General features: G+C 69.2%; 45 protein-coding genes (1 of these 45 running past the window's edge). 10 read left to right on the forward strand and 35 right to left on the reverse strand.

Annotation, left to right across the window (positions count from 1 at the left end; genetic code table 11):
• Positions 1-324: 324 nt before the first annotated feature.
• On the reverse strand, positions 325-1,302 hold the full coding sequence (pip, locus tag ACIQJ5_RS15950; protein WP_231092370.1) for a prolyl aminopeptidase: 978 nt from the start codon (positions 1,300-1,302) through the stop codon (positions 325-327).
• A 48-nt stretch (positions 1,303-1,350) separates the two neighbouring features.
• On the reverse strand, positions 1,351-2,235 hold the full coding sequence (locus tag ACIQJ5_RS15955; RefSeq protein ID WP_402845300.1) for a neutral zinc metallopeptidase: 885 nt from the start codon (positions 2,233-2,235) through the stop codon (positions 1,351-1,353).
• A gap of 156 nt (positions 2,236-2,391) precedes the next feature.
• On the opposite strand from ACIQJ5_RS15955, the gene ACIQJ5_RS15960 reads away from it, so the two are divergent.
• Together ACIQJ5_RS15960 and ACIQJ5_RS15965 are read left to right on the forward strand one after the other, a co-directional pair.
• On the forward strand, positions 2,392-4,164 hold the full coding sequence (locus ACIQJ5_RS15960; protein WP_231092372.1) for a sodium:proton antiporter: 1,773 nt from the start codon (positions 2,392-2,394) through the stop codon (positions 4,162-4,164).
• 124 nt (positions 4,165-4,288) lie between these two features.
• A complete protein-coding gene (locus tag ACIQJ5_RS15965) occupies positions 4,289-4,747 on the forward strand; it encodes a recombinase family protein (protein ID WP_402845302.1) in 459 nt (152 codons plus the stop codon).
• 79 nt (positions 4,748-4,826) lie between these two features.
• On the opposite strand, the gene ACIQJ5_RS15970 is transcribed toward ACIQJ5_RS15965, so the two are convergent.
• The 11 genes from ACIQJ5_RS15970 to ACIQJ5_RS16020 form a co-directional block, all read right to left on the reverse strand.
• Positions 4,827-6,293: a serine/threonine-protein kinase gene (locus ACIQJ5_RS15970; protein WP_402845304.1), complete on the reverse strand. Its 1,467-nt coding sequence runs from the start codon at positions 6,291-6,293 to the stop codon at positions 4,827-4,829.
• Complete coding sequence (locus ACIQJ5_RS15975; RefSeq protein ID WP_402845305.1) at positions 6,290-8,215, reverse strand: FHA domain-containing protein; 1,926 nt, start codon at positions 8,213-8,215, stop codon at positions 6,290-6,292. Before ACIQJ5_RS15975 ends, ACIQJ5_RS15970 begins: the two co-directional genes overlap by 4 nt.
• Complete coding sequence (locus ACIQJ5_RS15980; protein WP_231092376.1) at positions 8,212-9,102, reverse strand: PP2C family serine/threonine-protein phosphatase; 891 nt, start codon at positions 9,100-9,102, stop codon at positions 8,212-8,214. Before ACIQJ5_RS15980 ends, ACIQJ5_RS15975 begins: the two co-directional genes overlap by 4 nt.
• Positions 9,099-10,361 carry an RDD family protein gene (locus ACIQJ5_RS15985; protein WP_402845307.1) on the reverse strand — a complete coding sequence of 421 codons (1,263 nt, stop codon included), beginning with the start codon at positions 10,359-10,361 and terminating at the stop codon, positions 9,099-9,101. Before ACIQJ5_RS15985 ends, ACIQJ5_RS15980 begins: the two co-directional genes overlap by 4 nt.
• Complete coding sequence (locus ACIQJ5_RS15990; RefSeq protein ID WP_402845309.1) at positions 10,361-12,727, reverse strand: transglutaminase family protein; 2,367 nt, start codon at positions 12,725-12,727, stop codon at positions 10,361-10,363. Before ACIQJ5_RS15990 ends, ACIQJ5_RS15985 begins: the two co-directional genes overlap by 1 nt.
• Positions 12,724-14,019, reverse strand: coding sequence for a DUF58 domain-containing protein (locus ACIQJ5_RS15995; RefSeq protein WP_231092379.1), 1,296 nt, complete (start codon positions 14,017-14,019; stop codon positions 12,724-12,726). Before ACIQJ5_RS15995 ends, ACIQJ5_RS15990 begins: the two co-directional genes overlap by 4 nt.
• A complete protein-coding gene (locus ACIQJ5_RS16000; RefSeq protein WP_402845482.1) occupies positions 14,016-14,990 on the reverse strand; it encodes an AAA family ATPase in 975 nt (324 codons plus the stop codon). The genes ACIQJ5_RS15995 and ACIQJ5_RS16000 overlap by 4 nt, the downstream gene beginning before the upstream one ends.
• Before the next feature lie 138 nt (positions 14,991-15,128).
• Positions 15,129-21,239 carry an Ig-like domain-containing protein gene (locus ACIQJ5_RS16005; protein WP_402845311.1) on the reverse strand — a complete coding sequence of 2,037 codons (6,111 nt, stop codon included), beginning with the start codon at positions 21,237-21,239 and terminating at the stop codon, positions 15,129-15,131.
• Between the two features lie 165 nt (positions 21,240-21,404).
• Positions 21,405-21,785, reverse strand: coding sequence for a hypothetical protein (locus ACIQJ5_RS16010; protein ID WP_402845313.1), 381 nt, complete (start codon positions 21,783-21,785; stop codon positions 21,405-21,407).
• 45 nt (positions 21,786-21,830) lie between these two features.
• On the reverse strand, positions 21,831-22,832 hold the full coding sequence (locus ACIQJ5_RS16015; RefSeq protein ID WP_402845315.1) for an LLM class flavin-dependent oxidoreductase: 1,002 nt from the start codon (positions 22,830-22,832) through the stop codon (positions 21,831-21,833).
• Between the two features lie 41 nt (positions 22,833-22,873).
• The gene (locus tag ACIQJ5_RS16020) at positions 22,874-23,467 is read right to left on the reverse strand and encodes a DNA-3-methyladenine glycosylase I (RefSeq protein WP_402845317.1); all 594 of its coding nucleotides are present in this window, start codon (positions 23,465-23,467) and stop codon (positions 22,874-22,876) included.
• Positions 23,468-23,514: 47 nt separating this feature from the next.
• Here ACIQJ5_RS16020 and ACIQJ5_RS16025 point away from each other — a divergent pair, with 47 nt between their 5' ends.
• Positions 23,515-24,354 carry an SMP-30/gluconolactonase/LRE family protein gene (locus ACIQJ5_RS16025; protein WP_402845319.1) on the forward strand — a complete coding sequence of 280 codons (840 nt, stop codon included), beginning with the start codon at positions 23,515-23,517 and terminating at the stop codon, positions 24,352-24,354.
• Positions 24,355-24,444: 90 nt separating this feature from the next.
• Here the strand turns inward: ACIQJ5_RS16025 and ACIQJ5_RS16030 are convergent, their stop codons facing one another.
• Together ACIQJ5_RS16030 and ACIQJ5_RS16035 are read right to left on the reverse strand one after the other, a co-directional pair.
• On the reverse strand, positions 24,445-25,302 hold the full coding sequence (locus tag ACIQJ5_RS16030; protein ID WP_231092385.1) for a fumarylacetoacetate hydrolase family protein: 858 nt from the start codon (positions 25,300-25,302) through the stop codon (positions 24,445-24,447).
• A gap of 127 nt (positions 25,303-25,429) precedes the next feature.
• Complete coding sequence (locus ACIQJ5_RS16035; RefSeq protein WP_231092386.1) at positions 25,430-26,416, reverse strand: C-terminal binding protein; 987 nt, start codon at positions 26,414-26,416, stop codon at positions 25,430-25,432.
• 25 nt (positions 26,417-26,441) lie between these two features.
• Between ACIQJ5_RS16035 and ACIQJ5_RS16040 the strand changes: the two genes are divergently transcribed.
• Both ACIQJ5_RS16040 and ACIQJ5_RS16045 read left to right on the forward strand, forming a co-directional pair.
• Positions 26,442-27,191 carry an SDR family NAD(P)-dependent oxidoreductase gene (locus ACIQJ5_RS16040; RefSeq protein WP_231092387.1) on the forward strand — a complete coding sequence of 250 codons (750 nt, stop codon included), beginning with the start codon at positions 26,442-26,444 and terminating at the stop codon, positions 27,189-27,191.
• Complete coding sequence (locus tag ACIQJ5_RS16045; RefSeq protein WP_231092388.1) at positions 27,184-27,519, forward strand: nuclear transport factor 2 family protein; 336 nt, start codon at positions 27,184-27,186, stop codon at positions 27,517-27,519. The genes ACIQJ5_RS16040 and ACIQJ5_RS16045 overlap by 8 nt, the downstream gene beginning before the upstream one ends.
• 75 nt (positions 27,520-27,594) lie before the next feature.
• On the opposite strand, the gene ACIQJ5_RS16050 is transcribed toward ACIQJ5_RS16045, so the two are convergent.
• Genes ACIQJ5_RS16050 through ACIQJ5_RS16085 form a run of 8 tightly spaced genes read right to left on the reverse strand, consistent with a single transcriptional unit; the run spans position 27,595 to position 36,719 of the window.
• Positions 27,595-28,398, reverse strand: coding sequence for an SDR family NAD(P)-dependent oxidoreductase (locus ACIQJ5_RS16050; protein WP_402845322.1), 804 nt, complete (start codon positions 28,396-28,398; stop codon positions 27,595-27,597).
• 1 nt (position 28,399) lies between these two features.
• On the reverse strand, positions 28,400-29,482 hold the full coding sequence (locus ACIQJ5_RS16055; protein WP_231092390.1) for a mandelate racemase/muconate lactonizing enzyme family protein: 1,083 nt from the start codon (positions 29,480-29,482) through the stop codon (positions 28,400-28,402).
• Positions 29,482-30,243, reverse strand: coding sequence for an SDR family NAD(P)-dependent oxidoreductase (locus ACIQJ5_RS16060; RefSeq protein WP_402845325.1), 762 nt, complete (start codon positions 30,241-30,243; stop codon positions 29,482-29,484). The genes ACIQJ5_RS16055 and ACIQJ5_RS16060 overlap by 1 nt, the downstream gene beginning before the upstream one ends.
• A 31-nt stretch (positions 30,244-30,274) precedes the next feature.
• A complete protein-coding gene (locus ACIQJ5_RS16065; protein WP_231092392.1) occupies positions 30,275-31,642 on the reverse strand; it encodes a hypothetical protein in 1,368 nt (455 codons plus the stop codon).
• Positions 31,639-33,369 carry an ABC transporter ATP-binding protein gene (locus ACIQJ5_RS16070; protein WP_402845327.1) on the reverse strand — a complete coding sequence of 577 codons (1,731 nt, stop codon included), beginning with the start codon at positions 33,367-33,369 and terminating at the stop codon, positions 31,639-31,641. The genes ACIQJ5_RS16065 and ACIQJ5_RS16070 overlap by 4 nt, the downstream gene beginning before the upstream one ends.
• The gene (locus tag ACIQJ5_RS16075; RefSeq protein WP_402845329.1) at positions 33,366-34,223 is read right to left on the reverse strand and encodes an ABC transporter permease; all 858 of its coding nucleotides are present in this window, start codon (positions 34,221-34,223) and stop codon (positions 33,366-33,368) included. Before ACIQJ5_RS16075 ends, ACIQJ5_RS16070 begins: the two co-directional genes overlap by 4 nt.
• Complete coding sequence (locus ACIQJ5_RS16080) at positions 34,216-35,178, reverse strand: ABC transporter permease (protein WP_231092395.1); 963 nt, start codon at positions 35,176-35,178, stop codon at positions 34,216-34,218. The genes ACIQJ5_RS16075 and ACIQJ5_RS16080 overlap by 8 nt, the downstream gene beginning before the upstream one ends.
• The gene (locus ACIQJ5_RS16085; RefSeq protein WP_402845332.1) at positions 35,175-36,719 is read right to left on the reverse strand and encodes an ABC transporter substrate-binding protein; all 1,545 of its coding nucleotides are present in this window, start codon (positions 36,717-36,719) and stop codon (positions 35,175-35,177) included. The genes ACIQJ5_RS16080 and ACIQJ5_RS16085 overlap by 4 nt, the downstream gene beginning before the upstream one ends.
• A 177-nt stretch (positions 36,720-36,896) precedes the next feature.
• On the opposite strand from ACIQJ5_RS16085, the gene ACIQJ5_RS16090 reads away from it, so the two are divergent.
• Positions 36,897-37,553 carry a GntR family transcriptional regulator gene (locus ACIQJ5_RS16090; protein WP_231092397.1) on the forward strand — a complete coding sequence of 219 codons (657 nt, stop codon included), beginning with the start codon at positions 36,897-36,899 and terminating at the stop codon, positions 37,551-37,553.
• A gap of 64 nt (positions 37,554-37,617) precedes the next feature.
• On the opposite strand, the gene ACIQJ5_RS16095 is transcribed toward ACIQJ5_RS16090, so the two are convergent.
• From ACIQJ5_RS16095 to ACIQJ5_RS16130, 8 genes are all read right to left on the reverse strand, one after another.
• Positions 37,618-38,541, reverse strand: a complete 924-nt coding sequence (locus ACIQJ5_RS16095; RefSeq protein WP_402845334.1) for a GNAT family N-acetyltransferase — start codon at positions 38,539-38,541, stop codon at positions 37,618-37,620.
• The gene (locus ACIQJ5_RS16100) at positions 38,534-39,457 is read right to left on the reverse strand and encodes a hypothetical protein (protein ID WP_402845336.1); all 924 of its coding nucleotides are present in this window, start codon (positions 39,455-39,457) and stop codon (positions 38,534-38,536) included. The genes ACIQJ5_RS16095 and ACIQJ5_RS16100 overlap by 8 nt, the downstream gene beginning before the upstream one ends.
• A 6-nt stretch (positions 39,458-39,463) precedes the next feature.
• Positions 39,464-40,492 (reverse strand): hydroxyacid dehydrogenase, encoded by a 1,029-nt coding sequence (locus ACIQJ5_RS16105; protein ID WP_402845338.1) that lies wholly within the window; start codon positions 40,490-40,492, stop codon positions 39,464-39,466.
• Entirely contained in the window at positions 40,489-41,544 is a 1,056-nt protein-coding gene (locus ACIQJ5_RS16110) for a dihydrodipicolinate synthase family protein (protein ID WP_402845340.1), read from the reverse strand. Before ACIQJ5_RS16110 ends, ACIQJ5_RS16105 begins: the two co-directional genes overlap by 4 nt.
• Entirely contained in the window at positions 41,544-42,578 is a 1,035-nt protein-coding gene (locus ACIQJ5_RS16115) for an NAD-dependent epimerase/dehydratase family protein (protein WP_402845342.1), read from the reverse strand. Before ACIQJ5_RS16115 ends, ACIQJ5_RS16110 begins: the two co-directional genes overlap by 1 nt.
• Positions 42,579-42,592: 14 nt before the next feature.
• A complete protein-coding gene (locus ACIQJ5_RS16120; protein ID WP_231092403.1) occupies positions 42,593-43,459 on the reverse strand; it encodes a carbohydrate ABC transporter permease in 867 nt (288 codons plus the stop codon).
• Positions 43,456-44,406: a carbohydrate ABC transporter permease gene (locus ACIQJ5_RS16125; RefSeq protein ID WP_402845345.1), complete on the reverse strand. Its 951-nt coding sequence runs from the start codon at positions 44,404-44,406 to the stop codon at positions 43,456-43,458. The genes ACIQJ5_RS16120 and ACIQJ5_RS16125 overlap by 4 nt, the downstream gene beginning before the upstream one ends.
• A gap of 71 nt (positions 44,407-44,477) precedes the next feature.
• Positions 44,478-45,734 (reverse strand): ABC transporter substrate-binding protein, encoded by a 1,257-nt coding sequence (locus ACIQJ5_RS16130; RefSeq protein ID WP_231092405.1) that lies wholly within the window; start codon positions 45,732-45,734, stop codon positions 44,478-44,480.
• A 182-nt stretch (positions 45,735-45,916) separates the two neighbouring features.
• Here ACIQJ5_RS16130 and ACIQJ5_RS16135 point away from each other — a divergent pair, with 182 nt between their 5' ends.
• Genes ACIQJ5_RS16135 through ACIQJ5_RS16145 form a run of 3 tightly spaced genes read left to right on the forward strand, consistent with a single transcriptional unit; the run spans position 45,917 to position 49,103 of the window.
• A complete protein-coding gene (locus ACIQJ5_RS16135) occupies positions 45,917-47,074 on the forward strand; it encodes an ROK family transcriptional regulator (protein WP_231092406.1) in 1,158 nt (385 codons plus the stop codon).
• Positions 47,075-47,088: 14 nt separating this feature from the next.
• A complete protein-coding gene (locus ACIQJ5_RS16140) occupies positions 47,089-48,087 on the forward strand; it encodes a Gfo/Idh/MocA family protein (protein ID WP_402845348.1) in 999 nt (332 codons plus the stop codon).
• Positions 48,084-49,103 (forward strand): Gfo/Idh/MocA family protein, encoded by a 1,020-nt coding sequence (locus ACIQJ5_RS16145; protein WP_402845350.1) that lies wholly within the window; start codon positions 48,084-48,086, stop codon positions 49,101-49,103. Before ACIQJ5_RS16140 ends, ACIQJ5_RS16145 begins: the two co-directional genes overlap by 4 nt.
• A gap of 73 nt (positions 49,104-49,176) precedes the next feature.
• Here the strand turns inward: ACIQJ5_RS16145 and ACIQJ5_RS16150 are convergent, their stop codons facing one another.
• A complete protein-coding gene (locus ACIQJ5_RS16150; protein WP_231092409.1) occupies positions 49,177-49,440 on the reverse strand; it encodes a DUF6458 family protein in 264 nt (87 codons plus the stop codon).
• Between the two features lie 182 nt (positions 49,441-49,622).
• On the reverse strand, positions 49,623-51,713 hold the full coding sequence (locus ACIQJ5_RS16155; protein ID WP_231092410.1) for an acyl-CoA dehydrogenase: 2,091 nt from the start codon (positions 51,711-51,713) through the stop codon (positions 49,623-49,625).
• Positions 51,714-51,927: 214 nt separating this feature from the next.
• Between ACIQJ5_RS16155 and ACIQJ5_RS16160 the strand changes: the two genes are divergently transcribed.
• Positions 51,928-53,184, forward strand: coding sequence for a TetR/AcrR family transcriptional regulator (locus ACIQJ5_RS16160; protein ID WP_402845352.1), 1,257 nt, complete (start codon positions 51,928-51,930; stop codon positions 53,182-53,184).
• A gap of 246 nt (positions 53,185-53,430) precedes the next feature.
• Here ACIQJ5_RS16160 and recQ read toward each other — a convergent pair whose 3' ends face one another.
• Together recQ and ACIQJ5_RS16170 are read right to left on the reverse strand one after the other, a co-directional pair.
• Positions 53,431-55,374 carry a DNA helicase RecQ gene (recQ, locus tag ACIQJ5_RS16165; protein ID WP_402845483.1) on the reverse strand — a complete coding sequence of 648 codons (1,944 nt, stop codon included), beginning with the start codon at positions 55,372-55,374 and terminating at the stop codon, positions 53,431-53,433.
• Between the two features lie 250 nt (positions 55,375-55,624).
• On the reverse strand, positions 55,625-57,671 hold the 3' portion of the coding sequence (locus ACIQJ5_RS16170; protein WP_402845354.1) for a family 20 glycosylhydrolase. It continues 893 nt past the right edge of the window; 2,047 of the gene's 2,940 nt are visible here — the last part of the coding sequence; its start codon lies off the right edge, out of view; its stop codon occupies positions 55,625-55,627.

Raw genomic sequence — 57,671 nt, forward strand, 5'->3', positions numbered from 1 at the left:
TGCACGCTGTTGAGTTCTCAAGGATCGGATGCTCCCACACACCACCCACACGGGGCTTAGCTGCGGGGCAACTTCTCTAGCCTAGACCAGAACCCGCACCGCGTCAAACCGACACGCCGCGACCCGAAGTCCAGGCAACCACCACGAAACAACCCCAGCACAACAGCACCAGGATCATCATCGAGGGGGATCGTCCACCAGCTTGAGGGGAGCCGGACCCGGAGGCCCTCCGCTCTACCCTGTGGGGCGAACAAGAACTAACTTACGCGGAACCCACGCCCACGACAAATCCCGGTGAACAACGGGCGTGTCGCACTTGCTCGCTCAGGACGCGAACCGATCGCACGCGGCACGCAGCGCCCGACGCGTCCCGGGCTCCGCCGCCGAGTGACCGGCATCCGGCACGATGATGAACTCCGCCTCGGGCATCGCCTCATGCAGAGCCCATGCCGTCATCATCGGAGTGCACATGTCGTAGCGACCCTGCACGATCACCGTGGGGATGTGCCGGATGTGTGCAGCATCCTCGATGAGCTGGTTCTCACGGAACCATCCACCGTGCATGAAGAAGTGGTTCTCGATCCGCGCGAACGCGGCGGCCCGCCTGGCATCAGCCATCTCGTCGACGGCCTCCTCGTCACGGACAAGGGTGACCGTTCCGGCCTCCCACTGCGACCACGCCACTGCGGCCGGGAGATGCACGGCGGGATTCGGATCGAAGAGGCGCCGGTGGTACGCCTCGATCATGCGGTTGCGCTCCAGGGGCGGGATCTGCTCCTCGTATGCGCGCCAGTGATCCGGGAACACCGCGGCGGCGCCACCCTCATAGAACCACTCCAGCTCCTCACGCCGCAGCGTGAAGATCCCCCGGAGCACCAGTTCCGTCACGGCGTCCGGGTGCGTCTGCGCGTAGGCGAGCGCCAGCGCGGATCCCCAGGAGCCGCCGAACACCTGCCAGGCACTGATGCCGAGGTTCTTGCGCAGCAGCTCCATGTCCGCCACCAGATGCCATGTGGTGTTGTGACGCATGTCGGCGTCAGGATCGCTTGCGTGCGGCGTGGACTTGCCGGCGCCCCGCTGGTCGAACAGGACGATGCGGTACTTCTCCGGATCGAAGAAGCGTCGCTGCCATGGTGAGGTGCCGGATCCCGGACCGCCATGGACGAACACCACAGGCTTGCCTTCCGGATTCCCGCTCTGCTCCCAGTAGATGCGGTGGCCGTCGCCCACCAGCAGCTGTCCCGTCTCATACGGCTCGATCGCCGGATAGAGGTCTTCGTCGAGCCCCTGCTCGTCAGTCATGTCGTTCCCCCACCGGTGCGCTGTCGGCGCGCACCTGTCATCGTGCTCTTAGAGCGGGCCGTCGAAGGTGTCGCAGGCATTGATCCCCTGCGTGTACCCCGTCCAGAACCAGTTCTGCCGCTGCTCGCTGGATCCGTGCGTCCAGGTGTCCGGATTCACGTAGCCGCTGCGGCTCTGAATGTTGTTGTCCCCCACGGCTGCCGCCGCATTCAGCGCGTCCTTGATCTGAGCCTCAGTGGGCTCCTTCATGTAGGGCACACCGTTCTTGTCCTTGGACTGCGTGATGTTCTTGATCCATCCGCCTGCGAAGCAGTCCGCTTGCAGTTCGGTGCGCACGCTGTTGCTGTCGGCGCCGGTGCCGTTGTTCGGATACTTCTCCATCACGCCGATGAGGTTCTGCACGTGGTGGCCGTACTCGTGTCCCACCACATAGAGCTGCGCGAGGTCGCCGGCGCTGGCGCCGAACTGCTGGCGCATGATCTCGAAGAAGGACGGATCCACGTACACGCTCTGATCCGGCGGACAGTAGAACGGCCCCATCTGGTTGCTGGCCGTGCCGCATGCGGACTCCGTCGTGCCGGAGTACACCACCTCGGTGGGCTTCACGTAGCCGTCCATATTCGCGGCCCAGAAATCGTCGAGCAGCAGGCTGGCCGCAGCGAGCCGGCAGTCGTCGTTGGCGTTGGCGTCGGCGCCCGTCTTGCAATCGGCGAACTCGCCGGTGGCGGCGGTCGTCTCCTGCTGCTGCGGCTGCCCGCCGGTGCCGACGATCCCGCTCAGATCCACCTGGCCGTTGGTCAGGATGGCGACGAGCGCCACCACGATGGCACCGAGCCCGACGGCCCCGCCGCCCACCACCATGCCGGTACGACGGCCACCGCCGCGACGCTGCGCGGTGTTGTCGCTCACATCGGCGTTGGGATTGAACGTCATCCCTCAACGGTACTCGCCCGAAGCCACAACACACGGGAACGATGCACACGCATTCTGCGCCGTCACGAGGCGGTTCCTGTCTGAGGCACCCCTCTAAACTGGAGAGGTCGGCGCGCGCGATGCCCTTTCCGCAAGCGCCTCGGGAGGAGGGTCCACATGTTCACGCCCCTGTCCGATTTCCCCGAGATCGACCATCTCATCCCGTTGTTCGGTCAGATCGACATCGACCTGACGATCATCCTCATCGTCGCCGGCATCCTCATCATCGCCCTGGTAACGGCCCTGGCACCCAAGGTGGGCGTCGCTGGTCCCCTTGTGCTCGTGGCCCTCGGTATCGGCATCACGTTGATCCCCGGGACGCCGAACCTGTACCTGCCCCCGGAATGGATCCTCATCGGGATCCTGCCGCCGCTGCTGTACGCCGCCGCAGTCTCGCTTCCCGCGATGGAGTTCCGGCGGGACTTCAGCGCCATCGGCGGACTCTCGGTGCTGCTGGTCCTGCTTTCCTCCCTCGTGCTCGGGCTCGTCTTCAGCCTCCTCATCCCCGATGTCGGATTCGCGGTCGGCGTGGCGCTCGGCGCCGTGCTGAGCCCCACCGATGCCGTGGCCACCTCGATCGTCAAGAAGCTCGGCACCTCGCCCCGTGTCGTGACGATGCTGGAGGGTGAGAGCCTGCTCAACGACGCCACCGCGCTCGTGCTTCTGAAGACCGCCATCGCTGCGAGCTCCGGTGCCTTCGCCCTCTGGGGCAGCGTCGGCACGTTCAGCTGGGCCGTCGTGATCGCTGTCGGCATCGGTGGGCTCGTGGGCTGGGTGAACCTGCGCGTTCGCGCCTGGATCCCCTCGACGACGGCCGCCACCGCCATCAGCTTCGTGGTGCCCTACGTCGCCTACCTCCCCAGCGAACACCTGGGTGGCTCGGGGCTCGTGGCCGCAGTGGTGGCCGGCATCGTCACCGGTCAGGGCGCCGCACGATACTTCACCGCGGAGCAGCGACTGAGCGACCGAGTGAACTGGCGCACGATCGAACTGATGCTGGAAGGCGCCGTCTTCCTCATCATGGGCCTGGAGCTCAGCTCGGTCATCAACAGCGGCGACGAGGACATCCTCGGCAATGCCGCCTTCCTCGCGCTTCTCGCATTCCTCGTGATCATGGTGATGCGGACGCTCTACGTCATCCCCCTGGTCTGGATGCAGGGGCGGCGGGCGAAGCGCGGAGAGACGATCCGCCCGCATCTGGAGCAGGCACGCGACCGGTTCCAGAACGTCACCGTGGAGCAGGTCGCGGAGCGGGGAGCGCGAAACCCGGAGCGCCGGCTCGCCAGCTTCCGCAAGCGCATCTCCCGCTCGCTCGGCGACATCGCCTATCTCGAGTCGTCGCAGCTCGGATGGCGCGAGGGCGCCCTGATCGTCTGGGCGGGTATGCGTGGCGCCGTAACCTTGGCCGCGGCGCAGACGCTGCCACAGGACACGCCCAACCGCAGCCTGCTCATCCTGATCGCCTTCCTGGTGGCCGTGGGCACCCTGCTGCTGCAGGGATCCACGATCAAGCCGCTGATCCGCGCCCTGGGCCTCACCGGAGCGAAGGACGACGCCGACAGTGCGGAGCAGCTCGCCGAGCTCAACGCCGCCCTGCGCGAAGCCGCGTCGAAGGCGCTGGCCAACCCCGATCTGCACCGCGAGGACGGCCGTCCCTTCGACCCGGCTCTGCTGGCCGCCGCCCGGGAGCGCATGGTCGCCCCGCCGGATGAGGCGGAAGGCGCCACGATGGACGAGCTGCGGGCCATCCGCCTCGTCATCATCCAGGCGCAGCGACAGCGCCTCACCTCTGCCCGATCGAACGGCCGCTACAGCACCGCGATGCTGCGACGGGTACTGGAAGGACTGGACGCCGAGGAACTCAGCATTCGCGCACACCTCCCCGAGTGACCTGGCGCCCTGGCGACTCCCATCGTGCAGGCTGCAGGTTCGCGGCCGATGGGCGGTGACTTCACCGGAGCGATGTCGGTGCCGTCAGGCACAATGGAGCACAGGACGAACGACGGAGAAGGACATGACGGACGGCGCGACGACGGGCACGGACTCCAGCAACGACACGGGGCTGATTCCTGTCGCCCACACGGCTGCGGAGTGCCCGAAGTGCTTCTCGGAGCTGCAGTCGGACAGCACGTGGTGGCGGGCACGGCCCGAAGGATCTCGACTGGTGGGTCTGGTCGTGGTCCGCGACGACATGCCTTCGCTCATCGAGCAGCGTGAAGACCTTTCGCGCTTCGGCGTGCCGATCGAGGGATTCCGCCACCCGGCCCCGGAGACGCTCGAATCCTGGGAGCAACGCCTCACGCGGTTCTTCGGCACTCTCCGACGCGGTGACGTTCTGGTGATCTCCTCCGTGCACGCGCTGGGTCGCGATCTGTCCGAGGAACAGCGGACCATGGCCGAGCTTCGCCGGCGCGGCATCATCATCAAGGTGCTGAGCCACGGCGCCAAGCACCTCAGCGACGCGATCCGGTAACGACGCGGACGGGTGAGTGGCACGGGCGGGTGAGTGGCACGGGCGGGTGAGCGTCACGGGCGGGTGAGTGGCACGGGCGCTAGGGCGCGCAGAGGCGCGCCGGCACAGTGCTCGCGGCTCCGTTGTCGCGCAGGACGCTGACGGCGATGCACACCTGGACCGCGTCCCCGCGGGGAACGGTGACCGTCGCCGTCTCCACGACTTCTGCCTCCTCGTCGCGGCCGGCGTTCACGATGTTCCAGAGGTAGCGATCGCCCGGGAGGGCATCCGGGTTCGTCCACGTGAACACGACGTCGCCGCCCTCGACACGACCGGCGAGATCCTCGGGGGAGGGAACGGCGGTCACGACGATGTTCTGCGGGGCGGCGCTCGGCCCCGGGTCCGGGGTGCGGACGGTCGCCGCGAGGACACTCGCGGCGACCACGACCGCGACGACGACGAGCCCGGAGGTGATGACCGCCACCCGTCCCCACGGCTTCGACCACAGGGATGCGATCCCCGAGGCGGTGCGGTGACGTCGCGGTTCGACATCGACGACGGCGGGCGAGTTGGAGGCGGCGGCTTCGGTGGTCGAGTCCGTGCCGGTGAGCGGCGGCGAGCCGACGAGAGGCGCGATGCTCACGACGCTGCGCACCCGGGTCAGCCCGTCTGCTTCGCCGTCCTCGTCGCTCCGGTCCGGCGCGTCGTCGATGATGTCGATCACCGTCACGGCCATCGACAGCTCGATCTGAACCTTCTGCAGCGCGCGGGCGAACGCGAGCGCCGAGGGATGCCGATCCTCCGGCGACTTTGACAGCGCCCGCAGCAGCGTGCGCTGCAGAGACTCGGGTATGTCCGCACGAGGGATGGGCTGGGCCGGCATCCTCTCGATGCGATCGATCAGATCCAGGCTGGTGGCGGCGCGCTCGGCCTCGAACGGGCTGTGCCCGGCGAGCAGGGTGTAGAGGGTGGCGGCGAGCGCATAGATGTCGGCTTCGGGGCCGCCGAAGGGCTGCTCGGCGAACATCTCGGGAGCGGACCACGGAATCGACACCCCCGCAGCTGTCTCCGCGGCCGACGTCGACGCGATGCCGAAGTCCGTGAGCGCCGGGTGGTCATACTCGGTGAACAGAACGTTGGCGGGCTTGATGTCGCGATGCATCACCCCGGCGCGATGCACGGTCTCCACCGCGGCGGCGATCATGATGCCGACGCGGAGAACCTCCGGAACCGACAGCGGACGAGCCCGGTACCGCGCCTGCAGTGTGGGCCGCGGCGCGTACTCCATGACGAGGTACGGGCGTCCGTCGGGTGCCTCTCCCGCACCGTGGACGGTGACGATCGACGGGTGCGTGGACAGCATGGCCATCACGTTCGCTTCTGCGGCGAACTCCGCCAGAGCGGACCGGCTCATCCGGTCGGTGTGCAAGACCTTGATGGCCACCCGCCGCCGGGGCATGTGCTGCTCGAAAAGGTAGACGTCGGCGAACCCACCCGAGCCGATGAGCTCCACGAAGGTGTAGCCGGGAAGCTCGGGTGGTGGCGCCGCTCGACGTCGGGGACTCACGGAATGTCCTCGAACCTGAGCGTCACGTCGTCGCCGATGTCCAGCACGTCACCCGAGAGCACCATCGTCGCCTCACCGGGGTGCAGGCGCAGCGGACCGTCGCCCTCACGCAGCAGCATCGTGCCGTTCGTGGTGTTGAGGTCGGTGACAGTGACCGCTTCACCATCGCGGCGGATCTCGACATGGTTGCGGGAGATGTCGTGCGTCGGGCTTGCAACGGTGATGAGCTCCGGAATGTCATCGCTCATGCCCTGCTCGATCCGCGGACGACGTCCGACGATGAGAGTGCGGTCCAGGTCGAGAACGGCACCAGTGGACAGCACGACGCGACCACGGGTCGCACGGTCCGTGTCCGGGGATCCGCCCGCTTCACCCGAGGTATGAGTGCCGTCCAGATCGATACCGAACTCCGCATAGAAGTCGGGGGCATCCTCGAAGTCCGCGGCCGTGGCAGCACCCGGGTCGGTATCCGACACCAAGCCGGCCGCGCGGGCCGCGTCGAGGAAGGACTGCTCGACGGTGTGTCCGTCGTGATCGCCGGTGATCCCGGCTGCCGCCATGCTGTGCTGCCCCGCGGGCGAGTCGGGCTCCGCCTCATTCCAGTGCAGCGGCATGGCGGTCCCACCCGTCACGCCCGGGTCGATGACGGCCTCCCCTGTCACGGTCTGATCAGACTCCTCGTCCGCGGAGTTCGCGTCCGTAGGGTGGGTGCCGTCGTGTGAGATGGCATCATCACCGCGGTCGGCGGCGCCAGCCTGGTGGGCGAGATCGCCGTGAGGGCCGCCGCTGTTGCCGAACCCAGCGCGGTCGTCGCCCTCGGCGAGGCTATCGGTGGCGATGGGGCGGGCGATGTCACCCGTGGCGGAGAAGTCCCTGCTGTTGTCGACGCCCTCGTTGGCGACGCCCTCGTTGTCGACGCCATCGCTGTGGACGCCATCGCTGTGGACGCCATCGCTGTGGACGCCATCGTTGTGGACGCCATCGTTGTGGGCATCGTTGTTGTGGAGATCGTTGTTATCGACGGCCTCGTCGGAAACGGCATCTTCCCCGTCCGAGAGGGGGTCGCTGTCGCCATGCGCGTGGGCACCGTCGTCCGCGTGAGAACCGTCGTCCGCGACAGCGCCGTGGTCCGCGATGACACCCTCGTTCGCCGGGGCACCGTCGTACACAACGCTGCTGCCCACAACGCTGTCATTCACAACGCCGTTCTCGACAACGCTGTCGTCCACAACGCCGCCGTCCACAACGCTGTCGTCTGCCGCGCTCTCGGCGTCGCCGCCATCGTCCCTCGTGCGGTCGTCGGTCGGGTCTTCACTCGCGGAACCGCCCTCCGCCGCAGCCGTTTCCGGCTCGTCGTCGGCACGTTCGTCCTCGTCAGCGCCGGTCGGTTCCGGAGCATCGATGGCCGCAGCGTCGGTGGTCGCTCCGACCGGTGCCGCCGCCACCGTGCTGCCAGCCGGATGGTCCTGCGTGCCGACGGCGACGAGGCCGGCGCGCGCGATGCCGGAAATGAGCGGAAGCAGGGTCTCATCGATCTGCGACTCCGGGGGCGTGACCAGGAGCGCGACATGGACGGGAAGCTCCTGCTCGACCCAGGTCTCCATGCGACCTCCGGTGATCAGCTCCTGCCGGGCACCATCGTCATAGACCACCCGGACGTCGCCCCTCACCGCGACCCTCAGGTCCGGACCATGACCGATCGCGATGGCGAACGGGGGGACCGCGGACAGCGGTGCGCCCGCAGTGGCGGTCATGGCGTCGATCACGGCCGCGATACGACCCGAATCCAGCGCCCGCCACACTCGCTCGAGAGTGGAGGCAGCCATGTGGCCCGGGAGGAGAACGAAACCGTTCTCCTTCGCGATGACGTACCAGTCGCCGCTGGCGTATTGCATGATGCCGATGCTCGTATGTGTGCTCATCGTGATGAGTCCTTCCCCAGATGCGGGCTCTCGCCCTGTCCCAATCCCCGCGATGTCGCCGCTGGCGCGGCCTCCCGCGTCCCGTTCGCCCCGCCCCAGCGGGTGCCCGGCGCCGTGTCCTCGTCGTCTTCCGACAAGGACACGTCTCGAGCGTCGACGACGATCACGGTGATGTTGTCCCGGCCTCCGGCCGGTGGTTCGTCTGCCCCGGCGTCTCCGTGGAGAGCCGCGAACATGAGATGAGTGACCGCGCTGCGCGGATCTGTCGTGTTGGTGAGGATCGCCGCGATCTGCTCGTCGCTCACCTCGTTGGTGAGGCCATCGCTGCACACCAGCAGGCGATCACCACGGGCCGCGGGAATCATCCAGATGTCCGCGACCCCGTCACTGCCCGCACCGATCGCACGGGTGATGACGTTGCGCCCTGTTCGCGCGGCGAGATCCGGACGGCTGCTCGCGATCAGCTCCTGCACCATCGAGTGATCGACGGTGATCTGCGTGAGACGCCCCTGCGCCAGCCGATAGGTTCGGGAGTCGCCCACGTTGGCGATCAGCCAGTAGCCGGCACCGTCCACGTCCGACACGGCGACCCCGGTGAGGGTGCTGCCGGCCGGCCGGCCGGCGCCGCCGACCCGCTCGACCCGGCGGCGGGCCCGAGTCAGCGCGTCCTGCAACTGCTCGACCGATACGGACGGCTGCGCCGCGAGCTCGGCGCATTCGGCCACGACGATCCCGCTGGCAACGTCTCCTGCGGCATGGCCGCCCATGCCGTCTGCCACGAGGAACAGGGGCGGCTGAGCGATGTGCGAGTCCTCGTTGCTGCGACGGCGCAGGCCCGGATGCGTCGCGGACGCCCAGTCCACGGTGATGGGAGCAGTGGCGCTCATCGCATCACCTCCACACGGGCGCGACGAGAGCCGATCTCGAGGAGATCACCGGTCTGCAACCGGGTGAACTCCCCCGGGGCAGCCGCAGTGGTCACGCCTTCGCGGCGAATACGCACCCCGTTCGTGGAGTGCAGATCGACCAGCCCGATGTCGGCGCCGCTGCGCTGCACGCGAAAGTGCGACTTCGACAACGAGAGCGAATCGTCGAAGACGATCGCGAGGCCATCCTCCTCCCCACCGACCGGGTTACGACCGAACACCGTGTCTCGCTCCACCTCACACAGCGTGCCATCGTCCCACATGATCGTGACGAATGTGGAGGGGTTCTGAAGCAGGTGCGCGACCAGGTCCTCTGCCGCGGACGGACCGGACATCGAGACCGCAGGAACAGGCGGCGTCGCGCGCACCGGAGCGCCTGGAGCCTGCTCAGCCGCCACCTGCCGATCGCGCGCGGGCGGAGAGACGACGATGGCGGGTCGCGTCGAGCGACCCGAACGCGCCGTGATGGTGAGTGGCGGCGCAGGCGGACGGGTGATCGAGGGCGGCTCGTCGCCGGGTCGCGGGCGTTCCTCACGGGTCGCCTGCACCGGCGCCAAAGAGCTCAGCTGCCCGCCGCGCGCTCGCCGGGCGTTGCGGATCCGGGCGCGTTCGGCGCGGATCCGGTCATCCGTGATGCCGGGCACGCTCTCGATGACATCGGCAGTGCGCTCCGGAGGTTCCGTGGTGAGGTAACGACTCACCCGAGATACCGGGACGTCACGGATCGGCTCGGCAGCAACCGCGTCGGCACTGACTCCCGCGAGCCACTCCTCCGCGCGCTTCTCCTCCTGCAATACGGCCGGCACCACCGGCATCCGCCGGTTCTGCTGCACCATGGACGCTGCCACGATCTTGTCGTGCCACCCACGGCGAGCCCCGCGATCGAACAACGGCGTGAAGAAGCCGATGACCGCGGCGCACAGCAGCAGGAAAACGGTGTTTCGTGCCAGGGCGCGCGCGAAGCCGATCGGGAGAAGGTCGTGCACGCCGATGAGCCGGATACCGACCATCTGCATTCCGAGTGACCCCTCCCCGGCCTGAAGCGCGCTGTGCACGAGGAGCCATACCGCGATGACTCCCGCGACGACCAGCGGGGTGTGCCCGGTTCCCGTCAGCGTCAGCACTGCCGTGACCAACGAGGCCAGTACGACGGGAATCACCGCGTCAATCGCGCATGCCAGAATCCGACGGCTGATGCCGGCGGCTTGCCGCTGCGTCATCATCGCCCCCTTTCCGCCGTCGCGGAGAGCGCGGACGTATCACCATCGGGTCTCCCACCACCACGTGATCGTCCCCGCGCACCGATCACGGAACGCAGACTGATCCTTGCACGCATGCGACGGGCCCGACCGACCGAGAGGCGCATTCCGTGGACAACTCGTCCAGCCTCGTCCCAGAAAGCCTCTCCCTCGGCACCGTCCGCGGTCGCGGGTCCGAAGACGCCCGCGTCGGCGCGATGTGCCAGGGGAAGGACGGCCACATCCGGAAATGCGCGCTGGAGGGTCCGTGCGGTCTCCACCCGCGTCGCGCCGGCGCGGACCGGAACCCGGAGGTCGACGGCGCGATCGACGATCTCATCCCAGCCGCCGGCGATTCGAGCGGGCACGCTGACCGATCTCTGACGCCGACGCCGACGCATCTCCTTGATTAGGAGCACGATCACCCCCGGGGCAAGAAGCAGCGCTCCACCTCCGACGACAGCCGCCGACAGCGCGATCGAGCCCCAGTCGATGCTTGCCTCCTCCGGCTTGTCCTGCTCTTCGCCGTTGTCGCGATCGTTGGGCGCCAGAGGGGTGTCGTCCACGGCTTCCTGTGGGGGAATCGGGGGCTGCAGCACCTGTGGTCTCGGATCGCTCCGGGGTCGCGGCGCCGACTCCCTCGGTACCTTGTCGGGCGGCGGTGCCGGATCGAAAGCCACCCAGCCGTGCCCGGCGAAGGCGACCTCCACCCAGGCGTGGAGGTTGTCCCCGTTCGCGACGAACGGATCGGTGATCGCACCATCGCCCGAGGGATACCACCCCATGACGACGCGGGCGGGAATGCCCAGCTGTGCCGCCATGAGCATCATGGTCACCGCATACTGCTCGTCGTCTCCGACGATGGTGTCGCTGTCGAGGAAATCGTGAAGACGGACTGCCCCGTGACCGGAGAGGGACGGGGCGTCACCCTCGAGTCCGTGGCTGAAGTAGCCCGTGGATGACAGCCATCCGGTCAGCGCCTCGACCTTCTCCAGCGGAGTCGTAGCGTCAGCGGTGGCCTGCGAGGCGAGCGCGGCGACCTCTTCGGGCACGTTCACTGCGGGCGGCATGCGCACCGCGGCGAACGGGGCATCGGCGAGCGATGCCCGCGACGGGGACCGCTCGATCGTCGTCTCGACCGTGTAGACCATTCCCGGTGCCAAGCCAGCGGTGTTGAGCGCGGTCTGGGTCTGGTCGTTGTAATAGGTGTTTCGTCGTTCGGTGGCACCTGCCGTCCGTGCCGCCGGATCGTAGGTGAGCTCCTGGACCGCACCCACCGTCGGCACCCAGACGCCGGTGTAGTCGCCGACCACCACGCCCACCCGCGTGAGCGTGCTCTCGTCGGCCGCACCGCCGGACAGCGGCAGAAAGCGGCCGGAGCCGGCCGAAGCGCCATCGGATGCCTGCAGCACGAGCCCGTCGTAGGCGTCGAGGGCCGCGAGGCGCACGCGCGCGCCCGTCGGCAACCCCGTGATGGTGAACTGGGCGCTGTCGGCGTGGTCTCGCACGAAGGCGCGGAATGACTGCAGGGGACTGGTGTAGTCGTGCGGCTGGAGGGGCGGCACGACGTGATCGCGCGCCACGACCCGGTCGGTCCGGCCACCGTCGAAGAGATAGGCGCCTCCCGCCGATCCCCCCACCATCGCGATGAGAAGCACGGCGGCAGCCGCGACGACCCGGCGGCGGCGAATCGCGCGCAGATGGACCGCGGTGGCCTCCGTGGACGCATGAAGGAGATGACGCGACGGGTCCAGGGCATGGCGAACCCCCAGCCAGGCGATCAAGACGACCGCGAAGGCAGCCCCCGCGACCACGGGCAACTCGGCAGTGCGGGAGCCGAGGAGGGCCACGGCTGCCGCGGTCAGACCGAGGGGCAGCAACGCCCAGGCGGCATGCTTCAGACGCAGCGCGGCCGACGCCGACGTCACCCCGCACACCGTCATCAGGATGAACGGCACGAGGGCGTGCTCGTCGGTGGAGAGCGGAAGCCCGGCCGTGATGAACGACTTCCACGCGGTCACGATGCCGGTGGTGAGAGATCGGAAGCTCTCGAGCGTCGGGATGGCGAAGAACGTCGTGCCGGGGAGCGCGGCCGCTGCGCCCACGAGGAAGTAGCCCGCGACCGTCGCGAGGACGGTCAGCGGGAGGGCCCAGGCACGCAGGGAGGCCACAACCGCGATCGCGACGCCGAGGCCGGTTCCGATCCCGACCGTGAGCAGGAAGCCGAGCCCGTCGAACACGGGCTGAAAGCCGCAGCCGATGATCAGGCACAGGACGACGACCGCGATGACGTCGATCATCATCCGCCGAGCGCGGGTGCCCCGGAGCCCTTCGCGCACGGAGGTCACGACAGCACCCGTCGGACGGCGCGCGGAAGCTCCTCGAGCCTCGGCACATGCAGCACGTCAGCCGTGCCGACACGACGCCGCACGCTCTCCGATTCGGGATCGGCCACCACCACGAGCGTGCGTCCCCCGGCGGGCAGGCGTCCACATGCCGCGTGCAGCGCAGCTGCGGAGGCCTGCGCTCCGCACACCAGGATCACCAGCGCTGCCTGGTGCGCATGGGGTGCGATGCGCACCCCGAGGGCGTCGATGCCCGTGCCGCCTGCAGAAGAGAACGAGACCAGGGAGAACTCATCGAGCAGACGTCCTTCACCGGTGTCCGTCACCACGCGCCCCTGCATCAGCACGGCGAGATCTCGGGAATCCGCGAGCGCGTGCATACCGAACGACGCCGCGATACTCACGGCGAGTTCGAACTCATCCGGGTCGCTGTAGTCGTCCGGGTGCGTGCTGAGGCCGATGACGAATCGCGATCTCCGGGTCTCCTCGTACTGACGCACCAGGACCTCACCGGCGCGCGCCGTGGAGCGCCAGTGGACGTGGCGGAGATCGTCACCCGGCGTGTACTCGCGCAGCGCGTGGAAGGAGACGTCGTCACGGGAGAGGTCCGGTGTGGCCAGGCCTTCGAGATCACGGACCCGCCCGAGCGACAGCCCGACGAGTGGAACCGTGAGGGGGTGGACATACAGAGTATGGGCGTCATCGCGGTGGGAGATCCGCTCGAAGAGGCCGAGGGGGTCGCCGCGGAGCACGCTCACCGGTCCCACAGCGAGCGCACCACGCGCGGCCGTCGGGATAGAGAACAGATCGTCGCGGGTCTCTCCCGCGGGCATCCGTGGCACGTCGAAGGAGCCCCAGCCCGATCCGACGGGCAGCATCAGTCGCGCGGGCGCCAGCGAGCGCGTGGTCGGGTTCGTCACCGTCAGGCTGCCGTAGGCACGCTCCCCCGCCACCACTCGCGTGCGGTTCAGAGCGATCCTGATGTCGTACGCGGTACGTCCGATGAGGAACAGGGCCGATTGGATCATGACCAGCCCCGCCACCAGTGCGGCAGTCGCGAACTCCGCCCAGCCCAGCAGGGTCGCTGCGATACCGACGCCCACCGAGCACGAAAGCAGCAGCCATCCCAGTGGACGCAGGGTGCGCAGGCTCTCTGCGGCCGATGTCACGCGGGCGCGCCGTGTGGCTTGCCGGGTCTGCGTGGTCGCCGTCTCGTCGGGTACGGCGCGCGTCGGCCACGCTCGCAGCGTGCGGGTGCGGCGAGCGTCAGCGGGACGAGACGGCGAGGACATCATTGCGGATCACTCCGGTGCAATGGGGCATCGACCGTGGCGATGACACGTGCCAGCACCGCCGCGGCGGTCATGCCGCTGTACTCCGCCTCGGGGTCGAGCACGATGCGGTGCTCCCACACGGGCCCGAGAAGCGCTTTGATGTCGTCCGGGAGCACATAGTGGCGTCCGAGCGAGGCCGCCCGGACGCGCGCGATCCGCACCATGGCGATCGCGCCGCGTACGGATACGCCCAGGCGCACGGAGTCGTGATCACGCGTGGCTTCGGCGAGCATGGCGATGTAGCGCAGCACGGCGGAGTCGATGTGAACTGTGGCGGCCAGCTCTGTCATGTCCGAGACCGCGTCGGTCGTGATCATGGCGGACAGGGCCGGCTGGGAGACCCGCGTGCCGGTGGCGGCGAGGATCGTCTCGGTGGCATCGAGGTCCGGGTAGCCGATGGACGTCTTCACCAGGAACCGGTCCAGCTGCGCTTCCGGGAGGCGGTAGGTTCCGGCCGTCTCTATGGGGTTCTGTGTCGCGAGCACGAGGAACGGGCGGCCCACGGCGTGAGCGACGCCGTCGATCGTGATGCGCCCCTCTTCCATGACCTCGAGGAGCGCCGATTGCGTCTTCGGCGAGGCGCGGTTGATCTCGTCGGCGAGCACGATCGATGCGAACACCGGTCCGCGATGAAACTCGAACTCCTGCGTCCGCTGGTCGTAGATCGTGACGCCGGTGATATCGCTGGGGAGAAGGTCGGGCGTGAACTGGATCCGGCTGCTCGTTCCCTGAACCGTGGCCGCGAGCGCCTTCGCGAGGCTGGTCTTACCGGTTCCGGGCGCGTCTTCGAGGAGGACGTGTCCTTCAGCGAGCATCGCCTGCAGCACGAGCGCCACGATGTCGGACTTGCCGATGAGCGCTGCTCCGACATGGCCGACAAGGCGCGCGAACGCGTCGGCGAACCAGACGGCCTGCTCGGGGTTCATCGGCACCGGTTCGGTGGTCGATGCATCCGGCGCATCGCTCGGCGGATCGTCCGACAGGAGCGGCGGGTTCTCTTCAAGCATGAAGTGGGTCTTCCTTGTCGCGGGAGTTCGGGTCGGGTAACGGGTTCTGGGGTGGCGGTGCGCCTACTCGGACTTGCGTCCGGTCGAGCAAGAATCGAAGGGGCGGCAGGAGTTGGACAACGTGCGTGGCGCATAGGGGGACCCGCTCTCCCACTCGATGACGAGCCAGATCTCGTCTCCTGCGGCGCCGCGGCAATAGGGCAGGCCGACCGTGGTGTTCGTGGGCGCCGGCCGGTCGTAGCGCACGGTCACCGTGCCGTTCACCACACACTCGTACGCCACGCTGCCGGTGCCGTAGATGCCGTGATACACGACATCCTGACCAGGGCGGCCATCGTCGAGGGTGACGTCGTTGCCGAGAGCCAGCGTGCCCAGGGTGACGGTCGACGGATCGGGCCCGGTCTTCACCGGGACCACCGTGGGCTGGCTCTTCGCGTGATTGGCGTCGATCGCCCACAGGGTCACGGATCCGTCGAAGTTCCACCCGACATCGAACGTTGTCGTGCCGCTGGGCACGTCGATCTGCTCCTGCCCGCCGCTGAGCTGCCAGGTGACGTTGGTGACCGGGGAACCATTGCTCGCACCAGGCGACCACGTCAACGTGACCTGTGTACGATTCACCTCCGCGGAGGCACTGGGGGGTGCCGGCGGTCCGGCGGGCACCACCGAGTTGGAGTCGGCCGATGCCGGCCCCGGGTACCGGTTGCCGTCCACCACGGTGACGGCCCGAACGCGCACGGAGTAAGCCGTGCCGTTGTTCGCCGGGATGGCACCGCCCTGGGTTCCGCCCGGGAGCGGTTGCCACGGCGCACCGTTCAGCGCGTACTCGTACTCGATCTGCGAAGGATCGGCGCCGTTGCCGGCGACCGCCGCAAAGGAGCGCAGGATCACTCGGCCGTCACCGGAGAGCAGCCCGATACCGGAGGGCTGTCCGGGCGTCGCGATGGCGTTGACCGGCGCCGACTGCGGACTCGAGGGGCCGGGACCACGCCCGTTGACGGCCACCACCGAGAACGAATACAGCTCACGTGTGCCCGCGACGTGATAGTCGACGGACGCGGTGGCGGAGGAGATCTGGGTGAGCTGAGCGCCGTCGCGGATCACCGTCAGGACGTATCCCGTGATCGGTGAACCGTTCGCCGCGGGGGCCTGCCACTGCACGCTCAGGGTGGCACCCGTATCCGTCGGGGCGCCGACGACCACCGTGGGCGCGGCCGGAGCCGACGGCGGGCCCGACGGCGTGGCCGGGCTGGATGGCGCCGACCAATCGGAACTCACCCCGGCATCCGTGGTCGCCTGTACGCGGAAGGTGTACGAGACGCCGTTCTGGAGTCCGGTGAACGAGGCGTTCGCTGCACGGACGGTCTGCACCGCCGATCCGGTGGGAGGCGCCGGGGAGATCTCCACGTTGTAGAGCGTCACCGGGGGTGCCGATGCAGCCCACCCGGCGACGATCACTCCGTCGTCCGCAGCGATCGACAACTGACCCGGAGCGGCGGGACGGGCCTGCGGCCGCACCGTGTCGGACAGTGCGGACGGTGACGACGTGCCGACCGCGTTCGTCGCGGTGACCTGGAAGCGGTAATCCCGGCCGGCGACGAGGCCCCCGATGGTGCAGGCGGTCGATTCACACGACATAGTGACGGAGCCGTCCTCAGAGGAGACCGTGTATCCCGTGATGGGCGACCCGTTCGACTCCGGCGGACTCCAGGACAGCATCACGGAGTTCTCCGTGAGGCCACCGACCGTCGGCCGGCCGGGGGCGGACGGACGGTCGCGCACGGTGACGCTCAGCAGCCCGTCGACCTCACGTGCCGCGTCATCGGAGCCGTCGGCGATGCGGTAGCGAACCGTGAGCGTCCCGGTGAAGCCGGCGTCGGGAGTCACCGTGACTGCGGCCCCCTCGAACGTCACGGCGCCCTCACCCGCGAGAAGCGTGGCTGCGACCACGCGCAGCGGAGTGTCCGGGTACGGATTGGTGTCGTTCGCGGTGACGTCGATGGTGCGTGCAACGCCCGCCACGGCATCGGTGACGACATCGGCGACGGCGACGGCGAGCGGGCGCTCGGTTCGCGTCGTGCGGATCTGGAAGGTGGCGGCGACCGGATCGGACTTCCCGTCCGTCGCCGTCACCGTGACCGAGCCCACGAGCCCGACGACTCCATCGGCGGGAGCCGACACCGACAGCGCCTCTCCGGTGACCGCGGCGGTGATTCCGTCGGGGGCGGATCCGAGGAGGGCGTAGTGCATGGCGGCGAGATCACCATCGTCGGGATCGCGGGTGAGGTCGGTGAGCGACAGCGTCGTGGGTGCTTCACCCCGGGGGACGGTGATCGTCGCGCCCGAGAACGTCGGCGGAGTATTGCTCGTGTCCGCGGGGAGCACGGTCACGGGGATCGAGAGCAGTGCCGTCCGTCCGCCCGGATCGTCCGCGGTCGTGCCGTCCGTCACGAGCACGGTGAGCGCATCCGATCCGGAGTAGTCCACACGCGAGCGGTACTGCAGGGTCCGGTCATCGACGATGAGCCCGCTGCCGTCGTCGTGCAACGCCGAGACCTGGTCGCGATCGGCGATCATGACCGGCAGATCGCCCTGCGTCCGCACATGGTCGGCGAGTTCCACGGTGACCAGCTCTCCCGAACGCACCGTGACGGCACCTGCCGTGGGAGAGAGCTCGGGTCGGAGGTCGCCGAGCGCGGGAACGAACAGGAACGCCGAATCCTGTAGTCCGTCCGCGTCGGTGACCGTGTACGGGATCAGCTGGCGCTGCGTCTCGACCGTGACCCGGATGCTCTGACCGGCGCCGAGCTCGGCAGTGGTCGGCTCCGGGAGGGACACCGTGAGCGCATCGGTGGTGCCGTCAGGATCGGAGTCGTTCGCTCTGACATCCACCGAGACGACGCGATCATCCGGAACCTGTTCCAGTCGGATGCGATCATCACGAGCGAGCGGCGGCTGCGGCGGCACCGTACTGTCCACCGTCAGGTCGATGACGCCGACGGCGGTGGCTCCGCGGCTGTCCTGTGCGGTGTACTGCAACGCGGTGCGGACCTTCTCACCCTCAGGAAGGTCCGGCGTGGTGATGACCACGCGGCCGCCGTCCACACGCGCCTCCAGACCCGGGATGTCGGCGGGAACGGCGAGCGCATCGGCGATGAGCGTCAGCGGGGTGTCGCCGTCGGGGTCGCTGTCGTTGTCGAGCGGGCTGACATCGATCACCCGCCCCGGCGCGGCGATCACGTGGTCGGCGACCGCGAACGGTGCCTGGTTGTCGGGGAGCGCGCCGGCGATCCCCACGCGAACCGTCGCGACGGCTTCGGCCCCCAGGCGATCACGCACTCGGTACGTGAACAGATCCGTGCCCGCCGAGTCGGCGAAGGCCTCGTACTCGATCCGGTCGTCCACGGTGGCGATCACACGTCCGCGCGTGGGCGCGGTCGTGATGCCGACGAGTTCCACGGAGTCGCCCTCGGGATCGATCCCGTCCAGCGGGACCGCAATCGCCACGACGCCACCGGCGATCACGCGCGCGGTGAGATCACGGGGCGTCGGAGCGGCGTTGCCGGCCTCATCGACAGGCAGCACCTGGAAGGTGACGTCCCCCGAGACGCGCTGTCCGAGAGCATCCGCGACCTCGTACCGGGCGCGCACCTCCCCGGGCTGCGCACCCGCGCGGAATCGCACCGTGTCGCCGGAAACGAAGATCTGATCGGCGGCATCGGCGGGAACGACATCCCGAAGTTCGCGGGAGAGGGTCAGCGGGGAATGGATGGGGGATGAATCGTTGTCGAGAACGTGCGCGGTGGCAGCGTCGCCGGCGCGCACCACCACGACATCGGGCGTCGCCTCGGGAGCTTCCTGGCCGGTGGACGGCTGCAGCGGAATCACGATCACGTCGCCCTCGGCGGACTGCGATCCGTTGGAGATCACGTACCGGACACGCGTCTGCTGGGACAGCCCTGCGTCGGCGATCCGCAGTGTCTGGTTGTTCACCAGGGAGATGGCGATGCCCGGATTGTCCGTCGTCACGGACTGGACCACCAGCACTCCCCCGGCAGGATCGACGTCGTTCTCGAGCACACCGGTCAGCACTTCTCCCCCGACGGGCAGGAGCGCGGTGTCCTGAACCGCGATCGGAGGCTGGGCGGCGCCAGCGGCGTCGATCACATCGATGCGGACCACGCCCGACGCCGACGCCGACCCCGCCGACACGCGATAAGTGACGTACCGGGTGCCGAGTGAATCGGCCCGGAAGCTGAAGGACCCGTTCAGATAGTCCGGTACGACGGTGGCGGTGGCGTGCTCCTGGACCAGCGAGAGCTTCAGCACATCCTGACCGGCGGAGAGATCATTCACCAGCGGCGAGACGGTCACCTGCTCCCCCACTCGGGCGATGACGTGATCGGGGTTGGTGACAGGCGACGTGCTGCCGGGGGCCCGGACGTCGAACCGGAGCACTCCCGACGCGCTCGCTGCTCCGTCGGAGAGCACGATCTGGACGTCGACCGGCCCGCTCGAGCCGCCGATGGCCCGGAACGTCACTCTGCCGTCCGGGGTGAACGACACCTCGTCGCCATCGGCGGCCACGGCCGACTGCAGATAGATGTCATCGCCATCCGGATCCCGCCAGTCCGGCAGAAGGTTGTATGTCGTCGCCGCGCCGGCCTCCACCGGGATGATCTGATCGGCGCGCACCTGCTCCGGGGCACCGTTCTGGGAGGGCGGGTGGACGGTCACCGTCACCGTCGCGCTGCCCGTGCCGCCTCGCCCATCGTCGACTGCGTACGGCACCGTCATGGTGCCGTCGGCGGATTCCGGGACATCCAGCTGGAGCGCCTGCGCGTTGAGGATGGGTCGTACCGTACCGAGCTGGGTGGACGGGCTCTCGACGCTCACGGTGAGAACATCGCCGTCCGCGTCGCTGTCGTTCTCGAGAACGGGTAGCACCGTGGCCCGACCAGCCCGGACGCCGTAGGCATCGTCGTTCGCGACAGGGTCGGTGTTCTCTTCCCCACGCTCGGGCTGAGCCTGTTCCGGAGTGTCGCGGGATGACTCGCCGCGCTCGTCGCTCTCGCCGTCCGGCGGCGTGAGATCGTTCCAGTTGTCAATGCGCTGCAGCGCGGAATCCAGCATCCAGGCCACGCCGTTGATGGTGTCGTTCAGCAGCACGGATTGCCGGTTTACCCGGAACGTGAGCGCGACCTGCGGGCCGACGCCCTCGATGGTGGTGTCGATGAGTTCCGCGTCATCCGCGCACTCCCGGAGGAAAGCGGCCGTGCCGCCCCATGCGGCGTAGGTGCATCCGGCCAGCCGCACGGGTGCCGCAGGACTGCCTCCCGGCGTGGCCGGTGCCCGCTCTGTGACGGCACCACCGGCGAGCTGGACGGTGATCACGGCATCCGGCGAGGCGACGCGCACCGCCGGATCGTCATCCGAGGGCTGCTGCAGCACGAGAGCCGGCCCCTCGGCATCGGCGGGCAGCTCGGCCCGCAGTCCGCGCGCGGTGTACAGCGTCCGCGAGGTGCGATCCAGCACCACAGGCTCGGAGCCGACCGCGGAGATCGTGAGCTCGTCCTGCGGATCGATCCCCTCCAGCGCGCGTGTCTCAGCGGCGCCGACGCTTCCCATCGGGGAGACGCGGATCGAGGTGAGCTCGCCGGACTCAGCGGACACGGCGTGCACGGTACCGGTCCGGTCGACCACGACGGCGGAACCGCTGTCGAGCGTGCGCTCGACAGGCATGGACGGAGAGAAACTCGCCAGCGCGGACACCGGCATCACCCACAGATCCCCGGTGGCGGTGTCGTGCACGGTGACCGTTCCGCCGCCCAGCGAGACCTCCGCCGTCGACGGCACGGCCACCGAGCCACGCACCGTGTAGCTCACGGGGTCGAGGACGCCGATCTGCCCGGCCGATGTGATCAGCACATCGGAGCCCGACTGCAGCACGTCGTAGTCGGCGGCCTGGGAACGCGCGACACCGTCCACGACCGACGCGCTCGGGTTGACGTGCCCGACTAGCAGCGCGCTCTGCTTCGTGATCCACACACCGCCGTCGTTCAGATCGACCTCGGCGGCGGGCGTCCCGTCGTAGGCGACCGCCATCGTCGCGACAGCGATCCCCGTGACGGCGATCGCGGCCGTGGTGGCGATCGCCGTACGGCGTCGACGCATCCAAGATTTTGCCGTCCCCAAGCGGCACCCCAGCTTTCCTCAGCACCGTTCCCCGCGGATGACTCCGCAGCTTTCCCCAAAGCGGAACGGTCAGATCATCCTACTGGTCGTCGGCGACATCCGCACCGCAGATGGCGAGGGTTATCCACAGCCTCTGAGGAGACATCACTCGTCGCCGCCGGGGCCGACGGGGAAGTTGTCGCGGAACAGATGCCGGGGATCGATGCGCTCTGTGATGCGCCGGAGCCGTGCCAGCGTGCTCGGCGGGATGGCCTCCGCGATGCGGGCCGGCCGGTCCGACGCTTCGAAGCTGGTGTACAGGCCCGTCGAACGCCGCCCCCGCGGCTCCCACATCAGGTCGAGCCGCTGCGCATCGCTGCCGAACGCGACCACCGAGAACTGCGCGTCGCGGTGCGCGAACGCGGACTCGTCGGCGCCCACGTCCGAGGCGGCACCGCGGAGTGCGCGGATCTGGAAGGAGGGCCGGCCGCTGCGCATCTGATGCGCGGCGGCGGTGACGACGTCGGCGGACAGCTCACGAAACAATCCCGAACGGGTGACGGGCGCACCTGTCCCTGCCGCGGCCCGTCATCAGCGTCCGCGATCACCTGGGCGTACGTGGTGATCCGTGCCGGGCTCGATCACGCGCAATCCGGCGGGCACGTCGTCGTACGCGATTCCGGCGACGCGCGCGGCGCGGGCCGCACGCGAACGAGGATCGGCGGTGGACGTGCCACGGGAAGCGCGTTCCTGCGCCACCAGCTCACGAACGGCCGGGCCCACCTCCTGACCGAACCGGTGAAGGGTCGCCGGATCACCGGAGGCCAGGATGAAGGTACTGACTCCGCTGTCGAGTGTGAGCGTGGCGAGGCGCGCGGCCCACGAGCGGCTGTCGGCCTCGGGGCCGATGTTGAGCAGGCGCCGGATCTCGTGCGGTTCGCGACCCGCACCGTGAGCGGCGTCGTCGATGCGCGCCATGCCCTCATCGAGGTCGCCCGGCTGCATCATCGACTCCGAGGGGAGCCAGCCGTCGCTCTTGCGGCCGATGAGTCGCAGCATGCGAGGCTTCAGCGCGCCGATCCAGATCGGGATGTCGTGGGCGGGGCGCGGACCGCGTTTCGCGCCCCGCAGCGGATAGGCCTGTCCGTCGCGGAAGATCCCGCCGCGTTCGTCGGTGCGCCACGTCTCCCGCACGATGTCGATGACCTCTTCCAGCGCCGTGACGGCCTCCCCCGGGGTGCGACGGGGTCCTCCCATCGCCGTGATCGCGTCCCAGAACGCGCCCGCCCCGAGGGCGAGGTCGAACCTCCCTCCGGAGAGCAGATCGAGCGAGGCCGCAGCACGCGGCAGCGTCGGCATGCGCAGCGGTACGTTGACGACATTGGCGGAGATGTGGATGCGCTCGGTGACGGCGGCGACGTAGGACATCAGCGTCCAGGTGTCGAGAAACGCGGGCTGATACGGGTGGTCCTGGTACGTGACCAGATCCAGGCCCGCCGCTTCCGACACCTGCGCCAGCACGACGGGGTTCTGCGCGGGCGTCGCCGTGGGCGTGATGAAGCTTCCGAAACGGAGGTCGTGACCGTAATCCATGGGGCTCCTCGTCTGTCGACCCGCGGGTGAGCCCCCTCAGGCTATGCCTGCGCGAACACGGCGGGGGTCGTTGCGCGGTGGCAGCCCCGGACGTGATCGTCGACCATGCCCGCGGACTGCATCAGGGCGTACATGGTGGTGGGACCGACGAAGCGGAACCCGCGCCGCAGCAGTTCTTTGCTCATCGCCTTCGATTCGGCCGTCTGCGCGGGGACATCGGCGAAGGTCTCCGGGGGGACGTGGGTCTCCGGAGCGAACGACCACATCAGCTCGTCGAAGTCACCGGGGGCCATCTCGATGAGAACACGCGCGTTGCCGATGGCGGCGAGGATCTTGGCGCGGTTGCGGACGATGCCGGCATCGCCGAGGAGACGCTCCACGTCTTGCTCGTCGTAGCGGGCGATCCGGTCCGGATCGAACCCGTCGAAGGCGACGCGGAAGTTCTCCCGCTTGCGCAGGATGGTGATCCAGCTCAGGCCGGCCTGGAAACCCTCGAGCGTCATCTTCTCGAAGAGCCGCTGGTCGCCGTGCATCGGCTGACCCCACTCCTCGTCGTGATAGCGGGTGTAGATCTCCTCCTGCCCGGCCCACGCGCAGCGCGCGATTCCATCGATACCCGTGGTGACATCCGCCATGCCTCCACGGTAGCGGTGGCGTCGGACATTGCTCATAGGGTGGGAGGGTGCGTGCGGAACAGGTGACGGCAGCGGTGGCGGAGCACGGTGAGGGGCCGGTCTGGTGGCCCGACTGGGGTGGTCTGCGCTTCGTGGACGGCAGCCGTGGCGATGTGCTGACGCTGCTGCCCGAGGGCGATGTGACGCGGATGCACGTGGACGCCTTCACCGGGTTCCTCCGCCCGCGTGCGAACGGCGGCTGGATCGTGGGCGGGGAGCACGCCCTCTTCGGCGCCGATGACCCGCGGGCCGTGCCCACCGCGCTCGTGCGGCTGCTGGATGATCCCGCGATCCGGCTCAACGATGCCGGAACGGATCGCGCCGGTCGCCTGTACGCCGGCTCGATGGCGTACGAGGGCACCGCGAACGCAGCGCAGTTCTGGCGCATCGTCGGTGAGGACGTGAGCGTGCAGTTCTCCCCGGTGACGATCTCCAACGGGTTCGACACCTCTCCCGACGGCGCGCTGGGCTACTACGTCGACACCGTGACCGGTCGCGTGGATGTCTGCGACGTGACGCCGGAGGGGCTGAGGGATCGACGCCCGTTCGCCGTGATCGACCCGGCGGCCGGCCATCCCGACGGGCTGACCGTGGCCTCGGACGGGTCGGTGTGGGTGGCGCTGTGGGACGGACACGGCGTACTCGGCTTCGACTCGGACGGGGTGCTGCGCGAGCGCATCGAGGTCCCCACGGCCCGCACCACGGCGTGCGCCTTCGGGGGCGACGACCTGCGGACCCTCTACATCACCAGCTCTCGCCAGGGCCTCACGGACGATCCGCTGGCCGGCGCGTTGTTCGCCGCGACGCCCGGCGTCACCGGCCTTCCGGTCACGCCCTACGCCGGCTGAACGGCTCACACCAGCGCGAGACATCCGTCTGCGGGTGACGGCCGGCGCATCGCCGGGGTCCTCACCCGCAGACGGACGCGGCGGATCAGGTCAGACGGTGGCGCGACGGACGCGCTGGGTCTGGACGCCGAGGCCGTCGATCTCGATGCGCATCTCGTCACCGTCCTGCAGGTAGGGGAACCGCCCCGACAACGCGACGCCCTCGGGGGTCCCGGTGTTCACCAGGTCGCCCGGCTCCAGCACCATGTACTGGCTGAGCTCCCACACCAGGTGGGCGACGGAGAAGACCATGTCGGCGGTGCTGGAGTCCTGACGAGGCTCGCCGTTGACGAAGCTGCGCAGGCGGAGCGCCTGCGGATCGACCTCGTCCGCCGGCACCAGGGCGGGACCGAGCGGGTTGAACGTCTCGGCGCACTTGCCCTTGGACCACTGCCCGCCGGACACCTCGATCTGGTATTCGCGCTCCGAGACGTCGTTGGAGACGACGTACCCCGCGATCACCGCGAGCGCGTCTTCCGGGGAGGCAAGATACCGCGCACGGCGCCCGATCACCACGCCGAGCTCGACCTCCCAGTCGCTGCGCTGCGAGTCGGGCGGCAGGAGCACGTCGTCATCCGGGCCCACCACCGTGTTGGGGTGCTTGAAGAAGATGACCGGGCGCTCGGGCGGAAGGGAGCCCGACTCTGCGGCATGCGCCGCGTAGTTCATCCCGACGCAGACCACGGCCATCGGACGCGCGATCGGGGCGCCGACGCGCAACCGCTCAGCCTCGGGCTGCGCGGGCAGCTCACCGGCGGCGAGGGCGGCGCGGGTGCGGGCGATGCCGTCGGCGGCGAGGAACGCGCCGTCGATCTCTCCGGTCAGCGGCGCGAGCGAGCGCAGCACGCCCTCGTCGTCACGGACGAAGGGACGCTCCGCTCCGGCGGTTCCCAGACGCATCAGCTGCATGGTGACTCCTCATCTCTCGCGCGACGTCGCGCGTTCGGCCGCACCGTCCTGGCGCGGAGATCGGTGGGGTTCGAGTCGCGGGCGGCGATGCGCTCGCGACCGGTCCGGCGTGGCACAACGACCGCGTTCAGCCGGCGGTAGCCGCTCGCGCGTAGTCGTGGTTCACGATGGCGGCACCGTCGCTGCCGGACAGGAAATCGATCACGTTCTGCGCTGCGTGGATCGGAAGATCGACCAGCGCCTCCGGCGAGTACCAGGCCGCGTGCGGGGTGAGCAGCACGTCGTCGCGCCCGCGCAGCACGCTGTCCGCGGGAAGGGGTTCGGCGGCGAAGACGTCCAGCGCCGCGCCGGCGATCGTGCCCGCATCCAGCGCTGCGACAAGGGCGTCCTCATCGATGAGCGGTCCCCGGCAGGTGTTCACGATCACCGCGCCGGGGCGCATCGTGGCGAGCGCCGCCGCGTCGATGAGGTGATGGGTTTCGGCGGTGAGCGGTACGTGGAGGGTGAGCACATCCGCCGCGGCGATGGCGGCAGCGATATCGGCGACCTCGCATCCGGCGGCGGTGACGGCAGCCGCCGGCGCGTAGGGGTCGGCCACGACCACCCGGAATCCGATGCCGCGCAGGGAGCGCGCCACCAGGGAGCCGATGCGGCCGAAGCCCAGCACGGACACGGTGGTGGTGGATGGGCGCACGGCCGCGGGGTGGGCGTCGACGGCTCGCCAGGTCCCCTCGCGGACCGCGCGGTCGTAGGACGCGAGCCCCCGTGCCTGCGCCATGATCATCGCCACCGTGTGGGCGGCGACCTCCTCGATGCAGTAGCTCGGTGTGTTCGCGACGGCGATGCCGCGCGCGGTGGCCGCCTCCACGTCGATCATGTCGTAGCCGATGCCGAGCCGGGAGATGATCCGCAGGTTCGGCAGCGCATCCATCACCTCCGCCGTGATGCGCGCCCACTGCACGACGAGCGCTTCGGCATCGGCGCCGATCTCGGCGATGGCGTCGGGGGTGGGTGCGCAGGAGCGCACGGCGTCGATGCCGGCAGCGGAGAGGGCGTCCTCGACGGGGGTGCCGGGCAGGTCGCAATCGGTCACGAGCACACGAGAGGCTGTCATGCGGAAAATGCTATAGCATTTCCGCATGACAGCACGACGTTCTCTCATCACGGGGGCGAGTTCCGGAATCGGAACCGCTGTCGCCCTCGAACTGGCGGCACAGGGCCACGCCCTCTGGATCACGTTCACCGGTCGCGAGGAAGCGGCGGCGGACGTCGCCGCGCGATGCCGGGAGGCGGGGGCGGCGGAGGTGCACGTCTCCCGTCTCGACCTGCGCGATTCGGCATCCGTGGAGGGCCTGATCGCCGAGATCACCGAGACATGGGGCGACCTGCACGTCCTGGTGAACAACGGCGGGGTGTGCCCGTACACCGCATATCCGGACATCGATCTGGAGGAGTGGGACTTCGTCATGGAGACCAATGCACGCGGAACCTTCTGGCTGACGCGCGCGGCGCTCCCGCTGCTTCGTGCAGCCGCGGGGGATCGCAGCGTGATCAACGTCGCCTCCATCGCGGGCCAGGTGGGAGCGCTGGCCACCGGGATGCACTACGCCGCCAGCAAGGGCGCCATCCTCGCCCTCACCCGGAGCTTCGCTCGTCACCTCGCGTCCGAGGGCATCCGGGTGAACGCGGTGACGCCGGGAGCCGTGGACAGCGCGATCACCGCGAACCTCACCCCCGAAGCGCGGGAGAAGCTGGAATCCGGCATTCCGCTCGGCGCCTTCGGCCAGCCGGCGGACATCGCCTGGATCATCGCCGGTCTGGCGTCCCCGCGCGCCGCCTTCGTGACCGGCGCCACCTACGACGCCAACGGAGGCACCCGCATTGACTGACCGCAGCGCACACGACACCGTCCTCGCCCAGCTGGACGCCTTCAACGCCCACGACCTCGACGCGTTCGTGGCGACCTACGCGGATGACGCCGTGATCACCGGGGTGGCCCCCGAGCCGATCGTGGGGGCGGTGGCGATCCGCGCGTTCTACGAGCCGCGACTGCAGAACCCGGAGCTCTCCTGTGTGATCGACTCCTCGGTGCTGTTCGGTGATCGCTGGGTGGTCGCCCGTGAATACGTGATCAACGCCGGTGTGTCCACGGAGACCATCGCGACGTTCGACGTGGTCGCCGGCCGCATCTCCCGCGCGTCGATGCTGAAGGCCTGACCGCCCAGAAACCCCGGCGAGTCCGAGAAGCCCTGCACCGCGGGGTTTCCCGGACTCGCCGGGGTTTTTCGCGCGTCAGGAACCGGAGGGGTAGTGGGCCGCGATGGAGGGGCGGAGAGACAGATCCCCGAAGCCGGAGGTCCAGCCGCCGTCCACCGCGATCGACTGGCCCGTGAGGTACGGCGTCTCGTCGGAGAGCAGGAAGGCCGCGAAGGCGGCGACCTCCTCCGCCGTGGCGATGCGCCCCATGGGCGGCCCCTCCGCGAGCGCTCGCTCCTCGGCAGCTGGATCCGCGGCGGCGGCGATCTGCGCTTCCAGGTGCGGGGTGCGTACACCGCCCGGGGCGAGGGTGTTGCACCGGATGTTCACCCCGCCGTACGTGACGGCGACACTGCGGGAGAGGGCGTCGATGCCGCCCTTGGTGAACTCGTACGCGCTGTACTCGGGATGCCCGGCGCGACCGTGGATCGAGCCGATGTTGACGATCGCGCCACCGCTGGACTGCGCGAGGAACGACTTCACCGCCACCGAGCAGCCCCAGATGTAGCCGAGGCCGTTGATGTCAACGATCTCGCGCACGGCGCCGGCGTCCAGTTCGTGAAGCGGCGTGGCACGGGTGATCCCGGCGTTGTTGACCCAGCCGGCGAGCGGCGCCCGGGCGGTGGCCTCCGCGGCCGCACGCTCGTGAGCGGCGACATCGGATGAGTCGCCGAGGACGACGGCGGCCACCGCACCGGCTTCGAGGCTGCCGGAGCCGGCGGAACGCTCCAGCCCCACCACGATCCACCCGTCGGCGGTGAGCCGCTCGGCGATCGCCCGTCCGATGCCCTTGCCGCTGCCGGTGACCACCACGCTGCGGTGCTGCAGATCGTGTCGCATGTCAGTCCTTTCCCGATGCCGTGAAATCGAAGCGGGCGGGATCGAGGGAAAAGCCCAGCCCCGGCCCCGCCGGAGGGGTGACACGGCCCGCGAAACGCGGGCCGTCCACAATGAGAGTGGGTGCCGGGTCGTACGGGTTACCGCCGCGCGCGAAGGTCTCGACCTCGATACCGAGGTGCGCCGTGACCTCCGGATACACGTGCCCCGACACGGGAACGCCGCGCTCACGCGCCCAGGCAATCAGCTCGCGCGCGGGCGTGATCCCGCCCACGGCGATCACGTCCAGGCGCAGCACATCTACGTTCCCCTCGATGACGAGCCGTCGCAGCACGTCCGGATCGGTGACCTCGTCGCCCACCGAGATCGGAAGTCCGCTCTCACGCCGGATGCGAGCGCACCCCAGCGCGTCCTCGGGAAGCAGCGGATCTTCGAGCCAGTCCAAGCGGATGTCACCCCACTGCCGGATCTCGGCGACCGCCTCGTCGGCGTCGCGCCAGCCGAAGCCGACATCGACCACGAGACCGGTCTGCTCCGGCAGTTCCTCGTTGAGGATGCCGATGAGCGCACGCATGTACGCCGCATCCGGCGTGCGCGAGATCTTCACCCGCTTCCAGCCGTCCGCCTGGGCGAGCACTTCGTCGGCGACCTCGCGCGGTGCACGATCGGGTGACGGGTAGGCCGCCACGAGCATCGCGTCCCGGGGCTCGCCGCTCTCCCCGATCAGTTGCCACACCGGCACCCCCGCGCGTTGCGCCGCCACATCCCACGCCGCCACATCCACGAGCCCGATCGCGCGGCGGACCAGACCCACCCGGCCCACGATGGCGCTGCCACGCAGCATCCGCTCCCAGAGCGCGGCAGGGTCATCCGCGTCGGCGCCCACCGCATGCGGAGTGACCAGGCGCTGCACGATCTCCGCCATCGGGGCCTCCCGGCTGAGGCAGTACGCGTGCCCGGTGCGACCGGCATCGTCGCGGACCTGCACGGCGGAGTACTCCCGCCGCGTCACCGTCATCGCCCCCAGGCGCAGCGGCTGCGGCAGGGGCAGCACCGCGGTGGCGGCGCTCACGTCGGCGAGCGTCATCACTCGGGCTTCTTCGCGAGGGGCACGCCGTAGTCCACCATGAACCCGCCGTCCACGTACAGGGTCTGCCCGTTCATGTAGCTGGCGTCGTCGGAGACGAGGAAGCTGACCGCGGCCGCGATCTCGCTGGCATCGGCGAGCCGCCCCGCCGGGATGCGGGACAGGATCGTGGCGGGGTTGAGGGTTCCCGCCGCGACGCCCTGTTGGAAGACGCCCGTGTCGACGTAACCCGGCGCCACGGCGTTCACCCGCACGCCCCGGGCAGCCCATTCGGCACCCGCGGTGGAGGTCAGGCCGATGACGGCGGCCTTCGTGGTGGCGTAGGGGGCACGGCCCGCCGATCCGCGCGCGGAGATGGAGGAGATGTTCACGATTCGTCCGCCGCCGTTCGCCAGCATGCGCCGGCCTGCGGCCTGCAGGCAGGCGAAGACGCCGTGCAGGTTCACGTTGACGACGGCGGACCACTCGTCCCAGGTGAGGTCCTCGATACCACGATGACGCTGGATCCCGGCGTTGTTGATGAGAACGGCGATGGGCCCGAGCTCCGCCTCGATCTCACCGAACACCCGGTCGACGGCCACCGGATCGGTGACGTCCAGCTCACGCCAGAGAACGCCCGCGGGGTTCTCCTCGGCGGTGAGGCCGGGCACCCGGTCCACCGCGACGACGCGGTAGCCGTCCGACGCGAGACGCTGGCCGATCTGCCAGCCGATGCCGGCGGCTCCTCCGGTGATGACGGCGATGGGTGCGGATTCGGTCATGAGGGGTCCTTCTGTACAGCGATGTCGGCGCTCAGACGAGCGAGGAGATGAGATCAGCGGCGTGGGCTTCCAGCCGCGCCAGGGATCCGGGGGCGAGCGGGGTCTGCCAGGCCTGGTAGGCGCCGCGCTCATAGGCGTCGTCGCTCGGGAGGTAGACGAAGCCCGGGCCGTTGCTCAGGTTGGCGACCACCACCGCGTGCCGGGGGAAGCGGGATCGTAGTGCGGTCTGCAGGTGGGAGTATGCCTCGCCGGGGTGGGCCACCAGCACGGCGCCGCCGAGTCGCCACACCCACACCGGGTGCTGCACGGTGGGCCCGTCGATGTACCCCTCCCGCAGATTCCGTGCCCGCAGCAGCCGCTCCTCGCGGCTGCGTGCGTCGATGTCCGCCCACTGATCGGCCAGCTCCTCCAGGGAGGGAAGATCGACCAGGTCCAGCTCCACCGCGGCGTTCGCTACGCCGATGACGGTGTCGGCGGCCACCGGCGTCGGCTGCCACATCCCGAGCGGTGCCCCGGACTCGACCACACCGGTGAGCTGGAGGCTGGTTCCGGGATCGGGCAGTGCGGCCAGGGCCGCCAGCACCGCGTGACCGAGGGATGCACCGTGGCGATCCGCCACGGCGAGATCGCCCGTGTACTGCTCGCGCGGGGCCAGCTCCCCCGAGGCCCCCTGCAGGAAGGCGACCGGCGCGCCCGTGCTCTCCTCGACCAGATCGCGCATCGCCCCGACGTAGTCCGGCGAGACCAGACGGTTCTGCCAGCTGAGGGTGGTGGGATGACACGCATAGTTCACGATCGTGGCGAGGGCCGAGCCCTCCCGCGTCAGGCGACCGACGAGCACGGTGTCATCCGCGCTCTCCTCCGGCGCGAAGGCGACGAGGGCGCGGCCGTCCAGGGTGAGCTCGCGATTGCCCGCGAGCGAGCATCGCCCGACCGCCCACTCCAGTCGCGCCGGTGCCAGCGCGCCGAGCGCCTCACGGGCGGCGTCGGATGCCTGGGATGCGAAGTGCTCCAGGTAACCCGGAATCAGCTCCCCGCCCTCGAGATGGGCATCGGCCGCGCACAGCACGGGACCCGCGTGCGTGTGGCTGAGCGAGATGATCAGGCGCTCGGGCGGAAGTCCCGTGGCGGCGAGGACGGCGGAGCGCACGCCGGCCTCATCCGCCACCCGGCGCCACCAGGTGGCGTCCGCCGTGATCAGCACGACCGGCTCGTCTCCCGGCGAGCGGAAGGCGAGGGCCGTCAGCGTCATGTGCCGATGCTGTCCCTCAGAGGCGTTCCAGTCCGCCGGGCCCCAGTTGCGGGCGCGAATGCCGACGGGCGGGTCGATGATCCGGCGCGCGACCCCGGCCTCGAGATCGGCAGCCGGCACCGGGATGCGCTCGTTCAGACCGGTCATGCGCGTCCCTTCGTCAGCAGCGTGGTGGTGGAGGCCCCGGTCCGCTCGTCGAGCTCCGCCGCCAGGCGCCGACGCTCGCGCTCCTGCGCCGGATCCGCCACGGGGATCGCCGCCATCAGCGATCGGGTGTACTCGTGTTGCGGGTCGGCGAACAGGTCGTCGCGCGGTCCCATCTCCACGATTCTGCCCTGCTGCATGACCGCCACGGTGCTGGACATGTAGCGGATCACGGCGAGGTCGTGGCTGATGAAGAGGTACGTCAGCCCGAGCTCGCGCTGCAGCGCCCGCAGCAGGTTCAGCACCTGCGCCTGGATCGAGACGTCCAGCGCGGAGACCGACTCGTCGAGCACCATGAAGTCCGGTTCCAGCGCGAGGGAGCGCGCGATCGACACACGCTGGCACTGGCCTCCCGACATCTCCCGCGGGAAGCGCTCCGCGAACTCGTCCCCGAGGCCCACGAGCCGCAGCATCTCGCGCACCTTCTCGCTGCGGGAGGCCTTCGTGCCGATTCCGTGCGCCTTCAGCGGTGCTTCGATCAGCTGGCTCACCGTCTGACGACGATTGAGCGCCGAGAATGGGTCCTGGAACACCATCTGCATGCGCCGGCGCAGCTGACGCAGCTCGCCACCGCCGATGCGATGCGGATCGACACCGTCGAACTCCACCGCGCCGCCGTCGATCGGGTTCAGCGCGAGCACCGCCTTCGAGACGGTGGACTTGCCCGATCCGGATTCGCCCACCAGGCCGAAGGTCTCCCCACGGCGCACGTCGAAGCTGACGCCGTCGACGGCGGTGACCACCCGCCCCGACCCCAGCCGGAACCGCTTGGTCACATCGCGCACCGACAGCAGCACGTCGCCCGGTTCGCGCGGCGGAAGAGACTCGGCGACCACCGCATCCGTTCCCCGCTCCAGCACCTCGACGGCCGTGGGAATGGGGCGGTCCACATCGATGGTGAGATCGACCACAGCGCCCATCAGCGCCTGGGTGTACGGGTCCTGCGGTCGCGCATACACGTCGTCCACGGCGCCGGTCTCCACCGTGCGCCCGTGACGGAGCACCTGGATGCGCTCGCAGAAGCCCGCGGCGATGCCGAGGTCATGCGTGATCAGCACCACCGCGGTGCCGTACTCGGCGGCCATCCGGTCGAGCAGATCGATGATGCGCGACTGCGTGGTGACATCCAGTGCGGTGGTGGGCTCGTCCGCGATCAGCAGTTGGGGCCGCGAGGACATCGCCATCGCGATCATGACGCGCTGGCGCATGCCGCCGGAGAACTCGTGCGGGTACTGCGCCATCCGCTCCTCGGGATACGGCACACCCACATCGGCCAGCAGCTCCACGGCACGCGCGTGCGCGGCCTGACGCGAGACACGGTCGTGCAGACGCACGGCCTCGATCAGCTGCGCGCCGATGGTGAGCACCGGGTTGAGGGAGCTCATCGGGTCCTGGTAGACCATCGCGATCTCGCCGCCGCGCAGCTTCGCCATCTCCCGCTCGCTGAGAGCCAGCAGGTCACGACCCTGGAAGCGGATCTCGCCGCCGAGCCGCGCGCCCGCGTTCAGGCGCATCACGGACAGCGCGGTGAGCGACTTGCCCGACCCGGACTCGCCGACCAGGCCTAGCTTCTCTCCGGGCGCGACCTGCAGATCGATGCCCTTCACGGGGGTCGCGGATCCGTAGGAGACGGTGAGTCCACGGATGTCGAGCACGGGTTCCACGCTCATCGGCGCACCCCCTTCTTCTCGCCGGCGCCGAGTTGGTCGGCCAGCACGTTGAGCAGCCAGATGGTGACGAAGATGAACAGCGCCGGGAAGATGACGTAGCCGATGGACTGGTACATCTTCTGGTAACCCTGCTGCACGAGCGTGCCCCACGTCGCCTCCGGCGGCGCGATGCCGAGGCCGACGAAGCTGAGCGAGGCCTCCAGCAGGATCGCGTTGGCCGCGTTGATCGCCGCCTGCACCACGATGGCTCCGCGCACATTGGGCAGCACCTCGGTGAGCACCAGACGCGGACGGGAGGCGCCGAACGCGACGGCCGCAGTGAAGTAGTCCTCCTTCAGCTCGCTCAGCACGGAGGACCGCACGAGGCGCGCCGTCGTGGGGGTGAGGAGGATGCCCACGATGACGGCGAGCTTGACGGGATCAGCACCGAAAGCAGAGACGAACACCAGCGCGAACAGGATCTGCGGGATCGCCATCACCGTGTCGGCCAGACGCATCAGCAGCTCGTCCAGCCAGCCACCGAGGAACGCGGCCGCCATACCCCACACGAGGCCGAGCAGCATGGCGAGCACGGTGGCGCCGAGCGCGATGAAGATGGTGAGCTGACCGCCGAACAGAATGCGGCTGAGCAGGTCTCGTCCCAGCTCGTCGGTGCCGAGCAGGTGCGCGCCGCCCGGACCGACCAGGCGGTCCGGAGACTGGGCCGCGGGATCGTACGGGGCGACGATCGGCGCCAGCACACTGGCCAGCACGATGAGCCCCAGCACGCTCGCGGAGATGATCGTGAGGACCGGGAACCGACGGCGACGGGTCGCGCGTTCCCGGGCGGTCACAAGGGTGAGCGTGTCAGCCATGACGCCCCTTCGTGCGCAGGCGGGGATCGAGGACGCCGTAGAGCAGGTCGACGATCAGGGTGGTGATGATGAACATCGCGGAGATGAGGAGGACGACGGACTGCAGCACGGCGTAGTCGCGCTTGAAGACCGCGTCGATCGCGAGCGAACCGAGTCCGGGTATGCCGAACACGTACTCCACGATGACGACGCCGCCCAGGGTGTAGCCCACGATGAGTCCCAGCATGGTGAGGCTGGGGATGAGCGCGTTGCGCAGCCCGTGGCCGATCACCACACCCCACCGCGACTGCCCCTTGCCGGTGGCCGTGCGGATGTAGGACGAGTCCAGCACCTCGATCATCGAGGCCCGGAGGTAGCGGATCAGCAGCGGGGACGCCGCGATGGCCAGGGTGAGCGCCGGCAGCACCATGCGCACCAGGTTCTCCCCCGGGTCCTCGTCGAACGGCGTGTACCCGCGTGCCGGCAACAGCTTGGTCTGCACCGCGAAGACGATGATCAGCGCGATGCCGATGAGGAACTGCGGCAGGGCCATCCCCACGGTGGAGAACGCCGTGACGATGCGGTCCACCATGCCCAGCGGGCGCAGCGAAGCCAGCACGCCCAGCGGCAGCGCGATGATCACCGCGAGCAGGATGCCGAGGAAGGTGAGCTCCAGCGTGGCGGGCAGACGCTGCCCGATGAGCTCGGTCACGGAGAACTGGTTGAAGTAGCTCTGACCGAAATCACCGCGCACCAGCCCGCCGATCCAGGTGAGGTACTGCTGGATCATGGGGGCATCGAGTCCGGCCTCCTGGCGCAGGCGCTCGATCATGGCGGCGTCGACACCGGGGGTGGAGCCCAGGCGGGTGATGACGGGGTCTCCCGGCAGCAGCCGCAGGACGATGAAGATGATCAGCGAGGTGGCGATCAGCATCGCGATGCTGATCGCCACCCGCCGTGCGGTCTGTGCGATCACTGGAGCGCCGCGCCCTCGAGGTGGAGCTGGCCACCGCCCTCGACCCAGACCCCGGTGACCTTCTCACCCGTGGCGGTGACCACGGTGGACTGCAGCGGCACGATCAGCGGAACCTGCTGGTTGATGATCTCCTGCACGCTGGCCCACTTGTCCTTCCGGGCCTTCTCATCCGGCTCCGCCATGGCGGCCGAGAAGGCCGTGGTGAAGTCCTCATCGGTCCAGTTGCACTCGCAGCGGCCGGGCAGGTAGAAGTTCAGCGAGTACGCGGGCTCCGTGGGCGTGGACTGGAAGTTCGGCACGATCGTCGCGGGGTAGCTCTTGCCGGCCGGGTAGAACTTGTCCACCCAGGTTCCGATGTCGTTGTTGTCGATCTTCAGTGTGATGCCGATCTCCTTCAGGCTGGCCTGCAGGATCTCGCCGCTGGTGTTCCACTCCGGGTACTGACCGGCCACGCCCCACCAGGTGAGGGTGTCGCCCTCCTTCACACCGGCCTGCGCGAACAGCTCCTTCGCCTTGTCGAGGTCGTAGCTGTAGTCGATCAGATCGCCGCCGAACCAGGAGTTCTCGGCGTTGAGGGCGCTGTTGGTCGGCGAGACCACGCCCTGGCCGGAGTAGGCGGCGTCGAGGATGGCCTGCCGGTCGATGGCGTAGGCGAGCGCCTGCCGGGCACGCACGTCGTTGAACGGTGCCGAGGTGGTGTCCATCTCCCACGACGGCCACTGGCTGGGGCTCTTCGGACGCACCATCACCATGTCGCCACCGGCCTCCAGCTGAGCCACATCACCCTGGGGCACGGACCAGAGCACGTCGATATCGCCGGAGCGCAGCCCCGTGACGGCGGCCGTGGACTCCGCGGCCTTGACGATGGTGATCTGATCCAGCGCGGGCTTGTCGCCGAAGTACTTCTCGTTCGGCACCAGCGTGACGCTGTCATCCGGGGTGAACTTGGAGACCGTGTAGGGACCGGTGCCGATGGGCTCCTTGTCGATGGAGTCCACCTTCGAGGCGTCGATCATCTTCACCCACACCAGCGCGGCGGGGAAGGTGGCCACCGGCTCCGACAGCGTCACCGTGAGGGTGGTGTCGTCGGTGGCGGTCACCTCGGAGATCATCGAGATCTTGTTCTTCTCCTGCGTGGCGGTGTCGGGATCCACGTAGTAGTCCAGGGCCGCCTTGGCCGTCTCGGCCGTGAACGGGGTGCCATCGGAGAAGGTCACGCCGTCGCGCAGCGTGAAGGTCCACGTCTTCTGGTCGTCCGACGCCTCCCACTTCTCGGCGAGGTCACCGACCACCGCCCCGGACTCGTCGGTCTTGGTGAGCCCGTTCCACAGCAGGGGGAACAGCACCTCCTCCCAGGCGAACGTGCGGATGGCGGGGTTGAGCTGCGGGATGCCCTGAGCTGCGGCGACGGTGAGGGTTCCGCCGGTGGCGGATCCGCCGTCCGATCCGGCATCGTTGCCGGAAGTGCCCGCGGCGCAGCCCGCGGTGGTGAGAAGGGCGGCGACCAGCGCGCCGGCCAGCAGAAAACGTCCTCGTTGCATTGCGGTTCCTCGCCTCTCGGGATTTCGGGTGACTCCCCCGGGGGTGCTGTGCGGGGGAGCCTGTTCGCTATAGCATGTAGCAAAACCAGCCACGTGTCCAGTGTCGTCACTTTCCCCCGCAGCAGTGCACCATGGAGGGGGCGAGCGTGTGGGACGCGAGCGCAGAACAGGGGAACGATGCAGACGGTCTCAGACCAGAACGTCGCCAAACAGGTGACCGAGGAGCTTCGCGACGCCATCTACGCGGGTGAGCTGAAGCCCGGGGAGAGACTGGTCGAACGAAAGCTCGCCGCGCGTCTCGGGGTGAGCCACATCCCCGTGCGTGAGGCCCTCGCCCGCCTCGCCGAGGAGCGTCTCGTGGAGCGGGAGCCTCGGCGCGGCGCTCGCGTCGCACGGATGACGCGTGCCGATCTCGACGAGATCACCTCGCTGCGCATCGTCCTGGAGCAGTTCGTCGCCGAACGCGCCCAGGAGCGATGGAACGAGGATGCGCGGCACCGCCTGGAGACGATCCTGGACGCGATGGACGCCGCCGAGCCCGGCGACACCGCGGAGATCTTCCGCCAGGACCGCGCGTTCCACGAGACCCTCTCCGAGCTGGCGGAACACCGTCTGCTCTCGGACATGTCCACCCGGTTACAGGGGCGCATCGCGTCGTTCCTCCTCGCCACCACCTCCGAGCTGAGTGCCGACCAGCAGCACGCCCACACCCAGAGTCACCGCGTGATCGTCGACGCTCTCGCCTCGGGTGATGTCGCACGACTGCGCGAGGTCATCGCCCACCACATCGTCGAGGGCGCGGCACGCATCCCGCTGGACGATCCCGCTTCATAGCGCGCACTTGGCCCGAAAACCCCGGGTTTTGGAACCAAGTGCGCGCAATGAAACCGGAGTCGCCTCAGAAGTAGTCGGCGGCGCCGAAGTGACGCGGGTGGCTGAGGCGAGGCTCGCGGGTGAGGGCCCGGACCATCGCAGTGGTGTCGAGCTCGTCGATCGCTGCGGGGGCGAAGCGGGCGATGGCATCGTCGAGCTCAGCCAGCGCGGGCACCGCGATGCTGCACGAGCCGATCCCGGCGGATGTCCACGACCGCGCGACAGCAGCGAGCACAGCACCGAGGTCGGCGACGGCGCCGGGCGTGCACGCGACTTCGTCGATCACACCGGTGCCGTCTTCGACGTGCTCGATGACGTAGGCCGCGGCAGCGCGGTGCATCACGGTGCCGGCCAGGCGATACGCGGCAGCGCGGAAGTCCAGGTCGCGGCGGCTCGGGGCGAGCGCCACACGGCCGAGGCGCGATGCGCGATAGATGCTGTCGACGCCGCGGAGATTCCCCTCGTCGGTCGGCGACGCGACGACATCGCCGACCGCGCCCTCGCCGCTCGGATCGACGGACGCAGACCAGGCGCCACGGCGAACCCGGCGCATCGTCAGCTGTTCGAAGCCGCGCGATCGATACACACCGGGCGTGTCCGTGAACAGCAGCGCCCACTCGCAACCCGCTGTGCGGGCATCGTCCAGCGACCGCTCCACCATGCGGGCGGCGACACCGCGGCCGCGTGCCGCCGTCGCCACGGCGACGCTGCCGATCGCGTGCACGGACGCGATCCGGTCATCCTCGTGCAGTGTCTTCGGCATGCCGTACACCGAGCCGACCACGTGTCCATCGAGCACCGCAACCTGGGTGTGGGCGTGGCGATCGGCATCCAGCAGCCACTGACCGGGTGCCAGCGGCGGTGTGAACGCGGCGGCCCACAGGGCGAACAGCTCGGGCTCGTCGGCCGGCCGCGCGTGACGGAGGATCAGATCGTCGGAATCAGTCATGGGGGCTTTCCGCAGGGGAGGATGTCGTGCGCAGCAGGCGCGCCGCGGTGACGGCGTTGGTCGCGGCCGTGCGCGATGTGGTCCAGGGATACGGCGTCTCGCCACGGCGGGCGGCCGCAGCCACCGCCCCGGCGAGTTCGGCGAACCCGAACTGTGCGGCATCGGTCAGCACCGCGCCGCGGATGCCGGCCTCGGTGAACACCTCCACCTCGTAGCGGTCGTCGCCCGCAAGGCCGGACACGGTGAGCTGGACCGGGACATCGGACCCGCCGTGGCGCACCTGGGCCATCGCCTGCGCGAGATCCTCCGATGCGCCTACGTCCCGCCATGCCAGCTCACCGTCGATCGCCACGAGAGATGCGCCCGGCAGCACCGCGTCGACCAGTTGCCAGGCGTGCGACCCCACCGACAGCAGCGTTCCGCCGCCGTCCGCCGGATCGTCCTGCCACTCACGTCCGGGTGAGCGAAACGGCGCGGCGTCATGGTGGGCGAGGACCCGGACCCCGAGGATCCGCCGATCACGCACGTCCCGGGCGAGGGCCCGCACAGCCGGGGCGAAGGCGAGCGGGGTCGCCGTTCCGAAACCGCCGCCCAGGGCATCCAGAGCCGCCAGATGGCCCGGCGTTGCAGCTGCCACCTTGTTCACGAAGACCGTGGGCACGATGCCGAGCACCGCAGGCAGCAACTCGGCGACGAGCGCCGTACGCGCCGTGACGATCACCGCGTCGGGGGCGAGCGCGACCAGCTCGGTGATCGTCACTTCCGGCACACCGAAGCGCTCCGCGAAGTCCCGGCGACGCGCGGGATCATCATCATCGGCGACGCCGATCAGCTCAACGCCCAGCGCACGGAGGTTCGCCGCGTCGATGGCCGGGTGCGCGTGAGCGACGCCCAGGAAGCCGAGACGAACCGTCATGCCGGATCAGGCCATCGTTGCGATCTGCTCGCGCGTCACGGCGTGCTGCAGCGGCTGGCCGGCAAGATACGCCTCGACCTCGTCGGCCACGATGCGACCCTGGTGCAGGCGACCCTCCACAGTCCCTGCCGCGCGGTGCGGTGTGAGCAGGACGTTATCCAGCGAGCGGAACGGGTGATCCAGCGGCAGCGGTTCCTGATCGAAGACGTCGATCGCGGCGTCGATGCGGCCGGTGCGAAGCTCCGCCAGCAGCGCGGCCTCATCCACCAGCCAGGATCGCGCGGTGTTGACCAGGCCGGAACCGTCGGCCATGAGCCCCAGCTCGCGGGCACCGATCATGTGGTGCGTCTGCGGGAGCGACGGAGCGTGCAACGCAACGATACGTGCAGCGCTCATCCCCTCCTCCAGGTCGACGAGACGGGCACCCAGCGATGCGGCTTCGTCCGCATCGACCGTGGGATCCACGAGCAGCGGCTGGGCGCCCAGCGCGCGCAGCAGCGTCAGATATGCGCGTCCGGTGCGCGAGGCGCCCACCACGGTGATCGGGCAGCCGCCGATCTCGTGCTGCGCCCCCGGCTCCACGGCCGATTCCCATCCTTCACCCGCGTGCATCGCGTGGTCGAGGCGGTGGACCCGGTGCAGCAGCGACAGCGTGAACGTCAGCGACACCTCGGCGACGGGCCGCGCCATCGCCGCTCCCGTCTGCGTGACACGGATGCCTGCGTCCCACAGCGCATCCGTCACGAGGAAGTGCACGCTCGCGCCGCTGTGGGCGAGCAGCCGCAGACGTGGCATGCGCGCGATCGTCTCCGCGTCCACCGCAGCCGCACCCCACGCGGGAACATAGACCTGGGCCTGACCGGGATCGGCGACGTCCGCGAGGGTGTCCACCCGGACGAGGGCCCCGGCCGGATCCGCGCCGTCGGCCACGGCGAGCGCCGCGGCTGCCGCGTCCAGCCGCGACCAGCTCTCGGCACTGAAGAACTCCCCCACGAGCGGGGCGGGAACGGCGACGATGATCCGGGGTGCGCTCACGCCAACCACCTTTCCAGATGCTCGGCGACGAAGGCGTCATCGGCGAGATCAGGATAGGCGAGCCGCGTGCGGGCGATCTCGTCCGCCTGCCCCGGCGACAGCGATTCGGCGGGGTCGAGGCACCAGGTCCCCTCCAGCAGACCCTGCTGGCGGAGCACCTCATGGACACCGGCGATCACGCCGTGGAAGTCGTGTCCCGGGTCGAAGACCGCCTGGTTCACGTCGACCAGATCGGCCGCTCGTGCCGTCAGCATCCGCAGCAGCGCGTCGTCTCCCGCCAGGGCGCGGTGCACCTGGTCGAGCATCCGCACCGCGGCGTGGGTGCCGACGGCCCACTGACCGAGAAGACCGCCCACGAAGCGCAGCGTCTGCGGCCCTGCCGGAGAATCGACCGTGTAGGTGGCAAGCAGGTCGGCGAGGATCGCGTCGTCGTTGCCGGTGTACAGGGCGATCTCACTCGAGCGGCCGGACTCGGCCACACCCCGCACCAGCTCGAGTGTGCGGTAGCGGTCGAACGGCGCCGCCTTCACCGCCACCACGGCGTCGATCGAGGCGAAATCGCGCCAGAACGCACGATCCAGCGTGGGTCCGCCGATGGCGCTCTGCAGGTAGAAGCCCACCAGCGGCATGATCTCTCCGATGGCGCGGGCACGATCGAGCAGTTCTGCCGGCGACGCCCCCGGTACGCGCGGGCTCACCAGCACCGCGTCATAGCCGAGCTCGTGAGCCAGCTCCGCTTCGGCCACCGCCTGCGCCGTGTTCCCGGAGACACCCGCGATCCGGATCACGGACGGATCGCCATGCGCTTCGACCTCTTCGATGGCCAGGCGCAGCACCGGCTCGAAGAGACCGTGCTCGGGATCGCGGATCTCGAACTGCGTGGTGTGGACGCCAACAGCCACACCGCCGGCGCCGGCGTCGAGGTAGTACCGCGTGAGGGCGCGCTGGCGTCGCTCGTCCAGGGTGCGCTCGGCCGTCAGAGCCAGCGGATGAGCGGGAATGACGACACCGCGCGCGAGCGTCGCGGCGGCCTGGGGGCGAAGTGCGTGCATCAGAACTTCCCGTCGCGGACAGCCCACTTGGTGGGCTTGGCGATGGTGGGAAGGCCGGCCTCGAGCCACGCGGTCTGCCAGCGCACGAGCGTGTCCGCGGATACCGAGGGGTAGCCGAACAGCGCCATGCAGCGGCTGGAGTCGCTGAGCAGAGCGGTGGCCTGCGGCTCGTCGACGAGCGTCACCTCGCGCCCTGCCAGCGCGCCGATGCGGCGGGCGATGGCGGCCACGCTCAGCGTCTCGGGACCGGTGAGATTCACCGTGAAGACCTCGGAGCTGGCGTGGCGCAGGCTCCGCAGCACCACCTCGTTGGCGTAGCCCTGCCACACCACGTTGACGTTCGCGGTGGCGACGGAGACCGGCTCACCCGCGAGCACGGCGGCCGCGATATCGGCCACCACACCGTAGCGGAGGTCCACGGCGTAGTTCAGCCGGATGATCGAGACGGCCGTGCCGCGCTCTTGCGCGCCGAACTCGAACACCCGCTCGCGTCCGAGGCAGGACTGTGCGTACTCACCGATGGGCGCGGGCGTGACATCCTCGCTCGCGCCGCCGGACGAGGCGGGCAGGAACGGATACACGTTTCCCGTGGAGAGCACCGAGATCCGGCTGTCGCGGTAGTGGCGTGCGACGCGGTCCGGGAGTGCCGCGTTCACCTCCCATGCCCACGACGGGCTGGTGGCGGCGCCGAACTTCGCACCGATCATGAACACCACCTCGGCGGCGTCGGGAAGCGCGGAGAGATCATCCGCCTCGACGAGGTCGAACGGCACGACGACCACGCCCGCGCTCTCGAGCCGCTCGCGCAGCGCGGCGTCGCCGAAGCGCGACACCGCGTAGACGCGGTCCTCAGAGCGGCCCGCGGCATCCATCGCCTTGCGAGCGAGCATGGCCAGGGTAGGCCCCATCTTGCCGCCCGCACCGAGGATCGCCAGATCCCCGGACCCGGCGCGCATGTCCTCGATGAGGGCCGCACTCGGCTCGGCCAGCGCCGATTCGAGATCGGCCTCGGAGGTGAAGGTGAAGTCGGTCACGACGTTCCTTTCGATCAGCCCTTGATGCCCGCACTCGCGACGCCCTCTTGGACGTAGCGCTGCGCGACGAGGTAGGCGAGGAAGATGGGCAGCAGCGCCACGACGGAGCCGGCGAGCATCACACTCAGCGGAACGCTCTGCTGCTGCAGGGACGAGATGCCCACGGTCAGGGTCCACATGTCGCTGGATTTTCCGACGATGAGCGGCCACAGGAAATCGTTCCAGTGCCAGAGGAAGACGAAGATGCCGAGGGTGGCGAGCACGGGCTTGCACAGCGGCAGCACGATCCGCAGGAAGATGCGGAACTCCCCCGCACCGTCGATGCGCGCGGCCTCGAACAGCTCGTCCGGCAGACCCTGGATGAACTGGCGCATCAGGAAGACGGCCTGGGCATTGGCGAGCGAGGGCAGGATGAGACCCCAGTAGGTGTCCACACCCCCGAGCCACGCCATGAAGATGAAGGTGGGGATGAGCGTGACGTGGAACGGGACCATGACCATCGAAAGGAAGGACCAGAACATCACCTCCTTGCCCCGGAAGCGCTTCTTCGCGAAGGCGTAGCCGGCCATCGCGGACAGGAACAGCACGATGACGACGGAGACCAGCGAGTAGATCAGCGTATTGCCGAGCCACACCAGGAGGTTCTGCCCGCTCAGCACCTGCTCGTAGGAGGAGAACGAGATGTTGCCCCACGGCAGGAGGGAGCCCGGTAGCTCCACCGCCATGCCCGGCTTCAGGCTCAGCACGACCATCGCGTAGAAGGGGAAGAAGCTGAAGACGGCGGCGATGCTCAGCCAGATCCAGCGGCCGACGATCCCCCAGCCGCTGGGCTCGAGAGCGCGGTAGGAACGCTGAGGACGCGAGGCGGTGGTGGCGCTCATTTCTGCTTTCCGATCACCAGGCGCTGGATGAGCGCGACGGCCAGGGTCATGATGAACAGCGCGACGCCGATCGCGGCCGCGTAGCCGTAGTTGAAGTACTTGAAGCCCTGGTCGTACAGCATGTAGACGAGGGAGTAGCTGGCGTTGGCGGGACCACCCCCGGTCATCACGTAGATCACGTCGAAGACCTGGAACGCCGCCGTGGTCTCGATGACGGCGAGGAAGAAGAACGTCGGCTTCAGATGCGGCATCAGGATGAAGTGGAAGCGCTGCCAGGCGTTGGCGCCGTCCATCAGGGCCGCCTCTTCAAGCTCGCGCGGCACGTCCTGCATCGCGGCGATGAGGATCATCATGCCGTAGCCGAAGCGCGACCACACGCCCACGATGATCAGCGCCGGGATCACGAGCACGGGGCTTCCAAGCCAGGATCCGCCGAGGCCCAGCGGTGCCATGAGCTGCGACCACGGACCGTCGGCGGAAAAGATCCACTTGAACACCGCACCGGCCAGCACCAGGGAGGTGATGACGGGCAGGAAGAAGATCGAGCGGAAGAAGCGCGAGCCGCGGAAGGCACGTCGGACCCCGAGCGCCATCACGGTGGACAGTGCCAGCGCGATGGGCACGGAGAACACCGCGAACAGCAGGGTGACCGACAGCGCCCGCCAGAACAGCGGGTCGGCAACCATCCGCTGGAAGTTGGCGATGCCCTTCCAATCCAGTTCGCCCGAGATGTCGTAGTGGAAGAAGCTCAGCCCCACACCCACGATCGACGGGCCGAACCGGAACGCGATGAAGAGCAGGAAGGCCGGCAGCACGAACAGGAAGGCGACGCGTGCTTCGCGACGCGAGAGCAGGCGGGTCAGGCGCGCGCCGGGTGAGGGCGCGGCTCCCGACGCGCCCGCAAGCGCAGCGTCGAGCCGCGGCGGTTCAGTGGTCTTCGTCGACATTGTCGGACTCCCTGCGTGGTGGAATCGGGATCCGGGGGCGCGCTCGATGCGACCAGCGCGCCCCCGGAGGGTCACTGCGTCAGCAGCGGGCCTGCGGCCGAAGCCGCGGCGTCGAGGGCGTCCTTCGCAGACTTCTGTCCCAGCAGAGCGCCCTGGATCTCCGGGGCGAGCACGCCCATCAGCGCACGCGAGCTGGTGAAGAGCTCGCCCACGGTGGCGGTGGGCACCTGAGCCTCCATCTTGGACATCACGGGGTCGTCGGCGTACAGAGCACCGGTCGAGGTGACCGCGGAGTAGAAGCCCGCCTCGATGAGGTACGGCTTGATCACCTCGCCGCCGGTGGCGTAGTCGGCGAACTCGCCGGCCGCCTCCTTCGCCTTCGATCCCTTCAGCAGCGCGAGCGAGCCGACGGTGCCGTACGCCACCGACTTCTCCTTCGTCAGCGGCGGCAGCACGACGATGTTCTCCTCGCCCCAGAACGACTCGAGCTCTGCGGGGATGTTCGTCCAGGTGCAGCCGACCTTGCCCTTGGCCAGGGCCGTCTGCTCCAGCGGCAGGTTGGTGCTGAGGGCGTCCGGCTCGATGGCCTTCTGCTGCGCCAGCGTGGAGACGAACTCCAGCGCTTCCTGGCCGGGCTTCTTGTCGAACTCCACCGCGGAGCCGTCCTTGGTGAACACGCTGCCGCCTGCCTGCCACAGCAGCGGGTAGAACGACATGTTCAGGGTGTTCTCGGGAGCCGCCGGGTAGTTGATGGCGTACATCCCCTTCTCGGTGAACTTCGGCGCCATCGCCAGCACGTCGTCCCACGTGGCGGGGTAGTCGGTGACGCCCGCTTCCTGGAAGGCGGCGGCGTTGCAGATCAGCGGGTTGACGCTGGTGAGCAGCGGCGCGCCCATCATGTTGCCGTCGATGGTGACCGACTCGGTGACGTTGGGGAGGATGTCGGCCTTCTGCTCATCGCTGAGGTAGGGGCCGATCGGCTCGATCGACTTCTGGTACGCGGCCAGCTGATCGGGGATGAGGTAGACGAGGTCCGGCCCCTTGCCCGCGGCGATGGCCGTCTGCAATCCCTCGTCGCGGTTCGCCCAGGGGAAGATCTCGTAGTCCACCGTGATATTCGGGTGGTCCTTCTCGAACGCGGCGACGGTCTCATCCCAGAACGCCTTGTGCTTGGCCTCGTCCGCGATGACGGGGTACAGCCACACCGTGACCTTCTGGTCACCGCCTGCTGCGGCATCGCCACCGGACCCGGCGTTCGCGCCGCAACCGGCCAGCAGTCCCACGGCGGCGAGTCCCGCCGTGGCTGCGATCAACTTCTTCACGCGCATGATGCTCCTTTGCTCACGCCCTGGGTGCTCAGGGGGACGGGACTATTATGACAATGCGATGTGATATTTCGTCAAGCCCTTTCCAGAAACTCTTGACCGACATGGTTTGGAGTGCTGTCATCGAAGGGCCGGCTAATCACACTCGTGTGGTAATTTTCCGGAAACGATGCGAAGGAGCGCCGATGCCAACCGTGGCCGAGCAGACGATCGTCGCCCGCACCGCCCTGCGTCTGCGCGACGGCGGACCGACGACGGCCACCGATCTCGCCCGCACGCTGGAGATCTCCCGCACCTCGGTGGAGAACGCGCTGGCACAGTTGCAGGATGCGGGGCTTGTCGCCGACGCGCAGCCGCTGCCGGGTCGAGGCGCCGGGCGACCCGCGCGCCACTACGGCTTCTCCGCGGCCGCCGGCCTCGTGGCGGGTGTGGATGTGGGCGTGCACAGTGTGCGAGTCGTCCTGTCGGATCTCGCGGGCGTGGTGGTGGCCCATGAACGCGCACCGGGCCTCGACCCCGATGCTGACGCCGCGACGCAGCTCGACGCCGTCGTCGCTGCGATCGATGCGGCGGTCGCCGCCGTCCGGACCCCGCACGGCGGCCTGCGCGCCGTCGGTGTCGCCCTGCCGGGAATCGTCGACGACTCGGGGCGGGTCGTCGCGTCCGTCATCCTCACCGCCTGGCCCGGAGTGGACGTCGCCCGTCTGCTCCGGGAGCGGCTCGGCTGCCCCGTGGTGCTGGACAACGGCGTGCGTCTCGCGGCCGTGGCCGAGCACCACCTCGGTGCCGCGCGATTGGTGGACGACGTCCTCTACCTGTCGGTGGGCGCGCGTATCGCGGCGGGGATCATCCTTGACGGCCGTCCACGCCGCGGTCCGCACAACGCGGCCGGCGACATCGGCCGCCTCGCGTTCCGCGGGATCGACGAAGACACCGGGCAGATCGCCTGGCGCACCGCCGGCAGCGGTGAAGAGGTGTTCGCACTGGCCGAGTCCGGCCACCCGGAGGCACGCGCCGAGCTCACCGGTTTCATCGACGAACTGGCACGTGGGATCGCCACCCTCGCGATGACGATCGATCCGGCCATGGTGGTGATCGGGGGCGGCATGTCGCTGGCACGTGAGGCCCTGCTCGCGCCCCTGCGCACCGCCGTGATGCGCCGCATCCGCATCCCCGTCGACCTGCCGATCGTCGCGGCGCGCCTCGGCGGCGAGGCGGCGGCCCACGGCGCCGTGGTGTTCGCCTTCATCCGCTGCGCGGACGACGTCACGGGACTTCCCGACCTCCCCCCGCCTCCCATCGCCCCCCTCGAGGACGCGGCACTCGTGGCCGCCGATCGCTGACCGGAAGGACTTCCATGTCGCATCCCCTCACCGACCTCACGGTCGGTCTCATCGGCGCCGGCGGCATCTCCGCCGTCCACGCCGACGCATGGCGCGCCCTCGGCGCGCGCGTGCTCGTCCACTCGGTCGTCGGTGCCCAGGAGCTCGCCGACGCGTACGGCTTCACCGCCGTCGCCACGCTCGACGAGGTGCTCGACGCAGCCGACATCGTCGACATCGTGACCCCGTCCGGCACCCACCGGGAGATCGCGCTCCGCGCCATTGACGCCGGTCTGCACGTGATCTGCGAGAAGCCGCTGGCGGCCACCGCCGAAGACGCTCGCGACGTCGCCGCCGCGGCGGAACGTGCCGGTGTGCGACTGTTCCCCGCCCACGTGGTGCGCTACTTCGCCGAATACCACGCGCTGCGCGAGCAGGTGCGTGCGGGGCGCATCGGACGCGTCGCCACCCAGCGGTTCACCCGCATGGGCCAGGCGCCTTCGACGCGCTGGTTCTTCGACGAGGCGAAGGGCGGCGGAGTCGTGCGCGACCTCATGATCCACGACCTCGATCAGGCGGTGTGGCTCGCGGGCGACGTCACGGAGGTCTACGCCGTGCAGCACCCCGCGAGCGTGGACGGGCAGGTGCCGGTCCCGGTGACCGCGCACGTCACGCTCACCCACGCGAACGGCGTCCTGTCCCACCTGCAGGCCACCTGGCTGAGCCCGGGCATGCCGTTTCGTACCTCCATCGAGGTGTCGGGCGACCAGGGACGGCTGAGTTTCGCCAGCCGCGATGACGCCACCCTCGTGGCGGACGTCGCCGTCACGGATGACGCCGGCTACATGCCGCCGATGTCGGCACAGGAGAGCCCCTATTACAGCGAGATCGCCGCCTTCGTCGCCGCGATCCGGTCCGGCGGCGAAGCACGCGTCTCCCCCGCCGACGGAATCGCCGCCGTCGCGCTGGCCGAGGCCGCCATGGCCTCGATCCGCTCCGGTCAGCCCGTCACCCTCACGGAGGTCTCCGCATGACCCGTCGACTGAAGGTCGCCGTTCTCTCTTTCGCCCACACGCACGCGCTGAGCTACGTGCACGCGCTGCAGCAGGACCCCGACATCGAGCTGATCGCCACCGATCCCGACGGCGCCACCGCCCCCGATGACGCTCCCCGCGGCGCTGAGCTCGCCGCCCAGCTGGGCGTGGCGTACGTCGACAGCTACGACGCGGCCTTCGCCTGGGGGCCGGATGCCGTCGTCGTGGCATCCGAGAACGCCCGGCACCGCGACCTGGTGCTGCGCGCGGCGGAGGCCGGTGCCCATGTGCTGTGCGAGAAGCCGCTGGCCACCACGGTCGCCGATGCCGAGGCGATGCGCGACGCATGCGCGGCCGCCGGCGTGCTGCTGATGGTCGCCTACCCCGTGCGCTTCGCTCCCGAGTTCCGCGATGCGCTGGCGCAGATCCGCAGTGGCCGGCTGGGCCGGGTGATCAGCATCACGGGGGTCAACAACGGCAAGCTGCCGCAGGATCGCGCCTGGTTCACCGACCCCGACCTCGCCGGCGGTGGAGCGCTGGTGGACCACGTGGTGCACTGCGCCGACCTCATCGACGAGCTGCTGGGCGAACGCGCCGCCACCGTGCGTGCGGTCTCCAACCGCATCCTGCACGCGGACCGTGAGCTGGCGGTCGAGACCGGCGGCCTCGTCACCGTGCAGTATCCGAGCGGGATCATCGCCAGCATCGACTGCTCATGGAGCTGGCCGATGAGCTCGCCCACGTGGGGCGGCCTGACCCTGCAGATCGTGCTGGAGTTCGGCACGCTGACGGTGAGCCCGTTCCGTCGCGGTGTCGCCGGTCATGACGCCGCCGGCGAGACCTGGACTCCCGTGGGCGCCGACCTCGATGCCCTCATGCTGTCCGAGTTCCTCGACGCCGTGCGGACCGATCGGACGCCTCAGCCGGATGCCGCCGTCGGCATCCGCACGCTGGAGATCGTGGCGGCTGCCCGCACGTCCGCTGCATCCGCCGGTACGCCGATTCGCCTCCCCTAGCCCCGTTCATTGCGCGCAAATGGCCCCAAAAGTCGGATTTTTGGGGCCATTTGCGCGCTATGAACCGGGGGTGTCAGATCACGTCGGGGGAATCCGGAGCGGAGGTCTCGCGACGGGTGGTCTGCGAGCCGGATGCGGGGTCGACGGTGGTGTTCGCGACGGAGCGCGTGGTGCGGCGGCGCAGCAGCAGGGCGATGCCGATGATCGTGATGACGACTCCAGCGCCCATCAGCAGGTAGCCGACCAGGTCGAGGTCGATCCAGTCCACCTCGACGTTCAGGGCGAACGCCAGCACAGCGCCGACGACGAACAGGAAGATGCCGAAACCGATACTCATGTGAGCCTCCTCATCCGGGTCCGGGCGGACCCTGGTGCGGTCGACTGGTCACGCTAGCCCGAACCCGTCTGTGCGCAACCCCCCTTGCGCATCATCGCGAGTTCTGACATGCGAGAAACCCATGCGAGTCCGAACCACCCGGCAACCCGGGATTATCGGACCCGCATGGGTTCTCGCGGCGGTCAGGCGCGGGCGGCGGACTTCGCCGCCTCCTTCTGCTGCTTGTGCAGCACCTTCTCGTCGATCGGCGCCTCACCAGAGGCACGGAGGGCGGCATAGTAGGCACGGGCCTCGTCCTGGCGCACCTGCTCGGCACCGCTGGCGATCGGAGCGCGCAGGTGCTCGGGCTCATAGGCGAACGCCCCGACCAGATCCAGCGCATGCGGACGCAGCCGCGCGCAGAGCCGATCGATGTAGCGCGACACCGACGCGGCACGCTGCGTCGACAGGCGGCCGTTGATGATGTACCAGGCCAGGTGCTTCTCGATGAGTCCCAGTCCGAACAGGTCGCGCACCCAGGTCAGCACCTCGCGCGTACCGTCGTCCGGAGCCGAGGCCAGTGCGTCGGTGAACGCCTCCCACTGCAGCAGCTCGCCGTGGGCACGAGCCGCCTCCATGAGCTCGGTCTGGTTCTCGTTGAACAGCGCGAAGCTCTCCTCAGCGCTCAGCTTCTTCCCGCCGCGCATCCGCATGGCGATGTCGGCGACCATCTGCTGGACGCGCTCCTGAAGCAGCTCGTGCTGGTCATCACCGCGTAGGCCGAGCTCCACCGAACGCGCCGTCGAGCCGAGATCGGCGACGGCCTGTCCCAGGCGGCGAAGACCCGCACCGTGGAACACCTTGCCCGCGGTCTGACCGACCGCGAACGCCGCCAGCTGCTTCGGGTCTTTGCCCGCAACCTGCTGCCCGTACTCGGTCAGCAGTCGCTTGCCCACCAGCTGCAGGAGGATGTTGTTGTCCCCCTCGAAGGTGGCGTAGACGTCGAGGTCGGCGCGCAGGCCGGTGAACCGGTTCTCGAACATGAATCCGGCACCGCCGCAGGCCTCGCGGCACTCCTGCAGGGTGTCCAGCGCGTGCCACGTCGACAGCGGCTTGAGCGCGGCGGCCAGTGTCTCCAGGTCCTGCCTGTCGTCGTCGGTCGCGGCGCGCCCACTGAAGACGCCGTCGAACTTCTTCAGGAACTCGTCGTGCGCGAAGATCTGGGCATACGTGGTGGCAAGGCGCGGCAGGAGGCGCCGCTGGTGCTTTCCGTAGTCCAGCAGCACCGTCTCATCCGTGCCCGATCCCTGGTCGAACTGACGGCGCTGCGTGGCGTAGGTGATGGCGATGGTGAGCCCCACCGCGGACGCCCAGGACGAGGCGCCGTCGAGCGAGACGCGGCCCTGGACGAGCGTGCCCAGCATCGTGAAGAAGCGCCGTCCGGGGCTGGCGATCGGGCTGGAGTACGTGCCGTCCGCCGCGACGTCCCCGTACTTGTTCAGCAGGTTGGTGCGGGGAACCCGCACGTGGTCGAACGCAAGCCGGCCGTTGTCGATGCCGTTGAGACCACCCTTGAGCCCGTCGTCCTCGCTGGAGACGCCGGGCAGCAGCTGGCCGTTCTCATCGCGGATCGGCACGTAGAAGCAGTGCACGCCGTGGTTGACCCCGTTGGTGATCAGCTGGGCGAACACGGTCGCGGCGATGCCGTCCTTCGCGGCGTTGCCGAGATAGTCCTTCCACGCCGCACGGAACGGCGTGTTGATGACGAACTCCTCGGTCTCGGGGTCGTAAGTGGCCGTGGTGCCGATCGCGGCGACGTCGGAGCCGTGCCCCATCTCGGTCATCGCGAAGGCCCCGGGGATGGACATGTCCATGACGCCGGGAAGCCAGGTCTCGTGATGCGTCTCGGTTCCGAGGTGCAGGATCGCCGCGCCGAACAGGCCCCACTGCACGCCGGATTTGATCTGCAGGCTCGGATCGGCCAGGACCAGCTCCTCGAAGCCGGCGATGTTGCCACCGTGGTCATCGCCCCCGCCCAGTCGCTGGGGGAAGGCACGATGCACGGCCTTGTTGTCGACCAGCACGTGCAGCTGCGCGAGCACGCGCTCACGGTGCTCGCGCATGCCGAGGCTGTCATCGCGCCAGAGCGCCGGATCCTTGACCAGCTCGCGCGCCTGGCGGCGAACGTCCGCCCAGGTGCCCATCAGCATGTCGGTCACGCGGTCCACGTCGATACGGGGCTCGCCCGCGGCGGGGGAATTTGCGGCGTGTACGTACACGTCGGGATCAGTCATCGATACTCCTCGTGTGAGTCCTCGGTCCGCATGACGGACCTCACCAACACGCTAGGCCGAGGTCTGACGACGACCAAGCATGTTGGACTGAGTGTACAACTTCGTGACACTGAGTCTCACGGCCGCTGTGCAGATTCCACACATCCACAGCCCCTCGGAGCGGAACCACACCGACCACTAGACTGGCGGCTAGTCCGCCGCGACCCCTTTCACGATGACGCCACCCACCGCCCGTCTTCCTGCCCCGCAACGACGCGCTCTGATCGTCGACGCGGCCACTGACGTGTTCATGAAGGTGGGCTACCGCGCCGCCTCCCTGCGAGACATCGCGTCGCACGCCGGCATCAGTCACACCGCCCTGCGACGCCATTTCGCCTCCAAGGGCGACATCCTCCTCGCCATCCACGAACAGTACGAGGCCGACACGCTCGCCGCCCTCTCCGGCCGCGGAGAGCTGACGGTCGACGAGTGGATGATCGCCCTCGCTGATGAGGCGAGCAGCCGCCCCGATCGCCTCCAGGTGTTCACCGCGCTCGTCGGCGAGGGAACCTCCCCCACCCACCCCGCTCATGACGCGGCGCGGCGCTCGTACGAGGCGCGACTCGAGGCCTTCTCTGCAGGACTGGAACGCGGGGTCGCCGAGGGGGTCGTGGCCGCCACCCGCGCGACCCGGTCACAGGCGGCCCGTTTCCTGGCACTGTGGAACGGGGCGCAGTTGCTGCAGCAGTACCTTCCCGCGGTCGTTCACACGCCCCAGCTGATCCGCGACGAAACCGCCATCATCCGTCAGCCTGCGCTGCCGGTCCGCGATCCCGGCTCCGGGGACACCCGGCCGCTCACCGGCGCGCTGCCCCCCGGCACGTCGCGGCGCGACGGCATCCTGGACACCGCCACCTCGCTGCTGCTGGCACACGGGTACAGCGGCACCAGCATGCAGGCCTTCGCGGCCGCAGCGGGAATCGCCAAGGCGACCCTGTTCCACCACTACCCGACCAAGGACGACCTCGTCCGCGCTGTGCTGCACCGCAGCGCCGACATGGTGAACGCGCTGTCCGACGGCACGCGTGCGATCCGTGGGGCCGAGCGGCTGCACGCGATCCCCGCGCAGTGGCGGGCGGTGTGCGCCGGGGCCGCTGAGCTGGTGAACCTGCACGTCGTGCTGAGCGCCGAGGCCTCCAGCGCCGGGCACCCGCTGCACGAGGGCTTCCGTGAGCATTTCGCCACTCTCATCGACTGCTCCACCCGCGCCTTCACCGACGCCGAGCGTGACGGGCAGCTGCGCTCCCTGCGCGAGCCGCGCGTGGAGGCGATTCGCCTCGTAGCCCTCTGGGAGGGCCTGCAGCTCATCTCGCGCTTCGACGCGTCGATCGACGTCGCGGCGGAGATCACCGCGCATCTGTCCGAGGTACTCATCGACCCCGCGGAAGACCGGAGGTCGAGTCAGGCGCCCGATCGGAATCCGGACGCCTGACTCGTCGGTCGCCCACCCGAATCGGGCTCGACCTGACGGCGTGATTTCGCATCGCCTCAGAACGCATGGCAGCGGAGCCCCCCGACTCGTTCGCTGCCACTTCTCGCCGATCCCGCCCTGAGGTCAGGATCGTGTCGATCTTCTGTTGTGCGATGCGCTTCTGCTCTCCCCCGAGAGCCGACCGCTTGGAAACATGTTATCGACCGATTGGCAACCTGCCAAGAGCCGATCCGCGAGTCGGCCCGCTTACGCTTCGGCGATGACGGCCAGCACGGCCTCGCCGTACGCGTCCCTTTTCTTGGCGCCAATGCCGGTGATGCCATCGAGATCCGCGAGCGATGACGGCCGATGCTCCGCGAGCGCGCGCAACGTCGCGTCGCCGAACACGATGTAGGCCGGAACGCCCTGCTCTCGAGCCTGGGCAGCCCGCCAGGCCCGCAGAGCCTCGAACAGTTCGCGGGCGTCTTCGGGCAGCTCGTCGGCGGCGGAGGCCTTCCTGGCCCGGCCCGCGCTCGAGGTGCGCCCCAGGACATCCCGCCGCATCAGTACGGACCGCTCGCCCCGCATCACCTCGGCACTGCCCTCGCCGAGGGCGAGAGTGCCGTACTCACCCTGCGCCACCAGCAGTCCCTGCGCGAGCAGCTGGCGGACCACCGAGCGCCAGTCGGCCTCGGAGAGATCCGCACCGATGCCATAGGTGGCGAGTTCGTGGTGGCGATACTGACGGATGCGGTCCGTGGACGCACCCCGCAGGATGTCGATCAGCTGACCGGCACCGAACGCCTGGTTGCGCTCGCGCTTCAGCCGCACGATGGTCGACATCAGCTTCTGCGCCGCGACGGTGCCGTCGAACGTGTCAGGCGGTGTCAGGCAGGTGTCGCAGTTTCCGCAGGGCGCGGAATCCTGGCCGAAGTAGGCGAGCAGATTCTGGCGACGGCACTGCACGGTCTCACACAGCGCGAGCATGGCATCGAGGTGCTGCTGCTGACGGATCTTGTGGGCGCGATCGCCCTCGCCCTGGTCGATGAGGCGACGCTGCTGCACCACGTCACCGAGACCGTAGGCCATCCACACCACCGAGTCCGCACCGTCACGGCCCGCACGACCCGTCTCCTGGTAGTAGCCCTCGACGGATTTCGGGAGGTCGATGTGGGCGACGAAGCGAACGTCCGGCTTGTCGATGCCCATGCCGAACGCGATGGTGGCCACCACCACGACGCCGTCGTCGCGCAGGAAGCGGGACTGGTTGGCCGCACGGACGTCGGCGGGAAGGCCGGCATGGTACGGCAGCGCGTCGATGCCCTGCTTGCGCAGGTGCTCCGCGGTCTGCTCGACCGCCTTCCGGCTCAGGGCATAGACGATGCCGGCCGACCCCTCCGGCTGCGAGCGGATGAACTGCACTAGCTGACGTCGCGCATCGATCTTGGCCTCGATGCGGTACTGGATGTTGGGCCGATCGAAGCTGGCCACGAAGTGCTCGGCACGGGGCAGCCGGAGCCGTTCGGTGATCTCACGATGCGTGGCACGCGTCGCCGTAGCGGTGAGTGCCATGCGGGGAACGCCGGGGAACACCTCCCCGAGGTCTTCCAGCGCCAGGTAATCCGGCCGGAAGTCATGGCCCCACTGCGCGACGCAGTGCGCCTCGTCGATGGCGATCACACTCAACGAACCGCGCTGCAGGAAAGCACGCGTGGCGTGTCCGGAAAGGCGTTCCGGGGCGACGTAGAGCAGGTCCAGCTCACCGGCCAGGTAGGCCCGTTCGACCGCCTGACGCTCCTGGGTGGACTGGGTGGAGTTCAAGAACGCGGCGCGCACGCCGTTGGACTGCAGCGCATCCACCTGATCGTGCATGAGGGCGATCAGCGGGGAGACCACGAGCCCGGTGCCCTCTCGCACCAGCGCCGGAATCTGATAGGTGAGCGACTTGCCACCACCGGTCGGCATCAGCACGATCGCATCCCCGCCGTCGATCACGTGCTGCACGATGGCGCCCTGATCACCGCGGAAGGCGTCGTAGCCGTACACCGTGTGCAGTGCCTCGAGCGCGGATGCGTACTGTGACGCACGAGCCTGTGGCGCGGCGACCGGTGCGGGTGCGTATCCCGCCGGCACCGGCGGGCCCCCGAGGAAATCGAGGTCGACGGGAGGCTCGTCATACGGATCGTACGGGGGCTCGTCGTCGTACGGGATGTCGGCGTAGGGGTCGTACGGGGGCTGATCGGCATCCGCGCCGGAACGGGAAGCGGGGTGGGAGAAGGCCGAGGAGCTCACCCCCGCGAGTCTACCGACGCCCTCCGACGGTGGACTCGGGGCAGGCACGATGAGGAGATCCGGCTCGCGCTGACAAGTTGGGGAGGAGACGATCCCCGACGCGCAGACAGAGCGGAGGCCGGTTCGAGCCGGCCCCCGCGCTGTCTCGCGTCAGTTCCTCTCCCTCACCTCAATTCCGGATGCGCGCACGCCGGCGCGCGATGAGGATCCCACCGGCACCCAGCAGCATCAGCAGGATGGCGATGATCCCACCCGGGCCCGCCTGTACGCCCGTGCTCGGCAGAGCGGGACCATGCGTACCGGGAGCCGTCGCGCTGGGCATTGACGTCACGTCGGTGCCGGTCGAGGGGCTGCCGGTCGGCTCCGTGGACGGTCCCGCCGTCGGCGACGCGGTCGGCGTGGGCTCCAGCGTCTGCGTCGGCTCCACCGTCGGCGTCAGCGTCGGCGACACGGTCGGCGTCAGTGTCGCCGTCGATGTCGGCGTCGGCGTGGGCGTGGGCGTGACGTCCGCGACACGGAACCCCTCCGCTGTGCACCCGTCGCATGCCACCAGATCGGCACCGCGCGCATCGCCGTTCACGGTGATCGCGATCACCCCCGCCTCGGCGCCGCCCGCTGCGTCTGCCGCCGCACTCACCTCGTCCACGCGCGCTGTCACGACGATCTCCACGGTGGTTCCGGCCGCGATGGACCCGGTCCATGTCGCGGTCTGCCCGGCCATCGAGACCTCTCCGTGGTCGGCTCGGATCTCGCCGACGAGCGAGGCATCGTCGTGGACATCCGTGAGATCGATGCTCACGCTCGCCTCCCCCAGCGCGGTGTCCTCCGCTGTGGCCGACACCGTCCAGGTGAGTTCATCCCCCGGATGCACCGTCGATCCGGCGTCGGGGAGCGATGCCACCGCCAGCGACCACCGACCGGCACGAGGCACCGACCACTGCTGCTCGTCCTCGAAGAACGGGGCGTGGGCGTAGAAGCGCAGGTAGGGATCGAACGCGGCGAAGGACGGGACCTGCTGCGGAGAGTTCCACACCGTCTGCGCGAACAGGCGCAGACGCGGCATCAGGGTCTGGGTGAGGACGTGCTCCGGCGCCCATCCGTGAGCGTCGTCCCAGATGGGGAAGAACTGGCCGGCGACGTTGGCGCGCAGTTCCTCCGGCGCCTGTGCGGGAGGGCCCCAGCCACCGGAGAACGTGTACGGATCCGCATAGTTCTTCCACGCGTACTCCGGCAGCGGGCGGTTGATGACCGATCCGTTCCTGGTGTCGCCGGAGGTGAGATCCGCGCGCGACATGGTGGGCCAGAGGTCGTGATAGAGATCCGACGACGAACCGACGAGAGTGCGCCCCTCGGCGAGAAGATCCTCCGCGGTCAGGGAGCCGTAGATCTCCGCCCAGTAGATGACCGTAATGTCCGGGTCCAGCGATACGGCCTTGTTCCGGCCGTTCAGCTGGTCGTTCCACACCATCGTCTGGCGGCCGTCGGCCTTCAGCGCCTGATTGACGCCGTTGAGGAACAGAACATAGGAGTCCCGGGTGTTGGCCGTCGGATCCCCGGTCTCCTCCTGGGCCCAGGTGGCCAGTTCGGTGTGCTCGTCCAGCGACATGAACTCGTCTCCACCGATGTGGACATAGGGAGTGTCGAACGTGCGCCCGAGTTCCACTGCCACCGCGGCGAGACGCTCGCGCACGTCGCTCCTGCCGTAGTTGTATGCCTCGCCGCCGAGCATGTACCCGGGCTCCGTATACACCTGTGCGTCGAGCGTGGCGTGTGCGGGCATGTCGAACTCGGGGATGATCGTGACGTGGAAGCGCTGTGCGAAGGCGACCAGATCGGCGATTTCCGCCTTGGTCCACGAGCCGCCGTCAGGCAGGTGATCCACGAGCTCCGGGAACACGTCGCTCTCGACCCGCAGCCCCTGCCCGTCCTTCACCCGCAGCACCATCGTGTTCATGTTCGTGAACGCGAGGTCCTTGATCTGCGACTTCAGCCAGTCGATGGAGTAGTAGCGCCGGCCGGAGTCCACCTGCAGGGCCCGGAAGCGCATGTCCGTCCAGTTGACGACCTGGCCGAGCGGAAGATCGGCGCCCGCCGATGCACTGCGGAGGGCCTGGCCGAGTGTGTTGAAGGCATACAGCACGCCGGCTTCACCTCCTGCGGTGATCGTGATCCCCGCAGCGGTGATGTCGATCGAGTACGCCTGGTCCGCGAGCGCG

This window comes from Microbacterium sp. GXS0129 (assembly GCF_044769785.1).
GTDB classification, from domain to species: domain Bacteria; phylum Actinomycetota; class Actinomycetes; order Actinomycetales; family Microbacteriaceae; genus Microbacterium; species Microbacterium nymphoidis.

Coding starts and splice junctions, on each gene's coding strand:
- ACIQJ5_RS16135 (WP_231092406.1), top strand. CDS start 45,917: ATGCCAACCGTGGCCGAGCAGACGATCGTCGCCCGCACCGCCCTGCGT.
- ACIQJ5_RS16050 (WP_402845322.1), bottom strand. CDS start 28,398: ATGCGACACGATCTGCAGCACCGCAGCGTGGTGGTCACCGGCAGCGGC.
- ACIQJ5_RS16075 (WP_402845329.1), bottom strand. CDS start 34,223: ATGGCTGACACGCTCACCCTTGTGACCGCCCGGGAACGCGCGACCCGT.
- ACIQJ5_RS16095 (WP_402845334.1), bottom strand. CDS start 38,541: ATGACTGATTCCGACGATCTGATCCTCCGTCACGCGCGGCCGGCCGAC.
- ACIQJ5_RS16035 (WP_231092386.1), bottom strand. CDS start 26,416: ATGACAGCCTCTCGTGTGCTCGTGACCGATTGCGACCTGCCCGGCACC.
- ACIQJ5_RS16070 (WP_402845327.1), bottom strand. CDS start 33,369: ATGAGCGTGGAACCCGTGCTCGACATCCGTGGACTCACCGTCTCCTAC.
- ACIQJ5_RS16030 (WP_231092385.1), bottom strand. CDS start 25,302: ATGCAGCTGATGCGTCTGGGAACCGCCGGAGCGGAGCGTCCCTTCGTC.
- ACIQJ5_RS16150 (WP_231092409.1), bottom strand. CDS start 49,440: ATGAGTATCGGTTTCGGCATCTTCCTGTTCGTCGTCGGCGCTGTGCTG.
- ACIQJ5_RS15965 (WP_402845302.1), top strand. CDS start 4,289: ATGACGGACGGCGCGACGACGGGCACGGACTCCAGCAACGACACGGGG.
- ACIQJ5_RS16145 (WP_402845350.1), top strand. CDS start 48,084: ATGACCCGTCGACTGAAGGTCGCCGTTCTCTCTTTCGCCCACACGCAC.
- ACIQJ5_RS15985 (WP_402845307.1), bottom strand. CDS start 10,361: ATGACGCAGCGGCAAGCCGCCGGCATCAGCCGTCGGATTCTGGCATGC.
- ACIQJ5_RS16085 (WP_402845332.1), bottom strand. CDS start 36,719: ATGCAACGAGGACGTTTTCTGCTGGCCGGCGCGCTGGTCGCCGCCCTT.
- ACIQJ5_RS16060 (WP_402845325.1), bottom strand. CDS start 30,243: ATGACCGAATCCGCACCCATCGCCGTCATCACCGGAGGAGCCGCCGGC.
- ACIQJ5_RS16020 (WP_402845317.1), bottom strand. CDS start 23,467: ATGGCGGATGTCACCACGGGTATCGATGGAATCGCGCGCTGCGCGTGG.
- ACIQJ5_RS16015 (WP_402845315.1), bottom strand. CDS start 22,832: ATGGATTACGGTCACGACCTCCGTTTCGGAAGCTTCATCACGCCCACG.
- ACIQJ5_RS15955 (WP_402845300.1), bottom strand. CDS start 2,235: ATGACGTTCAATCCCAACGCCGATGTGAGCGACAACACCGCGCAGCGT.
- pip (WP_231092370.1), bottom strand. CDS start 1,302: ATGACTGACGAGCAGGGGCTCGACGAAGACCTCTATCCGGCGATCGAG.
- ACIQJ5_RS16005 (WP_402845311.1), bottom strand. CDS start 21,239: ATGCGTCGACGCCGTACGGCGATCGCCACCACGGCCGCGATCGCCGTC.
- ACIQJ5_RS15995 (WP_231092379.1), bottom strand. CDS start 14,019: ATGATGTCCTCGCCGTCTCGTCCCGCTGACGCTCGCCGCACCCGCACG.
- ACIQJ5_RS15975 (WP_402845305.1), bottom strand. CDS start 8,215: ATGAGCACACATACGAGCATCGGCATCATGCAATACGCCAGCGGCGAC.
- ACIQJ5_RS16090 (WP_231092397.1), top strand. CDS start 36,897: ATGCAGACGGTCTCAGACCAGAACGTCGCCAAACAGGTGACCGAGGAG.
- ACIQJ5_RS16155 (WP_231092410.1), bottom strand. CDS start 51,713: ATGACTGATCCCGACGTGTACGTACACGCCGCAAATTCCCCCGCCGCG.
- ACIQJ5_RS16125 (WP_402845345.1), bottom strand. CDS start 44,406: ATGTCGACGAAGACCACTGAACCGCCGCGGCTCGACGCTGCGCTTGCG.
- ACIQJ5_RS15980 (WP_231092376.1), bottom strand. CDS start 9,102: ATGAGCGCCACTGCTCCCATCACCGTGGACTGGGCGTCCGCGACGCAT.
- ACIQJ5_RS16160 (WP_402845352.1), top strand. CDS start 51,928: ATGACGCCACCCACCGCCCGTCTTCCTGCCCCGCAACGACGCGCTCTG.
- ACIQJ5_RS16140 (WP_402845348.1), top strand. CDS start 47,089: ATGTCGCATCCCCTCACCGACCTCACGGTCGGTCTCATCGGCGCCGGC.
- ACIQJ5_RS16040 (WP_231092387.1), top strand. CDS start 26,442: ATGACAGCACGACGTTCTCTCATCACGGGGGCGAGTTCCGGAATCGGA.
- ACIQJ5_RS16055 (WP_231092390.1), bottom strand. CDS start 29,482: ATGACGCTCGCCGACGTGAGCGCCGCCACCGCGGTGCTGCCCCTGCCG.
- ACIQJ5_RS16110 (WP_402845340.1), bottom strand. CDS start 41,544: ATGCACGCACTTCGCCCCCAGGCCGCCGCGACGCTCGCGCGCGGTGTC.
- ACIQJ5_RS16100 (WP_402845336.1), bottom strand. CDS start 39,457: ATGACGGTTCGTCTCGGCTTCCTGGGCGTCGCTCACGCGCACCCGGCC.
- ACIQJ5_RS16120 (WP_231092403.1), bottom strand. CDS start 43,459: ATGAGCGCCACCACCGCCTCGCGTCCTCAGCGTTCCTACCGCGCTCTC.
- ACIQJ5_RS15960 (WP_231092372.1), top strand. CDS start 2,392: ATGTTCACGCCCCTGTCCGATTTCCCCGAGATCGACCATCTCATCCCG.
- ACIQJ5_RS16130 (WP_231092405.1), bottom strand. CDS start 45,734: ATGCGCGTGAAGAAGTTGATCGCAGCCACGGCGGGACTCGCCGCCGTG.
- ACIQJ5_RS16065 (WP_231092392.1), bottom strand. CDS start 31,642: ATGACCGGTCTGAACGAGCGCATCCCGGTGCCGGCTGCCGATCTCGAG.